Source organism: Aquitalea sp. FJL05, assembly GCF_003852595.1.
GTDB classification, from domain to species: domain Bacteria; phylum Pseudomonadota; class Gammaproteobacteria; order Burkholderiales; family Chromobacteriaceae; genus Aquitalea; species Aquitalea aquatilis.
Genome location: NZ_QAJS01000018.1, coordinates 130,163 through 186,358 on the forward strand (window position 1 = coordinate 130,163; position 56,196 = coordinate 186,358).

Consider the following 56,196-nt stretch of genomic DNA (forward strand, 5'->3'; position numbering starts at 1 on the left):
ACCTGATGCTGGGCAGCTTGGCCGAAAACGTCATGCGCAAGACCCACTGCCCACTGCTGGTGGTGCGCGGCGAGGAAGACTGAAGCGCCCCCAGCCGATATCCCACCGCACCGTCAGGCCACAGGCAAGGTGGCCGGTGCCATCCGCAGAGTGTGCGATGCCTCTGCGGATTTTCTTTGCCCGCTCAATAGACAGCCCGGCGTGCCAGCACGAAGAACTCGCGGTTGCCATCGGCACCGGTCAGCGGGCTGTCAAACCACTGCTCCACTTCCCAGTCCAGCTCGTCCAGGCAGCTGCTGATCTTGTCCTGCACGCCGGCAAACAGGCTTTCATCGCGCACGATGCCACCATGTCCCAGCGCGCCGCGCCCCACCTCGAACTGCGGTTTGACCAGGCCCAGCAAACGGCCGCTCTCCCCCAGCAAAGGCAGGGCCGATGGCAGGATCAGCGTCAGCGAGATAAACGACACATCGCACACCATCAGGTCGAATGGCTGGCCAGCATTGGCCTGCAACAAGGTCCGGCCATCCAGCGCACGGGCGTTCACCCCTTCAAAACAGCGGACGCGCGGATCATCCCATAGTTTGGGGTGCAGCTGATCATGGCCAACATCCACGCCCACCACATACTCGGCACCAGCCTGCAAGGCGCAATCGGTAAAGCCGCCGGTAGACTGCCCCACATCCAGCACCCGCCAGCCAGTGATATCCAGCCCGGCCTGCTGCAAGGCCCCATCCAGCTTCTGCCCGCCACGGGAGACAAAGCGGTCGGCCGGATCAGGCCTGACCTGCAAGGGCGTGCCGGCGGGAAACTTTGAACTGGCCTTGCTGATAACCTGGCCATTCAGGCTGACCCGGCCGCTTTCCAGCAGGCTTTGTGCCGCCGTACGTGAAGTGGCAAGTCCTTGTTCCACCAACAGAAGATCCACCCGCTTCATCACCGTTTCCTTGCATGCTTTTCGAAAGGCGACAGGTTGGCCAGTCCGCCGCATGCTGTCAAGCATCCATCCATTTAGCGGCAGCGGGACAGCAGGGCAAGTCGCCCGCGCAGGATCGTGCCGCCCCTCGCCGATTCAGTATATTTGTTTACAACAATTTACTAATAATGATATGGTAAAAAGGCAATATCTTGAATTCATTCAATTATCCATAACGGCACAGCACAGATTGCCGCTCATTTCAGGCTGCCTCGCCGTGTTGCATCGCCACTTGCCATGCCACAGCAGCCACACCATCCGCCTGCCACCCGCAGCGCCCCTGCGCCTGCCCGGGTGACAGCCATGCCCACACCCTGCCAGTGAATGCCGCCCTGCCCGGTTTTCTGCTGGCTGCCCGATGAAAGGAGACAAGCTTGGTCTTGCGCCTATCCCTGTTACTGACTGCCCTGTTTGTGCTGTTCGGCGCACTCGCCCCACAACAGCTGGCCGACTCCACCGCCACCTTGCTGGCCTATACCATTTCCCGCTTTGGCTGGTTTTACCTGCTCAGCGTCTTCGGCTTTCTGGTGTTTGCGCTGTATCTGGCCTTTGGCCGTTTCGGCCATATCCGCCTGGGAAAAGAAGATGAGGAGCCGGAGTTTTCCCGTGGCAGCTGGTTTGCCATGCTGTTTTCTGCCGGCATGGGCATAGGCCTGGTGTTCTGGGGCGTGGCCGAGCCGCTGTCCCACTTCGCTACCCCGGCCAGCGCCGCCATCACGCCCCAGTCGGCCGACGCGGCCCGCGCCGCCATGCGCTATGCCTTTTTCCACTGGGGCCTGCACCCGTGGGCCATCTACAGCCTGATGGGGCTGATTCTGGCCTATTTCAAATTCAACCGTGGCACCCCGGGCCTGATCAGCGCGGCCTTCCGGCCGCTGCTGGGCGCGCGGGTCGATGGCCCCATTGGCAAGGCGATTGATATCCTGGCCGTGCTGGCCACGGTATTCGGCGTGGCCACTTCGCTGGGCTTTGGCACTTTGCAGATCGAAAGCGGACTGCAAAAACTGTTCGGCCTGCAGGCTTCGCCCTGGCTGACCTTTGCCATCGTCGCCATCGCCACCGTGCTGTTTCTGCTGTCCTCGCTCACCGGCCTGTCACGCGGCATCAAGTGGTTGTCCAATCTCAACATCCTGCTGGCCTGCGGCCTGATGCTGCTACTGGTGGTACTGGGCCCCAGCGGTTTCATCTTTGATACCTTCACCACCACCTTCGGCGATTATCTGGGCAATCTCACCAGCATGAGCCTGCGCATGTCGCCCTTCAGCCAGAGCAGCTGGATTGCCAGCTGGACGCTGTTTTACTGGGCTTGGTGGGTGACCTGGGCACCGTTTGTCGGCATGTTCATCGCCCGTGTCTCGCGCGGGCGCACCATTCGCGAATTCGTGGTGGGGGTGATGCTGGTGCCGGCCCTGGCCAGCTTTGTCTGGTTTGCCGTGTTCGGCGGCACGGCACTGGAGCTGCAACTGTTTGCCGGTGCCGACCTGGTCAGCGCAGTGAAACAGGATGTGTCCACCGCGCTGTATGTGATGTTCGACTACCTGCCGGGCGGGCGGGCCCTGTCCATACTGGCCATGCTGCTGGTGGTCAGCTTCTTCGTCACCTCGGCCGACTCCGCCACCTTTGTGCTGGGCATGCTGTCCTCCGGCGGTTCGCTCAATCCGGGTCACCGCGTCAAGCTGATCTGGGGCGTGCTGCTGTCGGCCATTGCCCTGGTGCTGTTGTCCAGCGGCGGGTTGAAGGGTTTGCAGACCATGTCCATCGTGGCTGCGCTGCCCTTCATGCTGATCATGATCGGCATGGCGGTTTCGCTGTACAAGGCACTGTCCCAAGATGAAGATGCCGCGCGCCAACGCGAGATTCAGCGCCTGCACCAGCTGGATGCCCTGCTGGCGAAACAACAGCCACCACAATAAGAGCGGCTAACAAAATAGCGTAGCGTCCCTGGGGCAAGGCGCGCCGACGCAGACAGTACAAAGAGTACGGCAAGGAGGCGCAACGCAGCAGCAGGGTTTTTGTTAGCGGCTCTAAGGCCGGACGGCGACAAAGCTTGGTTGCCGGGAGCGCTTGGTGCGATGATGTGCGCATTGCAACAAGGGAGCACAAGATGGATACACACCAACTGGATGCCGCGGAAGTACGGGTACTGGGCGCACTGGTCGAGAAACAGGCGCTGACACCCGATGCCTACCCGCTGACGCTGAACAGCCTGTCTTCCGCCTGCAATCAGCTCACCAGCCGCGAGCCGGTGATGCAGCTGTCCGATGCCGAGCTCAGTGCCGCCCTGGCCGGACTGATGGCGAAAAAACTGGTCACCGAGCGGCTGCCGGCCGGCAGCCGGGTCGCCAAGTATGAGCATCGCCTGAACTATGAATGGAATATCGACGGCGCACGTCAGGCCGCACTGGCGCTGTTGATGCTGCGCGGCCCGCAGACCAGCGCGGAGATCCGCACTCGTTCCGGCCGCATCTACAGCTTTGGCGGCGTGGAAGAAGTAGAAGGCGCACTGGAAGCGCTGGCCGACAAATACCCGCCGCTGGTCATGAAACTGCCGCGCCAGCCGGGTGAGCGTGAGGCGCGCTGGTGCCATCTGCTCAGTGGCGAACCCAGCCCGAATGAAATCAGCGCAGCAGCCATCATCGATGTCGGTGTCGCCGGGCGGGTAGCGGCACTGGAAGCCGAAGTGGCCGCTCTCAAGGCCAGATTGCAACAGCTGGAACACAGCCTGGGCGAATAAGAGCCGCGAACAAAAGCCTGATGCGGCGCTGCGCTATCCTGTTAGCCGCATCAAGTCTTGCCGTTGATCGCCAATAGCAAAGCCCCGCCAGTGCGGGGCTTTGTTTTGTCCTGTCAGGCGGGGCTACTTGGCCTCGAAGATGGCGTAGGTCTTGCGCGCCGGTTCCAGCACCTCCCATACCCCTTCGAAACCTGCAGGAATGACGAAATGGTCGCCGGCATACAGCTCCACGCTGTCGCCGTGGAGATCGGTCAGCCGCACATAGCCTTCCAGCAGGGTGCAGAATTCGTGCTCGCTGTATTTCACCTTCCAGCTGCCACGGCCACCACTCCAGATACCGGCGTGAAACTGGCCGCTAGGGTCGGAGTAATGGTTTTCTACTGTCTGGGCGCACTCGCCTTCGATGCGACGGTCGGCCGGTGCATTGAATTGCTCGACCCGTACCGGGTTGCGTTGAAACACGATGATGTCGCTGGCTTGTGCCATGTCTGCTCCTCCTGTGAGTATTTGATCAAAAATGTCACAAAGCGGAGCAGCTGTCCAAGGTTTTGCACGCACCACTCTGGGGAGAGGACGGCTCCACAACGGCGCAGATCGCGCGGTCAGCCCGCATCCGGCAGTGGTGGGCCATCATTGAGTTTCAGCTCCCAATAGCCCACGTCCAGCCAGCGGCCAGCCTTCCAGCCCACCTCGTGAAAAGTAGCCACCTGACGGAAACCCAGCCCCTCGTGCAGGGCGGCACTGGCCGGATTGGGCAGGGCAATGCCACCAATGGCCATGTGCACGCCCAGCGCGCGCAATTGCTGCAGCAAGGCGCGGTACAGCCGGCTGCCCAGGCCCTGACCACGGGCGGCGGCGGCAAAGTACACCGATGTTTCCACTGCAAAGCGGTAGGCATGCCGCACCCGCCAGCGCGTGGCATAGGCATAGCCCAGCAGCTCGCCATGCAGCTCCACCACCAGCCAGGGCAGGCCTTGCTGGCCAACCTTGTACATGCGCTCGACCATTTCCTGCTCGGTCACCGGCTGTTCTTCAAAACTGATGGTGGTATCCAGCACGTAGGGGTTGTAAATCGCCACAATGCTGGCGGCGTCGGCCGCCGTGGCCGGGCGGATGTGGATATCTTGGCTCATGCTCAGGGTCTGGGGCGGGATGATGCCGTTCTGCTGTGCAAGAAACGCGCCAGTCATGCTTCGGTCGTCCAGTCGGGAAAGTATTGCCGGCGCAGCCGCTCGACATAAGCCTGCAGATTGGGATGCTGCCGCACCGCCTGCTGGCTGGGAGTATCACCCAGGGTGGCCAGCCAGGCCGAGGCGACAAAGGCAAACACCGTGGCATCCAGCCAGCTCGGGGACTCGCCCAGCATATAGGGCTTATCACCCAGCAGGGCGGCCAGGCTGGCCACATCCAGCTGCAACAGCCGCTGGCGTTCGGCCGGACTGAAGCGTCCCAGGCCCTGACCATGCAGATTGGCGCGCACCTTGCGCCGGATCATGCGAATGACCATGCCGCGCAGCAAGAATGGCACGCGCTGGAAAAACACCCCCGGGCCACGGGCAAAAACCGCATCATCCATCCAGCGTTCATGCACCACACACCAGTACAGATGGTCGCTGCACAGGCACTCCACGCTCCAGGCCAGCGCCTTGTCAGCCTCCGACAGCCCAGCATCCAGGGTGATGCCATGCTGCTCGGCCAGATGCAGGCGGATCAGCGTGGAATCCGGCACTTGCCTGCCGGCGTCGTCGATATAGGGCAGCTAGCCCTTGGGCGCACGGCGCATGCTGCCACGCAGCTTGCGATAAGGCAGGCCGGACAGCTTGAGCAGCATCTCGGCCTTCAGCACAAAGGGGCTGGCATCGGGCAGGCCGAAGGCCGGGCCAAACACGTACAGGGTGATCACTGGCGTCTCCTCGGCAGGAAACGCCCAGACTAACATTGTCGCCTGCTGATGACGATGGCCTAGAGCCTGTTCAAAGTCTCGCGAGCTAGAGTGAGACAAGGCGAAAACGGCTAAGGAAGCGGAGTTTACATAAAGTAAATGAGCATTCCGCAGACGTTTTTAACGCGGTATCACCGAAGCGCAGCAGACTATGAACAGGTTCTTAGTCCATCAGCCGCTGATATAGATACACCAACACCCGCGCCAGCTCGTCGGCAGTCTGCTGCTGGCCGGCATTGCCGGTATGGCCGCCAGCATCGGTTTCGATCAGCAGCGCTGCGTGGCCCAGCTCCTGCATGCGTGCCACCATCTTGCGGGCATGGCCGGGGTGGACCCGGTCGTCGCGCGCACTGGTGGTAAACAGCGCCAGCGGGTAAACCGCCTCGGACTTGATCTGGTGATAAGGCGAATAGGCAGCTAGCGCCGCCGCCTCGTCCGGATTGGCCGGATCGCCGTATTCGTCTATCCAGCTGGCCCCCGCCAGTAGTTCGGTATAACGCAGCATGTCCAGTAGTGGCACTTCGCACACCACGGCCTTGAACAGTTCCGGCCGGCGCACCATGCAGGCCGCCACCAACAGGCCACCATTGCTGCCACCTTCGATGCCCAGCTTGTCCGGAGAGGTCAGCCCACTGGCAATCAAGGCTTCGGCCACCGCGCAAAAATCGTCAAAGGAAACCGGGCGCTTCACCCCTTGTGCGGCCTGATGCCAGCCAGGGCCAAACTCCCCACCGCCACGGATGCAGGCCAGCACGAAGGCCCCGCCCTTTTCCAGCCAGTGTGCGCCAAAGTTTTCCACGTAATACGGCATCATCGGCACTTCGAAACCGCCATAGCCATACAACAGGGTGGGCGTGCTGCCATCCAGCACCACATCGCGGGCGCGCACCACGAAATAGGGAATCGCCACCCCGTCCGGCGCAGTGGCCCAGCATTGCTCGGCCACAAAACGGCTGGCATCAAAAGCAGCGGGCTGCTGGCGCAGGCATTCCTGCTCGCCACTAGCCACATCCAACCGGTACAGGCCGGTGGGATTAAGGAAATCGCTGAAGCTATAGCACAGCACTTCGCTGTCCCAGGGTTGGTCGGCAAACTCGATCACGCCGGAATCCGGCACCGGCAGGCTGCGCGGCTGCCACTGCTCGCCATGCAGCTCAAACGCCTGCAGACGGCTGCGGACATTGTCGATCAGGTTCACCACCACGCTGCTGCGGGTGGTTTCCACCGACTCGATGGCCAGCCGCGGCGCCGGCTCCACCAGGCACTGCACCGCCCCCTCACCGCCCAGCAAGTGGCGTAGCGGCACGGCCAACAGGCTGCCCGCCAGATAGGTTGCACCCTGCCACGGCCAGTCTTCGGCCAGCTTGACGATGAACTGGCCATGCAGATAGCCCTCGATATCCGCCTTGGCCGGCAGTGGCAGCGGCCGGGTCTGCAGATCGGCGTCGATCAGATGGTAGGTCTTGCTGTAAAAGCCATCCGCGGCTTCGATCAGGTCCAGCACGCCATCCACGCCGTCCAGATAGCGCCAGGCCGCCACCATCATCGCACCGGCGGGTGCGACAAACAGCTGCTGCCATTGATGCTGGCCATCGGCCGCACGTTCCACCAGCCATACCTCGCTGGGATAGCCGGAACGGGTCAGCGGCGCGCCCTTCCAGCCCGGGCAGACAAACACACTGTCCGGGTCACGCCAGGCGATATGATTCTTGCCCTTGGGAAAACGCAAACCCTGCTCCACCCAGGCGGCGGCATCCAGATCGTATTCCCAGGCCAGGCTGGCATCGCCACCACCCTCGCTCAGATGCACCAGCACCCGTGTGGGCGCAACCGTGCAATGCGCCACGCCATCCAGATACCAGTCCTTGCCAGCTTCGGCCGCCAGCGCATCCACATCCAGCACCGTCTGCCATTCCTGTGCACCAGCCCGGTAAGCCGCCAGTGTACTGCGGCGGTAAATGCCGCGCGGATGGGTTTCATCCTGATGGAAGTTGTACAGCCAGCCGGCGTGCTCGGAAAAGAAGGGAATCTGCCGCGTATCGCGCAGGTGCGCCAGGATGTCGCGCTGCAAGGGCGCATAGCGCGCATCGGCATCCAGCAGCGCCTGGGTGCGACTGTTCTGTGCAGCAACCCATTGCTGGACTGCAGGGTCGTCGAGGCTTTCCAGCCACAGCTGGGAATCGGGAAGGTGGGACATGACAGGACCAGAAATTCAGACAGGCGCACAGCTTAGCACCGACACCCGGCAACCATGAATCAAACACGCGACGGGGAAATACGCTCGACCCGTTCTTTAGTACTGGGCCAGCCGTGCCAATGCTCGGCACTTTTGCAAAAGCCCAAAAAATCCTCGCAATCAAGCCTGGATTTTTAACAAAAAATGCCAAAAATATGTGTTTTTATCAATCAAAACACCAGAATGGCTGTTTTTATAAGTCAGTCTTCACAAAGTTTCAGCAATACTTCAGCAATCGATAACTAGCGGTTTTCTGGTCAATTTCCTATAACCTGTGTAGAAATTTCTTATTTACTGCATCTGTTTACTTATTAATTTTGGAAATAATCATGAAAAACCTGCTCGCCACACTCAGCGTCCTGCTTCTGCTTAGCAGCAACGGCGTCGCCGCCAGCACTGGCACCATCAGTTTTCATGGTGCCATCGTCAATACACCCTGCACCCTCCCGGCCGAAACCTGGATGAACTACGCCCAGCACCCGGCTGCCTACAAAATGGCGCGCGAGGCGGCTGCCAACCCCAGCTGCGCCGGCCCGGCGGCAACCCAGTCGGTAGGGGTTTCCCGCTACATCGCACCGCCCCTGGCCAGTGTCTACACGATGGACAAGCCGGCCAAGGCCATCGTTACCGTGGTCTATGACTGATACCGCTCATGCCACTGGCCACCGCTGCCGGACAGTGAGCCCCACTCGTTCCAGCGAACCGCGGCTCAGGGCTGATGCTGTTTTATCCAGGCCGCGATCTGGCTGATGACTTCATCCTCGATACCGTTATACCCATGTGCGGCCCAAGGCTGGCAGGGGTCACCCCAGTTCTGTCCGCCATCAAACTCCAGCAGGGCGCGCGGCTGTGCCTTGAGCAGCCCGTCCAGTATCGGCTGCACATTGGCCGGCAGGCTTTCCTTGCACTGGTCATGCCGGTGCTGTACCAGCAAGACCGGCAGGCTGAGCTGTGGCAAATCCATGGCCGCAACATTGCCACGATCGTGATTGATGGTGGAGGTCAACACCAGCCCGGCCACGCGCGGTTGCAGGCGGATGCCGATAGCCGCCGCCGAGGTCGTGCCTCGGCTGGTGCCCACCAGCCATACCGGAACCGCGGCCCGACGGCGCAACTCATCCATCACCACGGCAATATCTGCGGCATGCTCGGCGCTGCTGCGAAAATCGTTACGGCTGATATTGTCCGGATGGTCGGACGGCGCATCCACCACCGCCACCTGAAAGCCCTGCTCTGCCCAGCGCTGGCGGGTCCTGACCAGAAAGTTGCCGGCACCGGCACCCAACTGGCCGCTATCGCCCAGTTTCAGCGTGCCCTCGCCACCGGTAAACAGGATCAGGCTGGCCAGCGGCTTGCCGGCGGGTTCCAGCAACAACAGACGCTGGCTCACGCCGGGACGGGTGCTGAGCGTAAGCAGCTGCTCATCGGCCAGCACCCTGCCGCAACACAATGCCAACAACAAGATCCATACGCTTTTCATGCTGTCTCTCCGCACTTGCAGATTCAATCGGGGGCGTCCTGACAGCGCATGGCACGCTGCGGGCCGGACTGTCAGTCACTTAATACCCGCTGAAACACCTCCAGTACCCGGTCGATGGCTTCCCGGCTGACCTGCCAGTGCGTCACCAAGCGCATGCGCCCACCCTCGGGCGGATTGGCCTTGATGCCGGCAGCCGTCAGGGCGGCCATCAGTTCGCTGATATCGATGTCGGCCAGCAAGCGGAACCACACCATATTGATGTGCACGTCGTCGATGTCCACCTCGATGCAGGGCATGCCGGCCAGTTGCTCGGCCAGATAGCGGGCATTGGCGTGGTCTTCGGCCAGACGCTGGGTCATCTCGGTCAGCGCGAGCAGGCCCGGTGCCGCCAGCACCCCGGCCTGACGCCAGCCGCCACCCAGCAGCTTGCGATTGTAGCGGGCGAGGGCAATGAAATCGGCCGAGCCGGCCAGGATGGAACCGACCGGTGCGGCCAGCCCCTTGGACAGACAGCACATCACCGTATCGGCATGACGGGTGATCTCCTGCACATCACAGCCCAGATACGTGGCGGCATTGAATACCCGCGCCCCATCCAGATGCACCGGCACGCCGTGGCAACGGGCGATGTCGGCGGTGCGCTGCATGATGTCCAGCGGAATCACCCGGCCATTGCTGTGAGCGTTTTCCAGGCAGATCAGCCCGGTCTTGGGCCAATGCACATCCTGGCCCACCCGGATGCGCGCTTCGATTTCCTGCGGATCCATCACCCCCTTGTCGCTGGCAATGGTGCGCAACTGCACGCCACCGATCACCGCCGCACCGCCGGTTTCGTGCCAGACGATATGGCAGTCGTCGCCCAGAATCACCTCGTTGCCACGCTGGCAGTGGGTGAAAATGGCCAGCTGATTGCCGAAATTGCCGGTGGGCACAAACAGCGCGGCCTCTTTGCCCAGCAGCCGGGCGGCCAGGGTTTCCAGTTCGACCACAGTCGGGTCGTCACCATAGACATCGTCGCCCACCACGGCATGAGCCATGGCGTGACGCATGGCCTGGGTGGGTTGGGTAACGGTGTCACTGCGCATATCAATCCACTGCATGCTGTGCTCCTGCAAATGAAAGCGGCGGCCATAAAGGCCGCCGTACGAGGAAATTTCTGAATCAGGCCCTGCCTGATTGTGCCAGCAAACGGGTTGCCGGGGGCAGTACGCAGATTGTGGGAATCACTCCATCAAGGTATTCGATATGCCTGCTTCAGTTCGCTGACGCGGCGCTGGGCGGCCAGCATGGCCGTGCTGTTCATCGAGATGTCGCTGCCGCACTGGCAGCGCAGGGTATGGTCGGGGGACAGGGCTTTCAGATGATGGCGGTTTTCATGGCCGCACTGCACGCAGGCGATGACGACGGTGGCGTTGTAATGCTTGTCCAGGTCGATATCGAAACTCGGTAGCTTCATGGGAGACTCCCTTGAGATCACGGAGGCAGGCCCGGTTCAGAGGAATGCCGGTGTGCATTCTTGACGGACCCACAGACAAGGATAGGCAAGGGTAAGGAAAGTTCCAATAAATCAGCTGCTTGTTCTTAGTCCGCCGCAGCCGGCTGTTGCAGGCAGGACGCAGCCGCTTTCTGCCACACCACTGGTCAGCCAGCCCCGGCTTGGTTATGCTTGGCCGTTTTTCCGTACCGGATGCCCCGATGTCGCACGATGCTGATCTTGAACGCCGCTTTGGCGGTATTGCCCGCCTGTATGGCGCAGAGGCGCTGAGCCGTTTCCAGCAGGCTCATGTCTGTGTGGTGGGCGTGGGCGGGGTGGGTTCCTGGGCGGTGGAAGCACTGGCGCGCAGCGCCATCGGCCACCTGACGCTGATTGATCTGGACAATATTGCCGAATCCAATACCAACCGCCAGCTGCCGGCACTGGACCCGCATTACGGCATGGCCAAGGTGACGGCACTGGCCGAACGGGTGCGCGCCATCAATCCGGCCTGCGTGGTGCAGGAAATCGAGGATTTCGTCACTGAAGACAATCTGGATGCCATGCTGGGCCAGGGCTTCGACTTCATCATCGACTGCATCGACAATCTGCGGGTCAAAACCGCCATGGCAGCCTGGTGTGTACGCCAACGCCAGCCCTTCATCGTGTCCGGTGGTGCCGGCGGCCAGATGGACCCGACCAAGATCAAGCTGGCGGATCTGGGCGAGGTCACTTACGACCCGCTGTTGTCCAAGCTGCGTTATAACCTGCGCCGTTATCACGGCTTCCCGCGCGATGCCGGCAAGAAGCTGCAGGTTCCCTGCGTGTTCTCTACCGAACAGCTGGTTTATCCCGACACACAAAGTTGTGAGGCCGACAGCAGCCGTGGTCCGCAGGGTCTGTCCTGCGCCGGCTTCGGTGCCGGCATGGTTGTCACCGCCAGCTTTGGGCTGGTAGCGGTGTCACATGCGCTGAAGCAACTGGCCAAGCCGGCGAAAAAGCGCTGAGTCGCCCTGCACTGCACTGGCAGGACAAGCAAAAAGGCCTCCATGCGGAGGCCTTTTTTCAGCAGGAAGACTGATCAGTTGGCGATCAGCTTTTCCACCTTGGTGGCGCGCTCGCCCGGAGCCGGGTGGCTGGCCAGCATGCTGCTGTCGTTGCCGTACAGCTCGGCCAGTTTGCGCAGGGCGGACGGTGCGCCTTGCACATTGTAGTTGTGGCGCTTGAGGAAGCCCACGCCATAGGCATCGGCATCGCTTTCCTGCGATTGCGAGAACTGTGCATTGACGATGGCTTCGGCAAAGTTGCCCAGGTCGGACTCGCTCAGGGCTGCGGCAGTGCTGTTGCCGCTGCTACCGGCGGCCTTGCGCGCAGCGGAAGCGGAGTAAGCCAGCTGCATGGCTTTCTTGGTGTGACCCAGCTTCACGTGGCCGATTTCATGGCCGATCACGAAACGCACCTGGTCGTCATCCATCTTGTCCAGCAGGCCGCTGTACACACGCACGGTGCCATCTGCCATGGCAAAGGCGTTCACTTCCTTGGTCTGATAGACCTTGAAGTTCAGCTTGGTGCCGTCTTCGCTGTCCAGACCCTTGACGATCTTGGCCAGACGCTTGCCATAGGCGCTGGAGGGGGCGGCTACCTTGTTTTTCTTGTCCATGGCCACGCTGGATTCAGCGGCCAGGCTCTTGACGTCGGCATCGCTCAGCGTAGCGGCCTTGAGCAGGTCGCTGCCGGAGCTGAGCATGCCGTTCAGATCGAAAGCCTGGGCTGCGCCAGACAGGGACAATGCCAATACCAGAGCAAGGTGCAATTTTTTCATCACGAAATCCTGTTTTTTTAGAAAGCGCTAACATGCTAGCGTAATTTTTCGTTAAGCAACAGTCCACTTTGTTAACACTGGGATAACAATCAATAAAAAGCCCTGCATGAAAATGCAGGGCTTTTGCTTGGCACCAGCGCGTAATCAGGCCAACAGGCAGGAGCTCTGGCTTTGCTCGCTGATCTGGCGCAGCTGGATTTTCTCCGTACCGCAACGCGCCTCGGCCTGTGGGCAGCGGGTGCGGAACACGCAGCCCGAAGGCGGGTTGATCGGGCTGGGCAGATCACCCTGCAGGATCTGGATGACCTTGTTTTTCTCCAGCTTCGGATCGGGAATGGGAATGGCCGACAGCAGCGCGCGGGTATACGGGTGCGCAGGCGCATCGTACAAGGCATGCTTTTGTGCCAGCTCCATCTCGCGGCCCAGGTACATCACCAGGATGCGGTCGGAGATATGCTTGACCACCGCCAGATCGTGGGCGATGAAGATCAGCGCCAGGCCCATCTCGCGCTGCAGCTCTTTCAGCAGATTGATGATCTGCGCCTGAATCGACACGTCCAGTGCCGACACCGGCTCGTCGCAGATGATCAGCTTGGGTTCCAGAATCAGCGCCCGGGCAATGCCGATACGCTGACACTGGCCGCCGGAAAATTCGTGCGGATAGCGGTTGATCATCTGCTCGCGCAGCCCCACCCGCGCCATCATGGCGCGTACCCGCTTCATCACTTCGGCTTCCGACAGCTCCGGTTTGTGCACCCGCAGCGGCTCGCCGATGATGTGCGCCACCGTCATGCGCGGATTGAGCGAGGCCAGCGGATCCTGGAAGATCATCTGGATGTCCTTGCGCACCGCGTGCCAGTCCTTGTCCGTGCCGCGAGTCAGGTCCTTGCCCATCCACACGATTTCGCCGCTGGTGGCCGGAATCAGGTTGAGGATGGCGCGCGACAGCGTGGACTTGCCACAGCCGGACTCGCCCACCACACCCAGGGTTTCACCGGCGTACAGATCGAAGCTGACCCCGTCCACCGCCTTCAGCGTGCGCTTGGCACTCCACGGCCAGGCGCCGTCGCCCTTGACCTGAAAATGCACTTTGACATCACGTACCGACAGAATCGGCTGCTTGGCTTGTTCAGACATGGGCCACCTCCTGTGCTGCCTGCTGCAATTCGTCTGCCGGTTTGTGACAGGCGCGCAGCACCTGCGGGTTCACGTTGCTGGCGGCCAGTGCCGGCAGTTCGTCCGCGCAGCGGCTGCTGGCGTGGGTGCAACGCTCGGAGAACGGGCAACCCTTGGGCATTCTGGCCATATTGGGCGGATTGCCCGGAATGCTTACCAGCTCGCTGCCATCGTGATCCAGCCGTGGCAGTGCGCCGAGCAGACCGATGGTGTAGGGGTGGCTGGGCTGATAGAAGATATTGTCAGCGCTGCCGTACTCCATGGCGCGGCCGCCATACATCACCATCACTTTTTCGCAGAGGCCGGCCACTACGCCCAGATCGTGGGTAATCATCACGATGGAGGTACCGAAATCACGCTGCAGCTCTTTGAGCAGAGTGAGGATCTGTGCCTGCACCGTCACGTCCAGCGCGGTGGTGGGTTCGTCGGCAATCAGCACTTCCGGCTCGCACAACAAGGCCATGGCAATCATCACCCGCTGGCGCATGCCGCCGGAGAATTCATGCGGATACATATTGATGCGGCGCGCGGCTTCGGGAATGCGCACCGCGTCCAGCAGCTCGATGGCGCGTTTTTTCGCGTCACGGCGGCTGATGCCCTTGTGCAGCTCCAGCACCTCGGTCATCTGGCGCTCTACTGTCAGATAGGGATTGAGCGAGGTCATCGGGTCCTGGAAAATCATCGCCAAGCGGTCGCCACGGATGCGGTTCAGCTCGGCCGGGCTCATGGCCAGCAGGTTCTTGCCCTGGTACAGCGCTTCACCGGTGGTTTTGCCGTTCTTGGCCAAGAGGCCCATCATGGCCAGCACCGTCTGGCTCTTGCCCGAGCCGGATTCGCCAACGATGCCCAGGGTCTGCCCCTTTTCCAGCTCGAAGCTGACGCCGTTGACTGCGCTGACCACACCGTCGTTGGTCTGGAACTGCACGCCCAGATTACTTACTTTCAATAGACTCATCTGTTGCTACCTCAACGATCTTTCGGATCGAGCGCATCGCGCAGGCCGTCGCCGATATAGTTGGCGCAGTACAAGGTGACCGACAGCAGGCCGGCCGGAAACAGCAGAATCCACGGGCTGGCATCCATCACGCCGGCACCATCCTGAATCAGCACACCCCAGCTGGTCATCGGCTCCTGCACACCCAGGCCGAGGAAGGACAGCACGGATTCGGTCAGAATCACGCCCGGCACGGTAACCGTGGTGTAGATCACCACGATGCCCAACAGATTGGGCACGATGTGGCGGAAGATGATCTTGGGCGTGGATACGCCAATGGCGTGCGCCGCCTCGACATACTCCTTGGACTTGATCGCCAGCGTCTGACCGCGCACCACCCGTGCCATGTCCATCCAGGAGAACACGGTAATGGTCAGCACCACCAGGTAGAAGTCGCGGCCCAGCAGGGTCACCATCAGAATGGCGATCAGCAGGTAGGGCACGGCGTACATCATGTCGACGATGCGCATCATCAGCGAATCGACCTTACCGCCCATGAAGCCGGCGGTGGCCCCCCAGACAATGCCCAGTGCCACCGAGGCGATGGTCGCCAGCGCACCCACCATCAGCGAAATGCGGCCGCCGATCAGGCAGCGCACCAGCAGGTCACGCCCCAGCGCATCCGTACCAAACCAGTGGGTATTGGCCAGCGTCGGGGCAATGCCCATGGCGTCCCAGTCGGTGTCTTCATAGGTGTGCGGCAGCACCATTGGCCCGAAAATACAGGCCAGGGTGATCAGCACCAGCATGATCAGGCTGAGCACGGCGGCCTTGTTGCGGAAAAAACGTACGCGCGCGTCACGCCACAGGCTGCGGCCTTCCACGGCGGCATCGACCAGACCATTGTCCAGCGCCGCCGTCATGGCTTTCTGTTTGCTTTGCATCATGATTTTTGCTCCCGCTCAGTAGCGAATCTTCGGGTCCAGCAGCGCATAGGCCAGATCCACGAGCAGGTTGAGAACAACGGTAATCACCGTCACCAGCACCACCAGCCCCAGTACCAGGGTGTAGTCGCGGTTGGCGGCACCATTGACGATGAGCTTGCCCAGGCCCGGCAGGCCGAACACGGTTTCGGTCACCACTGCCGCGGTAATCGAGGAAATGGCCAGCGGGCCAATCACCGACACCACCGGCATCAGCGCCGGCTTGAGCGCATGGCGCAGCACGATGGTACGCATCGGCAAACCCTTGGCACGGGCGGTGCGGATGAAGTTGCTGCCCAGCACCTCGATCATGCTGCCGCGCATCACGCGGCCGATGGTGGAGATGTTGATGAACACCAGCAGGGCAATCGGCAGCACCATGTAACGCAGCGAGAAATCATCCCAGCCGCCGGCCGGCAACCATTCCAGGCCGATGGCAAACACCATCACCAGCACCGGGCCCAGCACGAAGGACGGAAAAGCGCCGCCGATATTGCCCAGCAGCATGACGAAGTAGTCGATCAGGCTGTTCTGGCGCAGTGCGGCCACAATGCCCAGCGCCACACCGATAAACAGCGAAATCACGATGGCACCACCACCAATGGCAGCGGATACCGGCAGGGCCTTGCCCACCAGATCATTCACGCTCCAGTCGGCATAGCGGAAGGATGCACCCAGATCACCCTGCAGCAGGCTCTTGATGTAATACAGGTATTGCTGCCACAAGGGCAGATCGAGATGGTACTTGGCCTGCAAGTTGGCCAGCACCGCTGCCGATACCTTGCGCTCCCCGTCAAAGGGGCCGCCCGGCGTCAGGTGCAGCAACAGATAGCAAACGGTAATGACGGCCAGCAGCGTGGGAATGGTGGCCAGCACGCGTCGGAAAGTATAGGACCACATGGGGATACTCCAGCCGGTTGTCGTCCGCCAGCACAGCACGCGTCTTGTGAACGCGCCTGCAGGGCGAACCGCTCCGGCATGATGCTCTACATCACAAGCCGGATGTCCGTCTGGCGGACATCCGGCCTCTGTTCAACCGGGGGCAAGCGCCCCCGCCTCTTGCATCATTCAATCAAGCGTCATGCTTAATGCTGAATGATGTAGAGGTCCTTGCCGCGGTAGCGGTCCATCGGGTTCTTGCCGTAGCCACCCACATAGGACTTCACCAGACGCGGTGCGGTGTATTGCAGCAACGGAATCATCGGATAGTCATCCATGATCATCTTCACGGCCTGGGTGAACAGCTGCTTGCGCTTGGCCTGATCGGTGGTATCGCTACCCTGCTTGATCAGCGCTTCGGCCTTGGCATTGCAGTTCTTGTTGTCGTTCTGGTCGTTGTCGCACTGTACCAGCGCCAGGAAGGTGGTGGCGTCGTTGTAGTCGGCATTCCAGCCATTGCGGGCGATCTGGAAGTCGGCGTCATGGCGCTTCTTCAGCAGCACCTTGAATTCCAGGCTTTCCAGCTCGGTATTCAGGCCCAGCTTGGATTTCCATTCGGAAGCGGCAAAGATGGCCATCTTCTTGTGGTAGTCACTGGTGTTGTAGGCAAATTTCAGTTTGGTGCCGGGCTTCACGCCAGCTTCGGCCAGCAGCTTCTTGGCCTCTTCCACCCGCTTGGCCATCGGCCATTTCACCCAGTCATAGCTGGTGACATCGGCGCCGGCAGTGCCGGTGACGATGGCGCTGTAAGCCGGGGACTGGCCGTCGGCGGTTACTTTCTTGGCCAGGATGTCACGGTCCAGCACCATGGACAGCGCCTTGCGCACGCGCACGTCCTTCAGCAGCGGGTCCTTGTTGTTCAGCGAGTAGTAGCGCAGGCCCAGGAAAGGCGCATTGCGGATTTCCTTCGGGTACTGGGTCTTGTACTTGTCGTAGGTGCCGGACGGCAGTTCCAGCACCCAGTCGTTTTCGCCGGACTCATACAGCTTCACGTCGGCATTGTGGTCTTCGATCGGCAGATAGGTGATCTTGCCCAGCTGCACGTTCTTCACATCCCAGTACTGGGCATTCTTTTCCACCACGATCTTGCTGTTGACCTGCCAGTCCTTCAGCGCAAAAGCGCCGTTGGAAACCATCTTGCCCGGCTTGGTCCAGTCCTTGCCAAACTTGTCGATGGTGGCCTTGGGCAGCGGTGCCAGCTGGGTATTGGCTACCAGCGACGGCATGAACGGCACCGGGTAGGGGGTTTGTACTTCCAGGGTGTATTTGTCCACAGCCTTCACGCCCAGCGAGGAAGCCGGCTTCTTGCCTTCGGTGATTTCCTTGCCGTTCTGGATGAAGATGCCATAGGTGGAGGCATAGGGAGAGGCGGTCTTGGGATCGACAAAACGCTGCCAGCCATACACGAAATCGCTTGCGGTCACGGCGGAGCCATCCGACCACTTGGCATTCTTGCGCAGCTTGAATACCCAGGTGGTGGGGCTGGTCTGCTTCCACGACTCGGCCACGCCCGGCATCACCTTGCCAAAGCTGTCGGTGGCGGTGAGGCCTTCGAACAGATCCATGGTGATGGTATTGGCCGGTACCGATTCGGCCAGCACCGGATCGAGCGATTCCGGCTCGGAACCGGTGTTGCGGATCAGCTCCTGCTTGGCAGCCAGCTTGACGCCTGCCGGTACCTGGGCGGCCATGGCAAAACCGGTCGTACCGGCCAGTGCCAGGGCAACTGCGGCCGCGGCCACGCGCAGCGATTTATTGTGTGACATTCGCCTATTCTCCTGTTCTGTAGAGCCCCGCTTATTGCGGGTGCGCAAATTCTTTTATCCGAATTATGTTCGGAACTTTCCCGATTAACTGTCCGAAACGGGCCGGGCCATTATGCGCCAGCGTTTTTAAATTCTTCAAGTATGATTCAGAACAATATGACAAGCGTTTTGCCAAACCCGTGTCATTTCAACGACGTTAGCGCTTTTGCCAGCAATTTTTCACAGTATTTTCAGCCAAACCACAAAATTTACCGCCCCTGCCATGAGTAATTATATTGGCAGGCATTATTATCTTGCATGCGTCGACTGATTTAGCCGGCACATTTGCTGCCAGGGCACACTGCCATTTGCCTATTCAGGCCGGCAGCATATTAATCAGCAGATTACAGTAACGAATATCAGTACGATAAAAACCTGAATCCAGCCGTATCGCCCGTCAATCAAGGCGCTCCACCCAAGCTGCATGACATGGCCAACCTCAGCCAGCCGCCACCATGGCGTTGGATTGCCAGACAATACCTGGCGGTAAAACCATAAAAAAAGCTCCCACCCGGGAGCTTTCATCAACACAGCCGGCTATGGCCGGCAGCAGCGGCTTCAGTCTTGCAGACGCCAGTGGATGGTTTCGCCAGCACGCAGCGGCACCAGGCTGTCGCCGTCATACTCCAGCGCTGCCGGCACCTGCCAGCTTTCCTTCACCAAAGTGACGGTGTCGGCATTGGGAGCCAGGCCATAGAAGGCCGGGCCGTTCAGGCTGGCAAAGGCTTGCAGCTGGTCCAGCGCACCGGCGGCCTCGAAGGCTTCAGCATACAGCTCGATGGCGGCATGGGCGGTATACATGCCGGCACAGCCACAGGCCGCTTCCTTGGCATGGCGTGCATGCGGGGCGCTGTCGGTGCCGAGGAAGAACTTGGCCGAGCCGGAAGTGGCCGCCGCCATCAGCGCCTGGCGATGCAGTTCGCGCTTGAGTACCGGCAGGCAGTAATGGTGAGGACGGATGCCGCCAACGAAGATGGCATTGCGGTTCATCAGCAGGTGATGGGCGGTGATGGTGGCCGCGATATTGGCCGGCGCACTGGCGACATACTCGGCCGCATCCTTGGTGGTGATGTGTTCGAACACCACGCGCAGCGACGGCAGGCGGCTTAATAGCGGCTGGAATACCTGCTCGATGAACACCGCTTCGCGGTCGAAAATGTCGATGGCCGGATCGGTCACTTCACCATGCACCAGCAGCGGCATGCCGCACTCGGCCATGGCTTCCAGTGCCGGCATAGCCTTGTCGATGCTGCTCACGCCAAAGTCGGAATTGGTGGTGGCACCCGCCGGATACAGCTTGATGCCGTGCACGAAACCACTGGCACGCGCCTTGTACACTTCCTCGGCACTGGTGTTGTCGGTGAGGTAGAGCGTCATCAGCGGCTGGAAACGGCTGCCAGCCGGCAAGGCTGCCAGAATGCGTTCACGGTAGGCCGCAGCAGCTTCCACCGTAGTCACCGGCGGCTTCAGATTGGGCATGATGATGGCGCGGCCCATCTGGCGCGCGGTATCGGGCAGCACGGCCGCCAGGGCTGCGCCGTCGCGCAGGTGCAGGTGCCAGTCGTCGGGACGGATGAGGGTAAGGGTCTGCATGCGGTTTCGCTCTATCTCTGGACTATCGGTATCAGGACAGGCAGGCGGCCACCGGCCAGGGGTGCCGCCGCCCACATCATTTGCGGCGCAACACCATGCGGAACTTGCCTTCCGCGGTGGTGGCGGATTCGAGCAGGGCATTGCCGGTCTGGCGGCAGAATGCCTCGAAATCCTTGGGCGCGCCGGGGTCGGTGGCGATCACTTCCAGCACCTTGCCGCTGTCCATTTCCGCCAGTGCCTTCTTGGCACGCAGGATGGGCAAGGGGCAGTTCAGGCCGGACAGGTCAATCAGGCGGTCGGGAGTCATGGGGGTTTCGCTCAGTCTTACGTTACAATGCCAATTGGAGGCGGTATTCTACCGGCTCTGTATCCGCTTAGTGTACGCCACTCGTCAAGCCCCCCAAAATCGGGACACCCGCCATGTGCGTGATTGCCTTTGCCTACAAGATGCCCGGCCTGGGCCAGCTGGTTTTGCTGGCCAACCGCGACGAATACTACGCCCGCCCCAGTGCGACGCTGGACTGGTGGGAAGGCCATGCCGACACCCTGGGCGGCCGCGACCTGCAGGCGGGCGGCAGCTGGCTGATAGTAGATGGTCGGGGCCGCTTTGCCGCGCTGACCAATTTCCGCGAAGGCTATGGCAAGAGCGGGGAACGCTCGCGCGGTGAGCTGGTGCAGCGCTTTGTCACCGGCGATGACGATCCCTTCAGCTTTGCCGACTGGCTGCGCGACAACCACCAGCACTACGCCCCGTTCAATCTGCTGTACGGCAAGGTGGACGACCTGTTCCACTTCCACAGCCGTGGTGCCCGCATTGCCCGGGTGACACCCGGCATTCATACCCTGTCCAATGCCACGCTGGACACGCCCTGGTTCAAGAGCGAGCGGCTGGCCGAACACCTGCGCGGCCTGCGTCAGCCTCCCAGTGAGGCGGAAGCCTTTGCCTGGCTGGCAGATGCCACTCAGGCCGGCCCGGGCCAGTTGCCCAATACCGGGGTTGGCCTGGCGCTGGAAAAAACCCTGTCGCCCGTGTTCATTCAGGGACGCGACTACGGCACTCGCTCCTCCATGCTGCTGAACGTATCGGCACGGGGTGATGTAAGCTTGTCCGAACTTTCCTGGGGGCTGGCCGGCCGTGAAGCCGGCCGCCGCCGTTACACCATCCGGCCGGGGCAGGTACAACACCCGGCCAAGCTTTGAAGCAGGAGACGTGCTTGAAATTGTCCCGATATGGTCTGGCTCTGGCCGGACTGCTGCTGGCGCTGAGTGCCCAGGCCAGCGAATACAACAAAGGCTTCAACAATACCAATTACGCGATGGACGAAGTGCAGCCGTGGAGTGAAGGCCAGTTCACTATTCCGGCCTACCCGACCGCACCAGACTGGATCGGCTTTTATGTCGGCCCGGAAGTAGCCAACAAATACTTTGCCGACAGCAAGAGCCTGAGCGTGGGTGAAGATGGCGTGGTGCGGCTGATTCTGCGCGTGCAAAGCCCGTCCGGTGCGGAAAACCTCAGCGTGGAAGGCATACAGTGCGCCGAGGGGAGCTATCGCAGCTATGCTTTTGGCGACAGCATCAACAAGCGCTGGATAGAGTCGCTGCGCGCCGACTGGCGCAAGATTGCCTACGACGACAAGGCCCGCCGCGCGCTGCGTGAAGACCTGTGCGTAGAGAAGACGGCCCCGAAATCCGTCGAACAGGCCATCAAGCTGTTGCGCGCCGCCCCCTGGCGCTAAATAAGGCCCAGCGTGGACAGCAAGGGCCAGATCATCCGCCCGCTGTGCACGCTGTTTTGCACCAGTCAGGTGCAAGCGCCATGACAAGCAGGTGAAATTGCGGTATCAATAGCTGTTTAATCCGCATTTGGCCGTCCTGTGTCCTCCAGCCCTTCCGCCCTGCCCCGCGCCCTGACGCTGGCTCAGTTCAAGATTCTTCTCTCCGCCATCGGTTTTGGCAGCATGGCCATCCTGGCCCGCTTTGCCTATGCCGACGGCGTGTCCACCGCCAGCCTGCTGTTCCTGCGCTTTTTCCTTGCCGGGATGTTGCTATTGCCATGGGTCGTCTGGAAAAAGCTGCCGTGGCCACGCGGACGCGCCCTGCTGGTGCTGATGGCCATGGGCAGCCTGGGCTATGCCGGCATGGCTGCCTGCTATTTTTCCGGTCTGCACTATGCCAGTGCCGGCACCATTGCCCTGCTGCTCTACCTGTTCCCCGCCATCGTACTGGTCTTGTCCACGCTATTGCTGGGCGAACGATTCAGCGCACGCCGCCTGCTAGCCCTGCTGCTGGCACTGGCCGGCCTGGCCATCACCATCGGCCTGGAATTGTCGGCCCAGCCGCTGGGCCTGCTACTGGGGCTGGCATCTGCCGTGATCTATTCGCTGTATATCCTGGCGGGCAGCCGCTATACCCAGGGCTGCCATCCTTTGACTTCAGCCTGCGTGGTGGTGTTTTCCGCCGCCACTTGCTATGGCGTCTATCTGGGCAGCTCAGGATTTCACGGTCCGGCCAGCCTGCATGGCTGGCTGGCGGTATTGGGCATTGCCTGCTTCGGCACGGTAGCCGCGCTGGCGCTGTTCCTGTCCGGGCTGGCCGTTACCGGAGCCACCCAGGCCTCGCTGATTTCCACTGCCGAACCGGTGGTCACCATCCTACTGGCCTGGCTGCTGCTGGGTGAGCAACTGGGATGGAGCCAGGCACTGGGCGGCGGGCTGATCCTGGCGGCGGTCATCCTGATCAGCCGTGAGGCACGGCCGGAGCAGGTACAGTTAACCGAGCTACATGATTAGAGCAACACGCTGGCTCAGTCTTGGCGCTGCCAGTGGCCGCTCTTGCCACCCTCTTTTTCCTGTAGCTGCACGGCAGAAATCACCATGCCACGGTCCACGGCCTTGCACATATCATAAATAGTCAGCAGGCCAACGCTGGCGGCGGTGAGCGCTTCCATCTCCACGCCGGTCTGGCCGCTGCACTCGGCAGTGACGGTGATGTGCACCGCGCTGCCGGCTTCGTCCAGCATGAAGTCGACCGCGACACGGGTCAGGGCGATGGGGTGGCATAGCGGGATGAGGTCGGCGGTACGCTTGGATGCCATGATGGCGGCGATGCGGGCAATGCCCAGTACGTCGCCTTTTTTGTGGTTGCCATCGCGGATCAGCGCCAGGGTGGCGGGCTGCATCTGTATGCTGCCCTGCGCCACCGCACGGCGGCGCGTGCTTTGCTTGTCACCGACATCCACCATATGGGCCTGGCCGCTGGCATCGAAATGGGTCAATCCGGACATGAAAACCTCCAGCAAGATGTAGCCTCAAGCGGCCACGGGAAAGAGGCTGGCAGTGTGCCGCTAGCGGATCAGTTTGCCAATTAGCCAGAAGAGGGTGAGCAGCAGCCCCAGGCCGCCAGTCCACTTGCACAGACGCTGGCTCTGCTTGAGATAGCGCGGGTTGCGCGTGAGGGCGTAGCTGATGGCAGACCAGCCAAAAGCCAGAATGATGACAATGGCCCACAGCCGCCACAGCGCCAGCATGGCTACACCACCTCGGGCAGGCGGTGGAAGCTGGACGGGGCATCCAGCGGGTCGGTAAAGCTGACGTATTCCCAGGCGTCCGGTGTGTCCAGCAGCTTGCGCAGCAATTTGTTGTTGAGCGCATGGCCGGATTTATGGCCAGAGAAAGCGGCAATCAGCGGGTGACCAATGATGTAGAGGTCGCCAATGGCATCCAGGATCTTGTGGCGCACGAATTCGTCGGGGAAACGCAGGCCTTCCGGATTGAGCACATATTCGTCGTCGATGACGATGGCGTTGTCCAGGCTGCCGCCCAGTCCCAGTCCGTGCTGGCGCATGTATTCCACTTCGTGCATGAAGCCGAAAGTACGGGCACGGCTGATTTCGTCCAGATAAGAGCTGCTGGCGAAATCGATGGTGACCTTTTGCGGGGCCAGATTGAAAGCAGGATGGTTGAACTCGATGGACAGGGTGATTTTGAAGCCATCCATCGGCTCCAGCTTGACCCATTTGTCACCTTCGACAATTTCCACTGCCTGTTTGACGCGAATGAAGCGCTTGGGCGCAGTCTGCTCGACCACGCCAGCGCTTTGCAGCAGATAAATGAAAGGGGCGGCGGAGCCATCCATGATGGGCATTTCCGCCGCCGTCACCTCGACAATGAGGTTGTCGATGCCAAAGCCGGCAAAGGCTGACATCAAATGCTCGATCGTGCCGACACGCACGCCGGTGGCGGTCACCAGCGTGGAGGAGAGGCGCGTGTCGTTGACGAGCGCAGGCTCGGCTTTCACATCCTCCGACTCGGGCAAGTCGGTGCGGCGAAAGACGATGCCGGTGTCGGGCGCTGCCGGCAGCAGGGTAAGTTTCACCCGCTCGCCAGAATGCAAGCCGACACCTGTGGCGCTGATCGCTTGTTTCAGCGTGCGCTGGAATATCATGTGAAGCTTTCAGGCAATCGGGAAAACCCGATTTTAGCACAGGCTTGCGCCATGCTTTATTGATTGCTTGTCACAGATAAATAGTTTTTAACTATTTTACCAGATAGGCCTTTCTCAATCGGCCTGCTTGCGCAGGAAGGCCGGAATGTCATAGCTGTCGCTGACTTCCGGATTGGAAAAGTCGGTGGACGGCGCAGCGCGGCGACGGCCCTGACGCATGATGGCCGGGGTATCGAAATCGTCGTAGTTGATGACCTCTACCGCACGGTCGTCGGTGCCGGTCTTGACGATCTTGATGTATTCCGGACGCTCTTCGCGTACCGGCTTTTGCTGACCCAGGCCAGTGGCGATCAGGGTGACACGGATGGTGTCTTCCGGCATGTCTTCCACTTCGGCGGTACCGAACTTGATCTGTGCATCTTCGTCGGCGTACTGACGGATGATGCCCATGATTTCGCGGTATTCGCTCATCTTCAGGCAACCCGGTGCGGTGGAGATGTTCACCAGCACGCCACGGGCACCTTCCAGGGTGATGTTGTCCAGCAGCGGGCTGGCCACGGCCTGCTCGGCGGCCACGCGGGCACGGTCGATACCGGAAGCGTAGGCGGAACCCATCATGGCCAGGCCCATTTCGCACATCACGGTGCGCACGTCGGCAAAGTCGACGTTGATCAGGCCGGGGCAGGTAATCACTTCGGCAATACCGGCTACCGCGCCCTTGAGCACGTCATCGGCAGCACGGAAGGCTTCGCGCATGGTGACATCGTCGCCCAGCACTTCCATCAGCTTTTCGTTGGGGATGACGATCAGCGAATCGACATGCTTTTTCAGGTCTTCGATGCCGCTCTGGGCCACTTTCAGGCGCTTGCCTTCGTGGTCGAACGGACGGGTGACCACGCCCACGGTGAGGATGCCCAGCTCCTTGGCCACTTCGGCCACCACCGGCGCTGCGCCGGTACCGGTACCACCACCCATGCCGGCAGTCACGAAGACCATATTGGCGCCGCGCAGGGCATCGGCGATGCGTTCGCGGTCTTCCAGTGCGGCGCTGCGACCCACTTCGGGGTTGGCACCGGCACCCAGACCACGGGTCAGGTTGTTGCCCAGTTGCAGTTTCTGCGGCGACTTGTTGCGCTGCAGGGATTGCGCATCGGTATTGGCGCAGATGAATTCCACACCATGTACATGACTGCTGATCATGTTATCGATGGCATTGCAACCACCACCGCCCACGCCGATCACTTTGATCACGGCCGCGTTGGCGGTCTCTTGCATTACTTCAAAAACCATTCCGCTCATTTGCCTCTCCTCAAGTTTAAGATGAGCTTACATTTCCGATATTTACTGCTGCCCGATAAAACACATCACCCCAGCGGCCACCCGGCCGCCCAGGCTTAAAAATTCCCGGCGAACCAGGCCTTCATGCGGCCGAACAGATGGCCGACACCAGCGCTTTCCACTTTGGGACCGCTGTGGGTCTGGATCTGGTCCTTGCCGTACAACAACAGACCGACACCGGTGGAGAAGCGCGGGGTCTTCACCACTTCGGCCAGGCCGCCAACATACTTGGGCACGCCCACGCGCACCGGCATGTGGAACACTTCTTCTGCCAGTTCCACCATGCCCGGCATCAGGCTGGCTCCACCGGTCAGCACGATGCCGGAGGACAGCAGGTCTTCGAAGCCGCTGCGACGCAGCTCCTGCTGTACCAGCTGGAAGAGTTCTTCCACCCGTGGTTCCACCACTTCGGCCAGCGTGGCGCGCGACATCTGACGCGGACCGCGTTCGCCCACGCCCGGCACTTCGATCATCTGGCCCGGATCGGCCATGGTCACCAGCGCCACGGCGTGCTGGATCTTGATGTCTTCCGCTTCCTTGGTGGGAGTGCGCAGCGCCATGGCGATATCGTTGGTGATCTGGTCACCGGCAATCGGAATCACCGCGGTATGGCGGATGGCACCGTTGGCATACACCGCGATATCAGTGGTACCGCCACCGATATCGATCAGGCACACGCCCAGTTCCTTTTCGTCTTCCGACAGCACGGCAATGGCCGAGGCCATCGGCTGCAGCACCAGGTCGGACACTTCCAGACCGCAACGGCGCACGCACTTGGTGACGTTCTGCGCGGCAGACACGGCACCGCTGACGATATGCACCTTGGCTTCCAGGCGCACACCGCTCATGCCCAGCGGCTCGCGCACGCCTTCCTGGCCGTCGATGCTGTATTCCTGGGTCAGGATGTGCAGCACCTGGTGATCCGGCGGGATGGTGACGGCGCGTGCGGTTTCAATCACGCGCTCGATGTCCATCTGCATGACTTCGCGGTCCTTGATGGCCACCATGCCGTGCGAGTTGATGCTCTTGATGTGGCTACCGGCAATGCCGGCAAACACCTCGTGAATCTTGCAGTCGGCCATCAGCTCGGCCTCCTCCAGCGCACGCTGGATGGCCTGCACCGTGGACTCGATATTCACCACCATGCCGCGCTTCAGGCCGCGTGACGGGGTCTGGCCCATGCCGATGATGTTGAGCTGGCCGTCATCCAGAACTTCCGCGACAATCGCCACGATCTTGGATGTGCCGATGTCCAGGCCGACCAGCATGTTCTTGCTTTCCTTAGGTTTGCTCACCTGTCGCTCCAGCTTGGTATTACTTTTTCACTTGAGCCGGCGGGGCCTTGTAATCAGGCATCCGCACGGCAAATCCATTGGGGTAGCGCATATCCACGTAATCGATGTGGTAAGGCAGCGCTGCCAGCTTGTCTTTCCAGTACTGGGCGAATCGCTCCACCCGCAAATCCACGTCGCCACGCCCCAGATCCAGCTTGATGTCGTTATCCAGCCCAACCTGCCAGGCGCGGCGCGGTGACAGCCAGATGTCCTTGGGGGCCAGCCCCGTCGGCTTCAATCCCTGACGCAAACGCGCCAGCATGGCTGTCATGTCCTTTTCGGCCCCTGCCGGCCCGTAAAACACCGGCAGTTGCTGATCACTGGCGGCGTCGAAGCGGTCGCCATGGCTGTCTACCAGCCCGTTTTCGCCCCAGCGCGCCAGCGCCACATGTTCTTCCACTGCAATTTCCAGCGCATCCGGCCAGCGCCGGCGCACCTGGGCATCCCGCACCCAGGGCAACTTGCCGAATGCTGCCCGCGTCTTGTCGATGTCCAGCGTGAAGAAAGTCCCGGTCAGCTCATGCTCGGCAATGAAGCGCAGCTGCTCCGGCGTCACCCTTTTCATCTGTCCCTGGATCTGGATCTTCTTCACCGGAAACACCGGCGCATGCGTCACCCAGAATCCACCTGCATACATCAGCATCAGCAGCGAGGCACCCAGCAGGAAATTGGCCAGGCCTTTCAGCAGCTGATGGTTATCCCACATGCACCATATCCAGCACGTTCAGGCAGAGGTCCTCGTAGCTGATGCCCTGGGCGCGTGCGGCCATCGGCACCAGGCTGTGGCTGGTCATGCCCGGGTTGGTATTCACTTCCAGCAGATAGATGCCACCCTCCTCGTCCATCAGGAAGTCCACGCGGCCCCAGCCCTGGCCACCCAATACCCGGAAAGCCTGCAGGCACAGTGCGCGCGCGCGCTGTTCCACTTCTTCGCTCAGGCCGGACGGGCAGCGGTACACCGTGTCGTCGCGGAAATACTTGGCCTGGTAATCGTAATACTCGGTGGCCGGTTCGATCTTGATGGTGGGATAAGCCTGGCCATCAATCACGGCACAGGTGTATTCGCCACCGCCGACAAAGCGCTCGGCCAATACCAGCGGGTCGTACTTGCGAGCTTCGTCGAAGGCTGCTTTCAGCTCACCGGCCTGTTTTACCTTGGTCACACCGATACTGGAGCCTTCGGTCGCCGGCTTGACGAACAGCGGCAGGCCCAGCCGGGCTTCCACGGCAGCGAAGTCACTGTCTTCGTCCAGCAGTTCGAATTCCGGAATCGGCAAACCGGCACCGCGCCACAGCAGCTTGGTGCGCCATTTGTCCATGCAGATGGCCGAAGCCATCACCCCACAGCCGGTATACGGAATACCCAGCGTTTCCAGCGCACCTTGCAAAGTGCCGTCTTCACCAAATGGGCCGTGCAGGATGATGAATACGCGTTCGAAGCCTTCGTCCTTCAGCGCCGACAGCGGTTTGTCTGCCGGGTCGAAGGCGTGGGCGTCCACCCCGCGCGAGCGCAAGGCGCTGAGCACACCATTGCCGCTCATCAGCGAGATTTCGCGTTCGGCGGAGCTGCCGCCCATCATCACTGCCACTTTGCCGTACTGCTTCATTGCTCTTCCTTACTGGGAGGCTCGGGGCGCTCCCGCCAAAATTGGCCTGCTACTTACAGCTTGCCCGCCACCAGCTTGCCCGGCACGGCACCGATGGAGCCTGCCCCCATGGTGATGACCACATCGCCATCACGGGCGATGTCCATGATGGTTTGCGGCATGTCGGCAATCTGCTCGACAAACAGCGGTTCCACCTTGCCGGACACGCGCACGGCGCGGGCCAGCGCACGACCATCGGCCGCCACGATGGGGGCTTCGCCGGCGGCATACACTTCCGACAGCAACAGCGCATCCACGCCGTTTAATACCTTGACGAAATCTTCAAACAAATCACGGGTGCGGCTGTAACGGTGCGGCTGGAAGGCCAGCACCAGTCGCTTGTCCGGGAAGGCACCGCGCACGGCGGACAGGGTGGCGGCCATTTCCACCGGGTGGTGACCGTAGTCGTCCACCAGGGTGAAGCTGCCACCTGCCGGCAAGGCCACTTCACCGTAACGCTGGAAGCGACGGCCCACCCCGGCAAACTCGGCCAGACCACGCTGGATGGACGGGATGTCCGCGCCACACTCCAGACCAATGGCAATGGCCGACAGCGCATTGAGCACGTTGTGACGGCCCGGCAGGTTCAGCACCACCGGGAAAGAATGGCGTTGGCCGTTATTGACCACCACGTCGAAATGCATCTGGCCGCTGGCGGCCACCACGTTTTCGGCATAAATGTCGGCCGAATCGTCCAGGCCATAGGTGGTCACCGGCTTGGTGATGCGGCTGCGAATCTCGCGCACATTCGGGTCATCCACGCACAGCACGGCACGGCCATAAAACGGCAGGCGGTGCAGGAAGTCGACAAAAGCCTGCTTGAGCTTGTCGAAGCTGTGGTCGTAGGTGTCCATGTGGTCGGCGTCGATATTGGTGATCACCGCCATCACCGGCGTCAGGTGCAGGAAGGACGCGTCAGACTCGTCGGCCTCGGCCACCAGAAACTCGCCCGAACCCAGCTTGGCATTGCTGCCCGCTGCGGTCAGCTTGCCGCCAATCACAAAAGTGGGGTCCAGCCCGGCTGCCGCCAGCACCGAGGCCGTCAGGCTGGTGGTGGTGGTTTTGCCGTGGGTACCGGCAATGGCAATGCCCTGCTTGAAGCGCATCAGCTCGGCCAGCATCATGGCGCGCGGAATCACCGGAATGCGGCGCTCGCGGGCGCACAGCACTTCCGGGTTGTCTGCCTTCACCGCGGTGGAGGTCACCACCACATCGGCACCTTCCATATAGGTGGCGTCATGGCCAAAGAACACGCGTGCGCCCTGCGCGGCCAGGCGCTGGGTGGCGGCACCATCAGCCATGTCCGAACCGGACACGCTGTAACCCAGGTTCAGCAGAACCTCGGCGATGCCGCACATGCCGACACCACCGATGCCGACGAAGTGAATGTGTTTGACCCTGTGTTTCATGTTCTTTCTCGTTGCTTCCGGCCGCTTGTGGCTGCCGTATTACTGTTCGTCTGCCAGTGCCACACACAGATCGGCCACCCGGGCGGCTGCGCCCGGTCTGGCCAATGCATGGGCATGGCTGGCAAGTTCCAGCAGACGGGGCCGGTCAAGACCAGCCAGAACGTCTGCCAGCTTTTGTGCTGTCAATTCGCTTTGCGGCAGATGAATCGCCGCGCCTTCCGTCGCCATCCAGCTGGCGTTGTCGCGCTGATGCGCGGTGGTGGACACCACCAGCGGCACCAGAATGCTGGCGACACCAGCGGCACACAGCTCGCTCACCGTGATTGCACCGGCGCGGCAGATGATCAGGTCGCACTCGGCCAGCCGGCTGGGCATGTCATCGATAAACGGCAGCAGCGTCACATGCTGTTCCAGCCCGGCGGCACGGTAGGCGGCCTGTACTTCGGCGAAATTCGCCTCACCGGTCTGGTGGGTCAGCTGCGGGCGCTGTTCTGCCGGCAGCAGTGCCAGTGCCTGCGGCAGGGTCTGGTTCAGTACCCGCGCACCCAGGCTGCCACCCACCACCAGCACGCGCAGCGGACCGCTACGGCCGGCATAGCGTTGTGCCGGTGCCGGCAGGGCTTCGATTTCACGCCGTACCGGATTACCGGTGACCAGTGACTTGGCCACGCTTCTGGCGGCACTGCCGTCAAAGCCGCACACCAGCTTGCGGGCAAACGGCAGCAAGGCCTTGTTGCTCAGCAACAGGCTGGCATCGGCATTCACCAGCACCAGCGGCTTCCACAACAGGCCGCTCATCACCCCACCCGGCAAGCAGACATAGCCGCCCATGCCCAGCACCACATCCGGACGATGGCGAAACAACAGCTGCGCCGCACGCACAAAAGCCGCGCACAGCTGCAACACGCCCTTGAGCGAACCCAGCAGACCCTTGCCGCGCACACCATGAAAAGCCAGCCGCTCCAGCGGAATACCGGTAGGCGGTACCAGCTTGTTTTCCATGCCGCGCTCGGTACCCAGCCACACCACTTTCCAGCCGCGCTGTTGCAGCTCTTTGGCCACGGCAAGGCCGGGGACAATGTGTCCACCCGTACCGGCTGCCATTACCATGACCGTTCTGTTCGTCATCTTCATCAAACCTTGTAACCGCGCATGATGCGCTGTTTTAGCTTCGTCCTGCGGCCTCGCAGAAACCGCCGCCACCAGGCTTGCGCCCTTACGCGCCTGTCGGCGCTTGTCCTGCGTGACTACACTTTGTAGCCGCCCTTCGCTCCGGTTTTAGCTTCGGCCTTTGGCCTCGCAGAAACCGCCGCCACCGGGCTTGCGCCCTCACGCGCCTGTCGGCGCTTGTCCTGCGCGGCTACACTTTGTAGCCGCGCATGATGCGGCGGTTTTCATAGTCAACCCGCAGCAGCACGGCCATCGCCACCAGATTCATCAACATGGCCGAACCACCAAACGACATCAGCGGCAGGGTGAGGCCCTTGGTGGGCAGCAGACCCATGTTCACGCCGATGTTGAAAAACACCTGAATGCCCAACCAGATACCCAGCCCCTGCGCCACCAGCGCCTGGAAGAAGCGCTCCAGCTTTTTCGATTCCACGCCGATGTGAAACGCACGGCGCACGATCCAGGCATACAGGCCGATCACCACGCAGATGCCGGCAAAGCCGAATTCTTCCGAAATCACCGCCATGATGAAGTCGGTATGGGCCTCGGGCAGGTAGAACAGCTTTTCAATGCTGGAGCCCAGCCCCACGCCATACCATTCACCCCGGCCGATGGCGATCAGCGAATGCGACAGCTGGTAGCCCTTGCCATAGGGGTCGTCCCACGGGTCCATGAAACCCAGCACCCGCTTCAGGCGATACGGCGAGGAGATAATCAGCAGCACGATGGCCACCGCTGCCATCACCGCCAGCCCGGAGAAGATGCGCATATTGATGCCGCCCAGGAACAGCACGCCCATGGCGATGGACATCACCACCATCAGCGCGCCGAAGTCCGGCTCGCGCAGCAACAGGAAGGCCACCGCCACCATGGCGGCGAACATCGGCGCAAAGCCTTCTTTCAGGCTGTGCAGCTTGTGGGTCTTGCGCACGGTGTAGTCGGCGGCATAGATCACCGTGGCAAACTTCATGATTTCCGACGGCTGCAGGTTCAACACGAACAGGTTGATCCAGCGGCGCGAACCATTCACCACCCGGCCGATGCCGGGGACCAGCACCAATACCAGCAGTACGATGCCCAACAGGAACAGCTTGCCGGCGTACTTTTGCCAGATACGGGTGGGTACCTGAAACAGGATGTAGGAAGCGCTCAGGCCGATCACCATGAAGATGACGTGGCGGATCAGATAGAAGTAGCGGTTCTGCGTGGCGGCATCGGCTTCGGCATAGGCAATCGACGCGGAGTACACCATTACCAGGCTGATGGACAACAGCAGGGCCAGGGCCCAGGCCAGGGCCTCGTCAAAAGGTTTGATGGCGGTATAGCGGCGCGCCGAGTGCACGATCATGGCTGCCCCTTTCCGACCGCAGCGGCCTTGATTTCCGCCACGGTATCGATGAATACCTGGGCGCGATGGGCATAGTTGCGGAACATGTCCAGGCTGGCACAGGCCGGCGACAGCAACACCACATCGCCCGGCTGAGCCAGCTGTGCCGCAGCGCGGGTGGCGTCTTCCAGCGTGGCGCAATCCTGCAGCGGCACACCGCTATCCGCCAGTGCGGCGCGGATACGACCGGCGTCGCGGCCGATCAGCAGCACGGCGCGGGCAATGCGCTGGCAGGCCGGCAACAGCGGGCTGAAATCCTGGCCCTTGCCGTCACCACCGGCAATCAGCACCACACGGCGCGTCATGCCATTGAGGGCCGCTTCGGTGGCACCGACATTGGTACCCTTGGAATCGTCAATCCAGGCGATATCGTTGAACTCATCCACCAGTTCCACGCGATGTGCCAGGCCCTGGAAGCTTTGCAGGCCTTGCAGCAAGGCGGCACGGTCCAGCCCGATGCTGTCGCACAAGGCCAGCGCGGCCAGTGCATTGGCGGCATTGTGCAGGCCTTGCAGTTGCAGACTGGCTTGCGGCAGCACAGCCTCGCCCTGCGCGCTCAGCCAGTATTCGCCCTGTTGCTGCAGCAGGCTGTATTCCACCGGCTGCTTCAACGAGAACCATTTCACAACATGGCCGGGGCGCACCATGGCCGGGGCCAGGATGTCGTCGCGGTTCAGCACCTGCACCCCCAGACCATTGAACACGGCGGTCTTGGCGTGGGCGTAATCCAGCAGGTCGTGGTAGCGATCCAGATGGTCTTCGGAAATATTCAGCACCGTGGCAGCATCCGCCGCGAGGCTGTAAGTGGTTTCCAGCTGGAAGCTGGACAACTCTAATACCCACACATCCGGCTGCTTGCCGGACTGTTCGCGCTCCAGCAGGGCTTCCAGCACCGCCAGGCCGATATTGCCGGCCACGATGGTATCCAGCCCGGCCTGCTGGCATAGATGGCCAACCAGACTGGTGACGGTGGTCTTGCCATTGGAGCCGGTGATGGCAATAATCTTGCTGGCATGACCCTTGATGGCACGGGCCAGCAGTTCCACATCACCCACCACTTCGCCACCGGCACGGCGGAAAGCATCAATGGCGGGGGTTTTCAGCGGTACGCCGGGGCTGAGCACCAGCATGTCGACGCCGGCAAAGGTGCTGGCATCAAATGCGCCGCTACGCAATTCCGCCGTCGGCACATCTTGCAGCAGCTGGGCCACGCGCTCAGGCGCGGGCTTGCTATCGGCCACCACCACGCGTGCGCCGTGGGCAGCCAGATAGCGCGCGGCAGCCAGCCCCGAGCCTCCCAGCCCCACTACCGCGATGTGACGATCAGCAAAGTCCATGAGCCCTTATCCTTAACGCAATTTCAGTGAAGCGAGGCCGGCCAGCACCAGCATCATGGTGATGATCCAGAAACGCACGACAACCTGGGTTTCTTTCCAGCCCTTCAATTCGTAGTGGTGATGCAGCGGAGCCATGCGGAACACCCGCTTGCCGGTGAGCTTGAACGAGGTCACCTGAATCATCACCGACAGCGCTTCCATCACGAACAGGCCGCCCATGATGAACAGCACGATTTCCTGCCGTACGATCACCGCTACCGTGCCCAGCGCTGCGCCCAGTGCCAGCGCGCCCACGTCGCCCATGAATACCTGGGCCGGATAGGCGTTGAACCACAGAAAGCCCAGACAGGCCCCGCAAATAGCGGCGCAGAACACCACGACCTCATGCGCGCCTGGGATGAAGGGCAGGCCCAGATAACGGGAAAACACCACGTGGCCAGCTACGTAGGCAAAGATGGACAGACCGGAGGCCACCATCACTACCGGCAGCGCCGCCAGACCATCCAGACCATCTGTCAGGTTGACGGCATTGGAGGTACCGACGATCACCAGATAGGTCAGCACGCAGAAGCCCACCACGCCCAGCGGGTAGGCCACGGTCTTAAAGAAGGGCACGATGAATTCGGTGGAGGCCGGCAGCTTGGCGGTGGCAATCAGAAACACACCGGCGGCAATGGCAATGGTGGATTGCCAGGCCATCTTGAACTTGGCCGACACCCCTTTCGGGTCCTTGTACACCACCTTGCGCCAGTCGTCGTAAAAGCCCAGCGCACCGGTACCCAGCATCACCGCCAGCAGCAGCCAGACGTATTTGTTGGACAGGTCGGCCCACAGCAGGGTGGTGATGGTGATGGACAGCAGGATCAGCGAACCGCCCATGGTCGGCGTACCGGCCTTGACCAGATGGGTCTGCGGACCATCGTTGCGGACCGCCTGGCCGACTTTCAGTTCGGTCAGTTTGCGGATCACCCACGGCCCCATCAGCAGCGAGATGGTCAGCGAAGTCAGCGCCGCCATCACCGCGCGCAGGGTGACGTAGAACACAACGTTAAAGGTCCGGATATGAGAACCCAGCAATTCAGCTAGCCAGAGCAGCACCTTACACTCCCTCTTCTTGTTGTTTTGCGGTCGTCAGGTGTTCCACCACCCGTTCCATACGCATGAAGCGTGAACCCTTCACCAGCACCGAGGCTCCCGCTTGCAAATTGGCACCCAGCCAGCTGGCCAGCGCCGCGAAATCATCAAAACTCTGCGCGCCGTCGCCATAAGCCGCGGCGGCGTGACGGCTGAGCTCGCCCAGCGTCACCAGTTGGGCAATGCCGCGCTGGCGGGCGTGTTCGCCCACTTCGCGATGCAGTTGCGCGGCCGACTCGCCCAGCTCGCCGATATCACCCATCACGAAGCAGTGCGGTGCCGGCAGACGGGCCAGCACATCGATACCGGCTTTCATCGAATCCGGATTGGCGTTGTAGCTGTCGTCGATCACCACGCCGCCATGCAGGCCGGCCTTCTGCTGCAGACGGCCCTTGGCATTGCCAAAAGCGGCCAGACCGGCAGCGATGGTGACCAGCGGCACCTCCAGCGCCAGCGCAATGGCGGCCGCAGCCAGCGCGTTGCGCACATTGTGCTCGCCCGGTGCCGGCAGGCTGATGGCCTGCTCGCCCTGCGGACTGCACAGGGTGAAACTGCTGTCCAGCGCCTGCAGGCTGATATCCGTGGCGCGGATGTCGGCAGGCTGTTGCAGGCCGAAGCTGCACACGCGGTGCTTGCCGGCAGCCGTACGGAACAGCGCGACATTGGCGTCGTCGGCATTGACGATGGCCACGCCATCTTCCGGCAGACCGAGGAAAATCTCGGCCTTGGCCCGCGCCACATCGGTGGTGTCGGCGAAATAACCGAAATGCGCACGCATGGCATTGTTGACCAGTGCCACTTGCGGCCGGGCCAGGCCAGTCAGGTAAGTCAGCTCGCCGTGATGGTTCATGCCCATTTCCAGCACCGCATAGCGATGGGCGGCAGTCAGCCCTAGCAGGGTCAGCGGCAGGCCGATGTCGTTGTTGAAGTTGCCGGCGGTGGCATGCACGGCGTCGGCTCCGGCATGGGTCTTGAGAATGGTGGCAACCATTTCCTTGACCGTGGTCTTGCCATTGGAGCCGGTAATGCCGATGCGCAATGCCGGCTGCAGCGCAGCCCAGCCGGCCGCCAGCCGGCCCAGTGCCAAGCGGGTGTCGTCCGCCCGGATCAGGCGGGCACCTTCCAGTACAAAACTGTTATCCACCAGTGCGGCAGCAGCACCACGGGCCAGCACATCGGCCACGAAATCATGGGCATCAAAACGCTCGCCCTTGAGCGCGACAAACAGGTCGCCCGGCTGCACGGCACGGCTATCGGTGACCACGCGGGCCAGACGCGCCTGTCCGTCGCCACCCGTCAGGATGCCGCCAGCCAGTTGTGCCGCCTGTTGCAGGGTCATCATGCCCGGTCTCCCCAGGCCGTCAGTGCTTCTTCGGCAATGCGGAAGTCGGAGAACGGGTGCTTGACCCCGGCGATGTCCTGGTATTCCTCGTGGCCTTTGCCAGCGACGAGCACGATATCGCCAGCCTGCGCCTGGGCGACTGCCCAGTGAATGGCGGCGGCACGGTCTGCCTCGACATGGCCCGGGTGGCTCATGCCAGCCAGAATGTGTTCGATGATGGTTTGCGGGGTTTCGGTGCGCGGATTGTCGCTGGTCACCACGGCCACATCGGCAATGCGTTCGGCGATTTCGCCCATCATCGGGCGCTTGCCCGGATCGCGGTCACCACCGCAGCCGAATACGCAATACAGCTTGCTGCCGGCCGGGCGGATATCCGCCAAGGTAGCCAGCGCCTTTTCCAGCGCGTCCGGCGTGTGGGCGTAGTCGATTACCACCAGCGGCTCGTGGCTGCCGCCTATGCTCTGCATGCGGCCGCGTGCCGGCTGGATGCGCGCCATGACTGCAGCCGCATCGGCCAGGCTGACACCGTTGACACACAAGGTGGCCAGACAAGCCAACAGATTGCTGGCATTGAAACGGCCCACCAAGCCGGTACGCACGTCCACCTCGCCCCACGGCGTGGTCACCTGCAAGTGCAGGCCGTCCAGATTGGCAGTGAGGCTGAGCGGACGTACATCGCCCTGCGTCAGCCCGTAGCTCACGACCTTGGTCTGGCTGGCGTCGATGTCCTGCACCAGCTGGCGGCCAAACGGGTCATCAACATTGATGACCGCATGCTTGAGGCCTTCCCAGTGGAACAGCTTGGCCTTGGCCGCACCGTAGGCTTCCATGCTGCCGTGGTAGTCCAGATGGTCGCGGGTCAGATTGGTAAACACCGCCGTGGCGAAGCTGACACCATTGACACGCGACTGGTCCAGCCCGTGGCTGGACACTTCCATGGTCACCACGTGCGCACCCTGGCGACGGTATTCAGCCAGTTTCTGCTGCACGGTGACCGGGTCCGGCGTGGTGTGGGTGGTTTCGGTCAGTTCGCCATAAAAACCATTACCCACAGTACCGATCAGCGCGGCTTTCTGCCCCAGCAGGGAAAATGCCTGCGCCAGCCAGTGGGAAATCGAAGTCTTGCCGTTGGTGCCGGTAATGCCGATCACCGTCATCGCCAGGCTGGGCTGACCATAGACATGGGCGGCCACCATGCCGGCGCGCTCGCGCAGCGCCGGTACCGGCAGATTGGGCAGATCCCATTCCGGCTTCCAGGCAAACCCGTCAGCGCTATCCCACAGCACGGCTGCGGCACCTTTTCCCAGTGCAGCAGGAATGAAATCGCGGCCATCAGCGTACTCGCCGTGGCAGGCCAGGAAGATATCTCCGGGCAGCACACGGCGGCTGTCAGCCTCGACCCGTTTGAGGGGGAGGCCCAGCTGGTTCAGTTGTGCCGGATCCCAGTCCGGCAAGCTTGTCAGGCGACTTTTCATGTTCTGTTTCTTCAAAAATCCGCAGGGACCGGGGTCGAGTCCGGCAGCAAGCTGTTGTTGGACGGCTCGTCCGGCTGCACATTCAGCACGCGCAGCGCGCCGCCAGCCACCTGGGAAAACACCGGCGCAGAAATGGCGCCGCCGTAGTATTTGCCGGCCGTGGGTTCGTCGATCATCACGGCCACGATGAGTTTGGGGTTCTTGCCCGGGGCAAAGCCCATGAACAGGGCGCGGTGCTTGTTGGCCACATAGGTGCGCCCTTCCAGCTTGCGCGCCGTGCCGCTCTTGCCGCCTATGCTGTAACCGATGATGCGGCCACCGACAGCACCGCCACCCGGCTCGCTGTTGGCCACCAGCAGGTCATGCATTTCGTGCGAGGTTTTCTCGCTCAGCACACGCTTGCCCGGCATGGGGGTGCTGGTCTTGTACAGCGAGATGGGCAGCATCACACCATCATTGGTAAAAATGGTATAAGCCCGCGCCATCTGGAGCAGGCTGACCGATACGCCGTAGCCGAAGGACATGGTGGCCTGTTCGATGGGCCGCCAGCTTTTCCAGTCGCGCAGACGGCCTGCCGCCTCGCCGGGAAAACCGGTATTGGGCGGGCGGCCAAAGCCCAAGGAATCGTAATAAGTCCAGAAATCCTGCGGCGAATTGAGCAATGCCAGCTTGCTGGTACCCACATTGGACGACTTCTGGATGATGCCCAGAATATTCAGGCTGGGCTGGGCCGATACGTCGCGGATGGTGGCCGGGCCGATCATGTAGCTGTGGGTGTCCAGCACGGTGTTGACGTTGGCCTTGCCGTGTTCCAGCGCCAAAGAGATCGACAGCGGCTTCATGGTGGAGCCAGGTTCGAACAGGTCAATCACCGCGCGGTTACGCAACATTTCCGGCGTGGTACCGACCCGGTTGTTCGGATTGAAGGAGGGGTAGTTGGCCAGCGCCAGCAGTTCTCCGGTCTTGGCATCCAGCACGACCACACTGCCGGCCTTGGCCTTGTTCTCTTCTACTGCCGCCTTGATTTCACGATAAGCCAGGTACTGGATGCGATGATCCACCGCCAGTGCCAGCGTCTGGCCATCTCGGGGCGGTTCGATGGCGGCCACATCCTCGATGATGTGGCCACGGCGATCCTTGATCACCACACGGCGACCATCCTTGCCGGACAGCATTTTTTCGCGCGCCAGCTCTACGCCTTCCTGGCCTTTGCCGTCCACCCCGGTAAAACCGATGATGTGGGAAATGATTTCCCCGGCCGGATAGAAGCGGCGGTATTCCTGCTGCTTGGCGATGCCGGGAATGCCCAGAGCAATCACCTTGTCTGCCACTTCAGGATTGATCTGACGCTTGATGTAGACGAATTCTTTCTTGCGGTCAGACAGCTTGGTGGCCAGTTCTTCCGGCGCCATGTCCAGCAGCTTGCCCAGATCACGCAGCTTGGCCGGCGGCACCGGCTCCATGTCGGCCGGGCTGGCCCAGATGGTTTGCACCGGCGAGCTGATGGCCAGCGGTTCGCCATTGCGGTCGGTAATCACCCCGCGGTTGGCCTCCAGCGTCATGGCGCGACGGAAACGCGCCTCACCCTGGCCTTGCAGGAAGTCCTGCTGCACCACTTGCAGGTAAATGGCACGGCCAATCAGCGCCAGAAACAGCAGGCCCAGCATCACCAGCACAAAACGCACACGCCCTGCCGTCATTTTCAGGGCAGGGCTGGCATCGGCAAGGCGTTCACGCTGATGGGCGGAGTAGCTGGTGCGCATCAGGCACCTCCCCGGGCAGAGATCACCTGGATCTGGCGTGGATCCGGTGTGTGCATGCCCAGCCGCGTACTGGCGGCCTTTTCAATCACCGCGTGTGCACCCCAGGTACTTTGCTCCAGTTGCAGCTGGCCAAACTCCACCTCCAGCTGCTGGGCGGACTTCTGCTCTTTCTGCAGGTCGCTGTACAGCCTGCGCGATACGTGCTGCGAGGTGACCACCGACCAGGCGGACACCACGACCAGCACCAGAAGGATCGCGCACAGGCGGTTCATGCATCCCCCTCCCGCCACGGCGCGGCGGTACGTTCGGCGATACGCATGATGGCACTGCGCGAACGGGCGTTTTCACGCACCTCTTCCGCGCTGGCGCGCACCGGCTTGCCCACGGTTTCCAGTGGCGGGCGGGCCATTTCGTCGGCACGCACCATTACCCAGGTGGGCAGCTTTTCCACGCTGCTGGCATCGCGCAGGTATTGTTTGACGATACGGTCTTCCAGCGAGTGAAAGCTGATGATGGCCAGCCGGCCGCCCTCAGCCAGATGACGGGCCGCTTGCGGCAACACCGCTTTCAGCTCGTCCAGCTCGCGGTTCACAAAGATCCGGATCGCCTGGAAGGTCCGCGTGGCTGGGTCCTGACCCGGTTCCCGAGTACGGACGTTTTGCCCAACGAGCAGGGCGAGCTCACGCGTGGTCTGGAGGGGAGCGAGCTCCCGTTGCGCAACAATGGCTGCTGCGATCTTGCGAGCAAACCGCTCTTCACCATAAGTCTTGATGACCTCTTTGATTTCGTCTTCTTCCGCAGTAGCCAGCCACTGGGCGGCAGTGATGCCGCGGGTGGTGTCCATGCGCATGTCCAGCGGTGCATCGAAGCGGAAACTGAAGCCGCGACGCCCGTCGTCGATCTGTGGCGAGGACACGCCCAGATCCATCAATACACCGTCCACCACGGCCACACCCAAGCGGGCCAGCTCCTGCCCCAGGGTCTCGAAACCGTTGTGAACAATGGTAAAACGACTGTCTTCTGCCGCCAGCTTGTCAGCTTCGGCAATGGCTTCCAGATCCTTGTCGAAGGCAATCAGGCGGCCTTGCGGCCCCAGCTGCGACAGGATGAGCCGGCTGTGGCCACCGCGACCAAAGGTGCAGTCCACATACACGCCATCAGGCTTGATGGCGAGCGCGGCTACAGCTTCGGCTAGCAGCACCGTGCGGTGCACGTACGGGGTGGAACTCACAGGGTAAAGTCTCCAAGATGTTGTGCCAGATCGGCTTGGTCGATGGCCAGTGCTTCCGTGGTCTGGCTGTCCCACTCCTCGGCATTCCACAGCTCGAAGCGGTTGCCCATGCCCACCAGCGCCACGTCCTTGTCCAGACCGACCAGTTCGCGCAGGCGGGAAGGCAGCAAGATGCGTCCGGCGCTGTCCATGTCCAGCGTTTCCGCGTGGCCAAGCACGAGGCGCTGGTAGCGTTTCAGCGTGGGATTGCCGGTGGGAAGTGCGAGCAGACGGGCTTCAACCGGACGCCAGTTAGGTTCTGGGTAAATCAGCAGATGGTCGGGGGATTCGAGGGTGACAACCAGCTTGTGCCCGAACGCGGACAGCAGTGTCTCACGGTGTCTGGCCGGAATGGCCAAACGACCCTTGCTATCAAGAGAGACAATACTGACGCCGCCGATCATGAGCTGGACACCACCGCTGAAAGTTGAGGGGCCGTCGCCCCACTTTTACCCACTTCACCCCACATTTCGCCACTATAAGAAAGAACTTCATTACGGTCAACATCACTCGGCGCTAATTCACCTTTTGCGACAATGACTTAGCGACAGCCTCAAAAAGCGCTTTCCGTGTCAAATCAGTGGGTTAATACCGGCAGTCAAAGTGAGCTATGAGCTGAAATGGTGCGGGAAGACAACACAATGATTTTTCCATGACAATCAAATGCCAGGCGGTGGCCAGTCCGGAAAAACAGCAGGGGGCAGTTAAAATTGTCCATTTAAACTGCAAAAACAGAACGGCATGCCGCAGCATGCCGTTCGCTGAACACCGCCGACAGGGAATAGCGGCGGGTGAATCAGGCCAGTTTCTGTTTCAGGATGTCCTGCACCTGAGCCGGATTGGCCTTGCCCTTGGAAGCCTTCATCACCTGGCCGGCCAGCGCGTTGAGCGCCTTTTCCTTGCCGGCACGGAATTCCTCTACCGCCTTAGGGTTGGCGGCGATGGCTTCTTCCACCATTTTTTCGATGGCACCTACGTCGGACACCTGCTTCAAGCCATCGCGCTCGATGATGGCATCGGCAGTCAGCTCGCTGTCCCACAGTGCATCGAACACCTGCTTGGCCAGTTTGCTGGACAAGGTGTTGTCAGCAATACGCTGGATCAGGCCGGTCAGACGCTCGGCAGCAATCGGACAAGCGCCAATGTCCTTGCCATCGCGGTTCAGACGGGCGGCGATTTCGCCATTCACCCAGTTGGCCGCCAGCTTGCCCTGACCGGAGGCCTGGGCCACGGCTTCGAAGTATTCCGCCGTGGCGCGGCTGCCGGTCAAGAGTGCGGCATCGTAGGACGACACGCCGAAGGCTTCGACAAAGCGGGCCTTCATCGCAGCCGGCAGCTCCGGCATTTCGCTGCGGATGCGTTCGATCTGCTCGTCGGCAATGCGAACCGGCAGCAGGTCTGGATCGGGGAAGTAGCGGTAATCGTGCGCGTCTTCCTTGCTACGCATCATGCGGGTTTCGCCGCTATCCGGGTCGAACAGCACGGTCGCCTGCTCCACGCGGCCGCCATCTTCCAGGGTGTCGATCTGCCACTGGATTTCGTACTTGATGGCCTGCTCCAGAAAGCGGAAGGAGTTCAGGTTCTTGATCTCGCGGCGGGTACCGTACTCTTGCTGACCAAACGGGCGCACCGAGACGTTGGCATCCACGCGGAAGCTGCCTTCCTGCATATTGCCGTCGCAAATGCCCAGCCACATCACCAGGCCGTGCAGGGCGCGGGCATAGGCTACGGCTTCTTCCGGCGAGCGCATGTCCGGCTCGGACACCACTTCCAGCAAGGGAGTGCCTGCGCGGTTGAGGTCGATGCCGGTCATGCCACTGAAATCTTCATGCAGCGATTTGCCGGCATCTTCTTCCATGTGGGCGCGGGTCAGCTTGACCAGCTTCTCTTCCTCGCCCACCAGAATCGGCAGCACGCCGCCTTCGACAATCGGCAGCTCCATCTGGCTGATCTGGTAGCCCTTGGGCAGATCGGGGTAGAAGTAGTTTTTCCGCGCAAACACGTTCTTCTGGTTGATCTTGGAGCCCAAGGCCAAACCCAGGCGGATGGCTTTTTCCACCACGGCCTTGTTCAGCACCGGCAGTACGCCGGGGAAGGCCAGTTCCACGGCCGAGGCCTGGGTGTTCGGTTCGGCACCGAAGGCGGTGCTGGTACCGGAAAAAATCTTGGTAGCGGTGTTGAGCTGCACATGCACCTCAAGACCGATGACGACTTCCCATTTCATCGCGGAGAAATCCTTTTGCTATGCCGACAGGGGCCGGCGCGGTGCCGCCCCTGTGCGGTCTTGATTACAGGGCGGGAGCGCGGGTGTGCCAGTCGGTAGCCAACTGGAACTGGTGCGCCACATTCAGCATTTTTGCTTCGCCAAAATAATTGCCGATGATCTGCAAACCTACCGGACGGCCACGGCGGTCGAAACCGGCCGGCACGCTCATGCCGGGCAGGCCGGCGAGGTTGACCGACAAGGTGTAGATGTCAGACAGGTACATCTGTACCGGATCGCCAGACTTCTCGCCGATATTGAAAGCGGCAGTCGGTGCCACCGGCCCCAGAATCACGTCGCACTGCTCGAATGCAGCCTTGAAGTCGTTGGCGATCAGACGGCGGATCTTTTGCGCCTTCAGATAGTAGGCGTCGTAATAGCCGTGCGACAGCACATAGCTGCCCACCAAGATGCGGCGCTTCACCTCCGCGCCAAAGCCTTCCGCGCGGGTTTTCTCGTACATGTCCACCAGGTCCTTGTACTCGGCAGCCCGATGGCCATAACGCACGCCGTCAAAGCGCGACAGGTTGGTGGAGGCTTCGGCCGGGGCGATCACGTAGTAAGCCGGAATCGACAGCTCGGTATTGGGCAGGCTGATGTCCACCACCTGTGCGCCCTGCTTTTTCAGCTCGGCTACCGCATCGGCGATGACCTTGGCCACATCGGCATCCAGGCCATCGGCAAAATACTCGCGCGGCAGACCGACGCGCAGGCCGGCCAGCGGCTGGTTCAGATCGCGGGTGTAGTCTTCGCGGGCACGTTCCAGGCTGGTGGAATCGCGCTCGTCAAAGCCGGCCATCACGTTCAGCATCAGCGCGCAGTCTTCGGCGGTCTGGGCAATCGGGCCGCCCTGATCCAGCGAAGAGGCATAAGCCACCATGCCATAACGCGAGACCACGCCATAAGTCGGCTTGATGCCGGTCACGCCGCAGTGGCTGGCTGGCTGGCGGATGGAGCCGCCGGTATCGGTGGCGGTGGCCACCGGCGTCAGGCGGGCGGCGACCGCAGCGGCCGAGCCACCGGACGAGCCGCCCGGAATGGCGTTCAGATCCCACGGGTTTTTCACTGCGCCGTAGTAGCTGTTTTCATTGGACGAGCCCATGGCGAATTCGTCCATATTGGCGCGGCCCAGCGTCACCAGGCCGGCGGCATTGCACTGCTCCACCACATGCGCGCTGTAGGGCGAGATGAAGTTGTCCAGCATCTTCGAGCCGCAGCTGGTTTTCCAGCCCTGCTGACAGAAGATGTCCTTGTGCACCATCGGCACGCCGGTGAGCAGGCCGGCCTGGCCAGCGGCGCGGGCGGCATCGGCAGCAGCGGCATCGGCCAGGGTGCGGGCACGGTCCACGGTAATGAAGGCATTCAGCTGCGGGTTCAGCGCCTCGATGCGGTCGAGGTAGTGCGTGGCCAATTCCACGCTCGACACCTCGCCCGCCGCCAGTTGTTGCGACAGTTGCTTGAGGGTGGCGTTCGTCATTTTGTCTTGATATCCGGTTAAGCTGGGATCAGTGAGCGGGTGTGCCTGCCATGGCAGGACGGCAGAACGGGGTAGGAAAAAAGCCATTCCCAAGCGGGAACCATCCCAAACCGTGCTGCTCTGAAACTCACTCGATCACCTTGGGAACGAGGAACAGGCCCTTTTCCACCTGCGGAGCGACCGCTTGAAACGCCTCGCGCTGGTTGGTTTGGGTCACGATGTCTTCACGCAGACGCAGGCTTACATCCTGCGGATGGGCCATCGGTTCGATGCCATCGGTGTTGACGGCCTGCATCTTCTCGATCAGGCCAAAAATATTGTTAAGCTGGTTGCCAACCGCGGCGATTTCTTCATCGCTTACGTTGATGCGGGCAAGCTTGGCAATCCGCGCGACATCCTGGTGCGTCAGAGACATGGCGTCCTCGTTAAAACCTTTAATATTTCAAGCTTTATAGGGTATCATAACGGGTTTGATTCTCCCAAGATCGACATCACACATCGCGACATGAATCGTGCTGCTGCGGGTAGGGTTTTCTGCCTGCCGGCCTTGCTGTTTATTTGTGCGACGTGATGCAACAATGATGTCCCCCGGAGGGCCGCCGTCCGCCGTCCCAGGCCAGCCTGGACGTGCGCTGCGACGGGAACCGGGAACCCAAGCCCATGCAAGAATTTGCCGGACGCGCATCGCGCCCGACTGACGGAAACTGAACCAGGACCGCCCAATGTTTCGTTCGCTCACCGGATACTTCTCCAACGACCTTGCCATCGACCTTGGCACGGCCAACACCCTCATTTACATGCGTGGCAAGGGCATCGTGCTTGACGAACCATCCGTGGTCGCCATTCACAGCGATGTGCCCACCAACAAGAAATCCATCCTGGCCGTCGGCCTGGAAGCAAAGCGCATGCTGGGACGTACTCCGGGCTCCATCCAGGCCATTCGTCCGATGAAGGATGGCGTGATCGCCGACTTCACCGTCACCGAGCAGATGCTCAAGCAGTTCATCAAGAAGGTGAACCCCAACCGCTTCTTTGCTGCCAGCCCGCGCATCGTGATTTGCGTACCCTGCGGCTCCACCCAGGTGGAACGCAAGGCGATCCGCGACTCGGCCCTGGCTGCCGGCGCGCGCCGCGTCGAGCTGATCGAAGAACCGATGGCCGCTGCCATCGGTGCCGGCCTGCCGGTAGAAGAGCCGACCGGCTCCATGGTGGTGGACATCGGCGGCGGCACCACCGAAGTGGGCGTGATCTCGCTGGGTGGTGTGGTGTATTCCAACTCGGTACGTGTTGGCGGTGACAAGTTCGATGAAGCCATCATCAACTACATCCGCCGCAACTACGGCATGCTGATTGGTGAAACCACCGCCGAAGAAATCAAGAAAACCATCGGTTCGGCCTTCCCGGGCGCCGAAGTGCGTGAAATGGAAGTCAAGGGCCGCAACCTGGCCGAAGGCATTCCGCGTGCCTTCACCGTGTCGTCCAACGAAATCCTGGAAGCGCTGACCGAACCCCTGAACCAGATCGTGTCGGCCGTGAAGATCGCCCTGGAACAGACTCCGCCGGAACTGGGTGCCGACATCGCCGACAAGGGCATGGTACTGACCGGTGGCGGTGCGCTGCTCAAGGACATCGACCGTCTGCTGGCCGAAGAAACCGGCCTGCCGGTATTCGTGGCCGAAGAACCGCTGACCTGCGTGGTGCGCGGCTCGGGCAAGGCACTGGAAAAGATGGACAAGATCGGCACCATCTTCACCAACGTACCCTGATTCTTTCCTAAACGGACCTGCGGCCACCCCGTCAAGGGGTGGCATACCGCCTGATGGACTTCGCCAACACCCCCAGCTTTTTCCGCTCCGGGCCCAAGCCTGGCACGCGCCTGCTTCTCTGTGCCCTGGCCTCCATCGCACTCTTGGTGGGCGACAGCCGCTATGGGCTGATGGAACAGGCCCGCGACGGCATGTCGCTGGTGCTGTATCCGCTGCAGCGCGCCGTCAACCTGCCGCTGGGCATGGTGCGCCATGTCAGCGACTACTTCACCGTGCAGGCCGATCTCAAAAGCGAAAATGACCAGTTGCGCACCCGCCAGCTGGAAATGTCCGCCCGTCTGGCACGGCTGGAAACGCTGGAACGCGAGCTGAACGAGCTGCGCAGCCTGAATACCATCAAGGCCAGCCGCAATGATGCCGCCCAGCTGGCAGAGACGCTGTATACCGGGCGCGATCCCTTCTCTTACAAGATCATCATCGACAAGGGTGCTGATGCCCATCTGCAACCGGGGCAACCGGTAGTGGACGGCCGTGGCCTGCTGGGGCAGATCACCCGCGTGCAGCCCCTGACTGCCGAAGTGTCCCTCATCATCGACAAGAACCAGATGGTGCCGGTGATGATCGCCCGTACCGGCGAGCGCGCCATTCTGTACGGCTATGGCGGCGGGGTGGAAATCCGCTATCTGCCGCTGCATGCCGATGTGCGCGAAAACGATATGGTGGTGACCTCCGGCATCGACGGTCTGTATCAGGAAGGTACGCCGGTCGCACGGGTGAGCAAGGTGGAACGCAACGCCGGTGCAGCGTTCAGCCGCATCACCACCGAGCCGCTGGCTGGCGTGCAGCAAACCCGTTTCGTGCTGGTATTGCAGCAAAAGGGCCAGACGCCGCCGCGTCCGGCCGATCCGGTTGTTCCGGCGAAAAAGACCAAGGGCAAAAAGCCCGCCGATTCGGAGTAAGCATGTCGTTCGACCGCCCCAAGGAATTGCTCAAGCCGGTCAAGCGCCGCTTCATTTTCATGACCCTGCTGCTGGCGGTGCTGGTGGAAATGATTCCGCTGCCGCATGGCTCCACCCGCTGGCTGCCTGACTTCATCAGCCTGGTGCTGCTGTACTGGCTGATCAACCAGCCGCGCCGGGTCAATGTGGGCGTCGCCTTCCTGATGGGGCTGGTAGCCGATATCGCCACCGCCGGCATGCTGGGACAACATGCACTGGCCTATTCCACCACCGCTTATCTGGCGCTCAGCCGCCAGCGCCAGCTCGTGATGTTCAATCTGGGCCAGCAAGCCCTCAGCGTGCTGGGGCTGATGCTGTGCAACCAGAGCATCATGGTGGTGGCACGCATGCTCAGCGGCTCTGCCTTTGTCGGCTGGAGCTATTTCCTGCCGCCACTGATCGGCGCGCTGTTGTGGCCCCTGCTGACCAAGCTGCTGTTGCTGCCTTACCGTCATCATTCGGTGTAAGACGTGCGCCCTACCCGCTTCAAGAATCCGCAGGCTGAAGACGGCCAGTTCCAGCTCAGGCTGATCGTGGCCTATTGTTTCATGCTGCTGATGTTCGGCATCCTGATTGCCCGTTTTGTCTGGCTGCAGGTCTACCAGTACGAACACTTTTCCACGCTGGCACAAAACAACCGCATCTCCCTGCTGCCCATCCTGCCCAACCGTGGCCTGATCATGGACCGCAACGGGGTGATCCTGGCGCAAAACTACTCGGCCTATACGCTGGAGCTAGTGCCCAGCAAGATGCCGGACATGAACGCCACCATTGCCGAGCTGGCCAAGCTGGTCAACATCACGCCGCGCGATGAAAAACTGTTCAAGAAGCTACTGGGCGAATCCAAGGATTTCGAATCCATCCCGCTCAAGGTCAAGCTCTCCGAAGAGGAAGCCGCGCGCGTGGCGGCCAATGCCTGGCGCTATCCTGGTGTAGAGGTCAAGGCACGCCTGTTCCGCGACTACCCCTACAAGGAACTCACCAGCCATGTGCTGGGTTATATCGGCCGCATCAACCAGAAAGACCAGGAGCGGCTGGACGACGAAGACAAGAGCACCAATTACAAAGGCAGCAACTACATCGGCAAGACCGGTCTGGAAGCGGTGTACGAGGATGACCTGCACGGCCAGGTGGGCTTCGAGGAAGTGGAAACCGACTCCGGCGGCCGCGCCATCCGCAGCCTGCGCCGTACCCCGCCGGTGAATGGCAATAATCTGAAACTGGCGCTGGATATCCGCCTGCAGGAAGTGGCTGACAAGCTGTTCGGCAACCGTCGTGGCGCACTGGTCGCCATCGACCCCACCACCGGAGGCGTGCTGGCCTTCCTGTCCAAGCCGGGTTTCGATCCCAACCTGTTCATCGACGGCATCGACAGCCAGAGCTGGGCCGCGCTCAACAGCGACTGGCAAAAGCCGATGATCAACCGCGCCCTGCGCGGCACTTATCCGCCTGGCTCCACCTTCAAGCCCTTCATGTCGATGGCCGCGCTGGAAACCCACTCCATCGGCATGCACGATGTACGCCCGGCACCGGCTTTCTTTACCCTGCCCGGCTCCAGCCACCAGTTCCGCGACAGCAACAAGAACGGTAACGGCTCGGCCAATCTGGCCAAGGCGATTCAGGTGTCCAGTGATACCTTCTTCTACAAGCTGGCCTGGGATATGGGCATCGACAAGATCGCCCCCACCGTCGGCCAGTTTGGCCTGGGCCGCCCCACCGGCATCGACCTGGACGGCGAGGCCAGCGGCGTGCTGCCGACCAAGGAATGGAAAGCCAAGCGCTTTGCCCGTTACAAGGAGGAATACCGCCGCTGGTATCCGGCCGATGTGGTGAGCATCGGCATCGGCCAGGGCTTCAACTCCTACACCCCCTTGCAAATGGCCAATGCGGTGGCCATCCTCGCCAATGAAGGCGTGGCCTACAAACCGCATCTGGTCCAGGAAGTGGTGGAGGCCAAGAGCGGCAAGAGCCGGCTGGTTGAAGCCAAGCCGGATCGCACCCTGCCCTTCAAGCAGGAAAACTTCGCATACGTCAAAACCGCCATGCAATCGGTGATGAAGCCGGGCGGCACCGCCTGGCGGCTGGGTATCGGCATGCCCTATACCATGGCCGGCAAAACCGGTACCGCCCAGGTGGTGGCCATCAAGCAGGGGGCCAAATACAACGCCTCCGCCCTGGCCGAGCAATACCGCGACCACTCCTGGTTTGTCGCCTTCGCCCCGGTGGACAAGCCCAGGATTGCCGTTGCGGTCATCGTGGAAAACGCCGGCTTTGGCGCGGCAGCGGCAGCGCCTATCGCGCGCGGCCTGTTCGATTACTACATGACGGGCAAGGTCCCCAGCTCCATCAGCGGAGACATGAAGACCATGCCAATGGATACCGCCGATGACGCTGCAGCCACATCTGATTAAACGCCTGTGGCTCACCATCAAGGCCCCGCTGGATGGCCCGCTGATGCTGTTTCTGGGACTGATCTTCGCCCTCAGCCTGGTGGTGCTGTACTCCGCCAATAACCAGGGCCTGGACAAGATCGACAACAAGCTGATCTACACCCTGCTGTCGCTCACCATCATGTGGCTGCTGGCACGCAGCCGGCCGCAAAGCATCATGAATTTTGCCCCGCCCATCTATGGCATCGGGGTGGTATTGCTGCTGGCGGTGCATTTCAAGGGTGTCACCGTCAACGGCTCCACCCGCTGGCTGGAACTGGGCATCACCCGCATCCAGCCTTCGGAAATCATGAAGATCGCCCTGCCGATGATGCTGGCCTGGTTCTTCCAGAAATACGAGCTATCCATGCGCTGGTGGCACTACCTGGTAGCCGCGGTGATGATTGCCATTCCCTGTGCGCTGGTACTGAAACAGCCCGATCTGGGCACCACCATGCTGATCGCCGCCTCGGGCTTTTTCGTGCTGTTCTTCGTCGGCCTGCCATGGAAGGTGATTCTGGGTGGCATGGTAGCGGCGGGGGCCTGCATGCCGGTGGTGTGGAATATGTTGCATGATTACCAACGCCGCCGGGTGATGACCATGATCGACCCGATGGAAGACCCGCTGGGCGCGGGCTACCACATCATCCAGTCGATGATCGCCATCGGCTCGGGCGGCCCCTGGGGCAAGGGTTGGCTGAATGGCACCCAGACCCATCTGGACTACATCCCGGAACGCACCACCGACTTCATTTTTGCCGTGTATTCGGAAGAATTCGGCCTGGTCGGCAATATCATTCTGGTCTTCCTCTACACCCTGGTACTCAGCCGCGCCATGCTGATTACCGCCGGCGCGCAAACCCTGTACGGCCGCGCCATGGCCGGTGCCATTACCCTGTCCTTCTTCGTCTATGCCTTCGTCAATATGGGCATGGTGGCCGGCATTCTGCCGGTGGTGGGCGTGCCGCTGCCCTTTGTCTCCTACGGCGGCACCGCCACCGTCACCCTGTTTGTCGGCATGGGCATGCTGATGAGCATAGGCAACGCCCGGCGCTGAGCGCCCACCAGCCATTCCTACCACAGCCGGGGGCTGGCATGCCCCCGCTCCCATGCAGAGCTGTTGCCGGCAGACTGCTTCTTCCTGTAGAAATAGAGCCACAACTCCAATCGAGCGTTTGCGCCATGACGCAAGGCCATCTACGAGGAAGACATCATGCAATTCGACGTGCAATTGTTGCTATTGGCGCTGGCACCGCTGTTTCTGGGCTGCATAGGCTGGGAGCTGTATTACTGGCAGCGGCAGGGCCGCAGTGATATCTATGACTGGCGCGACAGCCTGTGCAATGCCTGCCTGGCCCTGCTGCATCAGGCTGCCGACAAGCTGGCCTGGCTGCTGGTGCTGCCGCTCTATGGCTGGCTCTACCAGCAACACCGCCTGTTCGATTTTTCAGCCAGCTGGCTTGGCTTTTTTGGCCTGTTTCTGGCACAGGACTTTCTCTATTACTGGTTTCACCGCGCCAGCCACCGCATACGCTGGCTGTGGGCAGCGCATAGCGTGCATCACAGCTCGACACGGATGAATTTTTCCACCGCCTTTCGCCAGAGCCTGATGTATCCGCTGGCCGGCATGTGGGCCTTCTGGCTGCCGCTAGCCTGGCTGGGCTTCCCGCCGCAACAGGTCGTCGGCGTGGTGCTGCTGAATCTGGCCTTCCAGTTTTTTGTGCACACCCAGGCCATTCCCAAGCTGGGCTGGCTGGAATACGTGTTCAACACACCGTCCATCCATCGCAGCCACCACGCGCGCAATCCCTGCTATATCGACCGCAACTATGCCGGGGTGCTGTGCATCTGGGACCGGCTGTTTGGCAGCTTCGTGGCCGAGCGCGACGATGAACCCTGCGACTATGGCACGGTCAAGCCGGTGAACAGCTTCAACCCGCTGTGGGTCAGCCTGGTCGAGTGGCGCGACATGCTGCGCGAAGCCTGGCAGGCCAATGGCTGGCGCGCCAGGCTGGTCTTGCTGCTGGGCGCGCCGGAACAGGCCGAAGCCCTCATCCGGGCAGCAGGCCCCAGCGCCACAGGCCGTACACCGCAAAACTGATCACGATGGCCAGCAAGGTCTTGCCGCTTTTCCACGCCACCAGCGCAGCAACGATGATGCCGGGCAGGTAAGCATTATGCAGGCTGATATCCACCGTACCGGACGGGGCCAGCGCCATTGGCACCACCAGTGCGGACAACACGGCCGGCGGTACGTAGTGCAAGGCCCGGTTCAGCCAGTCGGGGAAAGCCAGCCGCTGGCCGAATACCAGAAAGCTGGCGCGAATCAGCACCGTCAGCAACATCATGCCAATAATGGCGAGCCAGTGATTCATGCGCTCGGCTCCTTGCGCTTGGCCCACTGTTCCAGCAGCAGGCCGCTCAGTACCCCTGCCAGCGCGGCCAGCATCAGGTCCAGCTTGTAGGGCAAGCCACGCCCCAGCATGGCCACCACACCAGCCGCCACGGCGGCACCCAGCGCCGGCCGGCGCTTGAGCTGTGGTGCCACGATGGCAGCAAAAGTGGCCCCCATGGCGAAATCCAGCCCCAGGTTGGCCAGGCCCGGTAGCGACTGCCCCAGGCTTACCCCCACCACCGTCCACAACAGCCAGTTGCCATACATGGCCAGCGACGAGCCCAGCCAGTACCACTGGCCGCCCTCGGCACCTTTGGTACGAAAGCGGTGTTCGACTACGGCAAAGGTTTCATCGGTCAGCCAGAACGCCAGCGGCCAGCGCCAGGCCAGCGACCAGTCGCGGGCAAAGGGCAGCAAGGTAGCGCTGTATAGCGCATGGCGCAGATTCACCACAAAGGTGGTGAGCCACAGCACCGGCAAGGCAGTGCCGGCCCCGATCAGGCTGACACCGATGAACTGTGAAGAACCGGCAAACACCAGCACCGACATGCCGATGGCCGTGGCGCTGGACAGGCCGGCGGCGATGGCCAGCGTGCCGAAGATCACCCCGAATGGGGCTGCGCCCACCATCATGGGCACGGTATCACGCGTGCCTTCCAGCAGCAGTGCGCGGCGGTTGACGGTGTGCGTCATGATGCCTCCCGTGGCCCGGGCCAGACAGCGCGCAGGCTGTCGCCCTGCAGGCTCATGTTGGCCCCTTCGGTGGCGCGCACCGGCAAGGTGCTGTGGTCGTAATCATCCAGGCAATGAATGTTGACGCCGAAATGATCCGGCATGGCGCGCTTGCGGTGAAAAGTATAGATACCGCAATGCTGGCAAAAGAAATGGCGGGCAATGCCGCTATTCCAGCGGTACTCGCTCAGCGCCTCGGCACCAGACAGTATCTCCAGCTGGCTTTCATGCACCCGCGTCATCAGTGCATTTTTCTTTACGCACAGTGAACAGTCGCAGGTGGTGAGTTCTTCGGGTTCGGCGTGCAGCCGAAAGCGCACTGCACCGCAATGACAGGAGCCGGTATAAGACATGAGCACAGAATCAGAAATGGCAACAACATTACCCTACCATGCCATCTACGCGGCGGCTTGAACGATCTTGCGCTCTTGGCCGCTGTCAGCCACGCACACTGCGCTGATAGGCTGCCGGGGTAATCCCTAGTGCATGCCGAAACACCCGTGTCAGGTGTGGCTGGTCGGCAAAGCCCAGCTCCAGCGCAGTGGCCGCCGGACTGTGGCCGCCGGCCAGCATGCGTCTGGCACGCACCACCCGTAGCTGATTGCGCCAGGCAACCGGTGGCAAGCCCAGATGGCGGGAAAACTGCCGGTTCAGCTGCCACGGTGACAAGCCCACTTCCTGCGCCAGCGTAGCCAGCGACAGATTATCTGCCACGCAGTCGGCCAGCAGCTGCCGCGCCCGCTCCACCGCCTGCGGCCACGGCCGCACAGGGGCTTCGGCAATCTGCATATGTCTTTGCACCACCTGTCCGAACACCGCATACAGCGCAGACTCACGCTGCAATACATCGCGGCTGTCGCGTAATAGCTGATGCAGCTGGTTCAGGCGGGCCGCCAACGGTGGATCAAGCACCACGGTCTGGCGAAAATACGGCAATACACCCGGTTGACCACTGATTTCCGCCGCCAGCTGGCTGATCAGCGAGGCCGCAGGATAAAAGCCGCGATAGGCCCAGCCTTGCTGGTGCGCGCACTCGCCGGTATGCACCTCGCCCGGATTCATCAGCACCAGCGCCCCCACCCCGGCAATATGATGGCCGCCACGATGGCGGTAGGCCTGCGCACCGGCCAGCAAGGCATTCACCACATATTCTTCGTGGAAATGCGGCGCAAACACCTGCTGCCGGTAAAAGGCATCCAGGCATTCCAGCGGCGCGATATCGTCGGCGCGAAAGAAACGGGAAAATTCGTGCTCAGGCAGTGGCATGGTATGAAACCGCAACAGACAGGGTCCGGCTCATTCTGGCACAGCCATCAGCGGAAAACTTGAACGATCTTGCGCCCTTCAGGAACCGGCCATGAAGGTGCGGATGCCGGAGCCGACAAACTGCACGCCGACGCAGATCAGCAGGAAACCCATCAGCCGGGTAGTCACCTCGCGCCCGCCACGCCCCAACCGCGCCGAAATCATGGCCGAAGAGCGCAGCACCAGCCACATGCCGACACTGGTGCCGGCAATCGCCACAAAAGTCATGCCGAAAGCCAGCGCCTTGGCCGGCCAGCCGGATAGCTCGGCGATTTCGGTGGAAATGCCGATCACCACCGCGATGGTCCCCGGCCCGCTGATGCCGGGCATGGCCAGCGGGAAAAAGGCATAGTCTTCACGCTCACTGGTCTTGGGGGCCATGCCAGGGTCCTGCGACAGAAACAGCATGCGATAACCCAGCACCGCCACCACCAGCCCGCCAGCGATACGCAGTGCGCCGTAGGAAATGCCGAAAGCAGCCATGATCAGGTTACCGGCCAGCAGGCTGACCAGCATGATGGCCGCGGCAAACAGGCAGGCGCGGCGCGCCTGATTGGCACGGCCCGCGTCGTTCATCTGCTGAGTCAGTGAAATGAACAACGGAATCTTGGACAGCGGGTTGGTAATGGTCAGCAAGCTGAGCAAACCGCCAAACAGGAACTTCAACGACAAGGTTTCAAGCATGATGAAAACACATGGAATATAAGCTGCCGATTATAAATATCTGCGCCAGAAATGATAGTGCATCGTCGTAGTTGGCCATGTCGGTGTCGCATCCCGACAAACCCATCGCTGCGACACTTTGTCGCAGGCGACAGGGGTGGAACTGTGCTAATTTGTGCGCAAATTTTCTGGAGAACCCCATGTCCCTGTCCCGACTGCTGACCCTGCTTGCCGGCCTGCTGCTGGCCGCCACTGTTTCTGCCCACAGCTTCAAGCTGGGCACACTGGAACTGGGCCACCCCTGGAGCCGTGCCATGCCGGAAGCCAGCCCCACCGGCGCGGCCTATCTGAGCATCAAGAACACCGGCAAGGAGGCCGACACCCTGCTGGCCGCCAGCACACCGCGCGCCGACAAGGCCGAACTGCATGTGCATATCAACGACAACGGCGTGATGCGCATGCGCGAAGTGAGCGGTGGCGTGGCCGTGGCAGCCGGCAGCGAAGTGAAATTTGCACCAGGTGGCTACCACATCATGCTGATGGGCCTGAAACAGCCGCTGAAGGCGGGCGAACGCTTCCCGCTGACGCTGAAGTTCGCCAAGGCCGGCACGGTGACCGTGGAAGTGCTGGTGGAAAAAGACGCGCCGATGGTGCTGGAACACTGATGGTTTTGGGCTAGAGAAATCCTGCCAATCTACTGATTTTTCTAGCCAATTATTGCCACCGCCCGCTTTCGCGGGCATTTTTCTGCCCAATGTGGCGCTAATGTGACATCGTGCAATGCAGCATTCGACCTTTGTTAGAGTAATCGCTTTACCACCGCACCATCCTTGGGCACACTGGCGTCCGGGAATTGAGTTGAACAACTGTTTGTACTGCTCAGTCCGCCGGTTACCCTAATAGTAGTAAGCGCCAAGTCTGCACTAAAAGAGTCAACACGATGGAGGAGAACGGGTCTTGCCAGACAAGGCCCGTCAAATAATAGATCGACTCAGGGAACCGGCGGATTTTTCCTCATTCTGCGTT

57 protein-coding genes are annotated in these 56,196 nt (G+C 61.4%); 14 read left to right on the plus strand and 43 right to left on the minus strand.

Annotated elements, in window-relative coordinates; all coding sequences use genetic code 11:
• Positions 1 to 184: 184 nt before the first annotated feature.
• The gene (locus DBR44_RS17145; protein ID WP_124645221.1) at positions 185 to 937 is read right to left on the minus strand and encodes a TlyA family RNA methyltransferase; all 753 of its coding nucleotides are present in this window, start codon (positions 935 to 937) and stop codon (positions 185 to 187) included.
• Between the two features lie 419 nt (positions 938 to 1,356).
• Between DBR44_RS17145 and DBR44_RS17150 the strand changes: the two genes are divergently transcribed.
• The gene (locus tag DBR44_RS17150; protein ID WP_305000454.1) at positions 1,357 to 2,889 is read left to right on the plus strand and encodes a BCCT family transporter; all 1,533 of its coding nucleotides are present in this window, start codon (positions 1,357 to 1,359) and stop codon (positions 2,887 to 2,889) included.
• Positions 2,890 to 3,080: 191 nt separating this feature from the next.
• A complete protein-coding gene (locus DBR44_RS17155) occupies positions 3,081 to 3,710 on the plus strand; it encodes a YceH family protein (protein ID WP_124645223.1) in 630 nt (209 codons plus the stop codon).
• A 123-nt stretch (positions 3,711 to 3,833) separates the two neighbouring features.
• Here the strand turns inward: DBR44_RS17155 and DBR44_RS17160 are convergent, their stop codons facing one another.
• The 5 genes from DBR44_RS17160 to DBR44_RS17175 form a co-directional block, all read right to left on the minus strand.
• Positions 3,834 to 4,196 carry a cupin domain-containing protein gene (locus DBR44_RS17160; RefSeq protein ID WP_124645224.1) on the minus strand — a complete coding sequence of 121 codons (363 nt, stop codon included), beginning with the start codon at positions 4,194 to 4,196 and terminating at the stop codon, positions 3,834 to 3,836.
• 116 nt (positions 4,197 to 4,312) lie between these two features.
• Positions 4,313 to 4,843: an arsinothricin resistance N-acetyltransferase ArsN1 family B gene (locus tag DBR44_RS17165; RefSeq protein ID WP_124645225.1), complete on the minus strand. Its 531-nt coding sequence runs from the start codon at positions 4,841 to 4,843 to the stop codon at positions 4,313 to 4,315.
• Positions 4,844 to 4,896: 53 nt separating this feature from the next.
• Complete coding sequence (locus tag DBR44_RS17170) at positions 4,897 to 5,469, minus strand: glutathione S-transferase family protein (protein ID WP_370449673.1); 573 nt, start codon at positions 5,467 to 5,469, stop codon at positions 4,897 to 4,899.
• Positions 5,470 to 5,613 (minus strand): hypothetical protein, encoded by a 144-nt coding sequence (locus DBR44_RS19650; protein WP_199731090.1) that lies wholly within the window; start codon positions 5,611 to 5,613, stop codon positions 5,470 to 5,472.
• A gap of 202 nt (positions 5,614 to 5,815) precedes the next feature.
• A complete protein-coding gene (locus DBR44_RS17175) occupies positions 5,816 to 7,849 on the minus strand; it encodes a prolyl oligopeptidase family protein (protein ID WP_124645226.1) in 2,034 nt (677 codons plus the stop codon).
• A gap of 368 nt (positions 7,850 to 8,217) precedes the next feature.
• Here DBR44_RS17175 and DBR44_RS17180 point away from each other — a divergent pair, with 368 nt between their 5' ends.
• Positions 8,218 to 8,532, plus strand: coding sequence for a hypothetical protein (locus tag DBR44_RS17180; RefSeq protein WP_124645227.1), 315 nt, complete (start codon positions 8,218 to 8,220; stop codon positions 8,530 to 8,532).
• 65 nt (positions 8,533 to 8,597) lie between these two features.
• Here DBR44_RS17180 and DBR44_RS17185 read toward each other — a convergent pair whose 3' ends face one another.
• From DBR44_RS17185 to DBR44_RS17195, 3 genes are all read right to left on the minus strand, one after another.
• Complete coding sequence (locus tag DBR44_RS17185) at positions 8,598 to 9,368, minus strand: alpha/beta hydrolase (RefSeq protein ID WP_124645228.1); 771 nt, start codon at positions 9,366 to 9,368, stop codon at positions 8,598 to 8,600.
• A gap of 71 nt (positions 9,369 to 9,439) precedes the next feature.
• Complete coding sequence (gene ltaE, locus DBR44_RS17190; protein ID WP_124645229.1) at positions 9,440 to 10,468, minus strand: low-specificity L-threonine aldolase; 1,029 nt, start codon at positions 10,466 to 10,468, stop codon at positions 9,440 to 9,442.
• A 131-nt stretch (positions 10,469 to 10,599) separates the two neighbouring features.
• A complete protein-coding gene (locus DBR44_RS17195) occupies positions 10,600 to 10,824 on the minus strand; it encodes a hypothetical protein (protein ID WP_103522987.1) in 225 nt (74 codons plus the stop codon).
• Between the two features lie 239 nt (positions 10,825 to 11,063).
• On the opposite strand from DBR44_RS17195, the gene tcdA reads away from it, so the two are divergent.
• Positions 11,064 to 11,849 carry a tRNA cyclic N6-threonylcarbamoyladenosine(37) synthase TcdA gene (gene tcdA / locus DBR44_RS17200; RefSeq protein WP_124645230.1) on the plus strand — a complete coding sequence of 262 codons (786 nt, stop codon included), beginning with the start codon at positions 11,064 to 11,066 and terminating at the stop codon, positions 11,847 to 11,849.
• A gap of 74 nt (positions 11,850 to 11,923) precedes the next feature.
• Here the strand turns inward: tcdA and DBR44_RS17205 are convergent, their stop codons facing one another.
• The 8 genes from DBR44_RS17205 to DBR44_RS17240 all read right to left on the minus strand — a co-directional run bounded on the left by DBR44_RS17205 (position 11,924) and on the right by DBR44_RS17240 (position 20,401).
• Positions 11,924 to 12,664 carry a M48 family metallopeptidase gene (locus DBR44_RS17205; protein ID WP_124645231.1) on the minus strand — a complete coding sequence of 247 codons (741 nt, stop codon included), beginning with the start codon at positions 12,662 to 12,664 and terminating at the stop codon, positions 11,924 to 11,926.
• A gap of 144 nt (positions 12,665 to 12,808) precedes the next feature.
• A complete protein-coding gene (gene oppF, locus DBR44_RS17210; RefSeq protein ID WP_124645232.1) occupies positions 12,809 to 13,801 on the minus strand; it encodes a murein tripeptide/oligopeptide ABC transporter ATP binding protein OppF in 993 nt (330 codons plus the stop codon).
• Positions 13,794 to 14,795, minus strand: coding sequence for an oligopeptide/dipeptide ABC transporter ATP-binding protein (locus DBR44_RS17215; protein ID WP_124645233.1), 1,002 nt, complete (start codon positions 14,793 to 14,795; stop codon positions 13,794 to 13,796). Before DBR44_RS17215 ends, oppF begins: the two co-directional genes overlap by 8 nt.
• A gap of 11 nt (positions 14,796 to 14,806) precedes the next feature.
• Positions 14,807 to 15,721: an ABC transporter permease subunit gene (locus DBR44_RS17220; RefSeq protein ID WP_124645234.1), complete on the minus strand. Its 915-nt coding sequence runs from the start codon at positions 15,719 to 15,721 to the stop codon at positions 14,807 to 14,809.
• A 15-nt stretch (positions 15,722 to 15,736) separates the two neighbouring features.
• Positions 15,737 to 16,657, minus strand: a complete 921-nt coding sequence (oppB, locus tag DBR44_RS17225; RefSeq protein ID WP_059285663.1) for an oligopeptide ABC transporter permease OppB — start codon at positions 16,655 to 16,657, stop codon at positions 15,737 to 15,739.
• A gap of 185 nt (positions 16,658 to 16,842) precedes the next feature.
• On the minus strand, positions 16,843 to 18,462 hold the full coding sequence (locus DBR44_RS17230; RefSeq protein WP_124645235.1) for a peptide ABC transporter substrate-binding protein: 1,620 nt from the start codon (positions 18,460 to 18,462) through the stop codon (positions 16,843 to 16,845).
• Positions 18,463 to 19,059: 597 nt separating this feature from the next.
• Complete coding sequence (gene pyrC / locus DBR44_RS17235; RefSeq protein WP_124645236.1) at positions 19,060 to 20,094, minus strand: dihydroorotase; 1,035 nt, start codon at positions 20,092 to 20,094, stop codon at positions 19,060 to 19,062.
• A gap of 76 nt (positions 20,095 to 20,170) precedes the next feature.
• Positions 20,171 to 20,401, minus strand: a complete 231-nt coding sequence (locus DBR44_RS17240; protein ID WP_124645237.1) for a sulfurtransferase TusA family protein — start codon at positions 20,399 to 20,401, stop codon at positions 20,171 to 20,173.
• Between the two features lie 113 nt (positions 20,402 to 20,514).
• On the opposite strand from DBR44_RS17240, the gene DBR44_RS17245 reads away from it, so the two are divergent.
• From DBR44_RS17245 to DBR44_RS17255, 3 genes are all read left to right on the plus strand, one after another.
• The gene (locus DBR44_RS17245; RefSeq protein WP_124645238.1) at positions 20,515 to 21,294 is read left to right on the plus strand and encodes an NRDE family protein; all 780 of its coding nucleotides are present in this window, start codon (positions 20,515 to 20,517) and stop codon (positions 21,292 to 21,294) included.
• Between the two features lie 14 nt (positions 21,295 to 21,308).
• Complete coding sequence (locus DBR44_RS17250; RefSeq protein WP_124645239.1) at positions 21,309 to 21,830, plus strand: CNP1-like family protein; 522 nt, start codon at positions 21,309 to 21,311, stop codon at positions 21,828 to 21,830.
• Positions 21,831 to 21,968: 138 nt separating this feature from the next.
• The gene (locus DBR44_RS17255) at positions 21,969 to 22,883 is read left to right on the plus strand and encodes a DMT family transporter (protein ID WP_233578637.1); all 915 of its coding nucleotides are present in this window, start codon (positions 21,969 to 21,971) and stop codon (positions 22,881 to 22,883) included.
• 14 nt (positions 22,884 to 22,897) lie between these two features.
• On the opposite strand, the gene moaC is transcribed toward DBR44_RS17255, so the two are convergent.
• From moaC to gatC, 21 genes are all read right to left on the minus strand, one after another.
• Complete coding sequence (gene moaC, locus DBR44_RS17260) at positions 22,898 to 23,377, minus strand: cyclic pyranopterin monophosphate synthase MoaC (RefSeq protein ID WP_124645240.1); 480 nt, start codon at positions 23,375 to 23,377, stop codon at positions 22,898 to 22,900.
• A gap of 60 nt (positions 23,378 to 23,437) precedes the next feature.
• Positions 23,438 to 23,620 (minus strand): hypothetical protein, encoded by a 183-nt coding sequence (locus tag DBR44_RS17265; RefSeq protein ID WP_124645241.1) that lies wholly within the window; start codon positions 23,618 to 23,620, stop codon positions 23,438 to 23,440.
• A 2-nt stretch (positions 23,621 to 23,622) separates the two neighbouring features.
• Positions 23,623 to 24,534: a UDP-3-O-acyl-N-acetylglucosamine deacetylase gene (gene lpxC / locus DBR44_RS17270; RefSeq protein ID WP_199731101.1), complete on the minus strand. Its 912-nt coding sequence runs from the start codon at positions 24,532 to 24,534 to the stop codon at positions 23,623 to 23,625.
• Positions 24,535 to 24,651: 117 nt separating this feature from the next.
• On the minus strand, positions 24,652 to 25,836 hold the full coding sequence (ftsZ, locus tag DBR44_RS17275; RefSeq protein WP_103522973.1) for a cell division protein FtsZ: 1,185 nt from the start codon (positions 25,834 to 25,836) through the stop codon (positions 24,652 to 24,654).
• 95 nt (positions 25,837 to 25,931) lie between these two features.
• Positions 25,932 to 27,143 (minus strand): cell division protein FtsA, encoded by a 1,212-nt coding sequence (gene ftsA, locus DBR44_RS17280; RefSeq protein WP_220272880.1) that lies wholly within the window; start codon positions 27,141 to 27,143, stop codon positions 25,932 to 25,934.
• A 46-nt stretch (positions 27,144 to 27,189) separates the two neighbouring features.
• Positions 27,190 to 27,915 carry a cell division protein FtsQ/DivIB gene (locus DBR44_RS17285; protein WP_059285654.1) on the minus strand — a complete coding sequence of 242 codons (726 nt, stop codon included), beginning with the start codon at positions 27,913 to 27,915 and terminating at the stop codon, positions 27,190 to 27,192.
• Complete coding sequence (locus DBR44_RS17290; protein ID WP_124645243.1) at positions 27,905 to 28,816, minus strand: D-alanine--D-alanine ligase; 912 nt, start codon at positions 28,814 to 28,816, stop codon at positions 27,905 to 27,907. Before DBR44_RS17290 ends, DBR44_RS17285 begins: the two co-directional genes overlap by 11 nt.
• Before the next feature lie 53 nt (positions 28,817 to 28,869).
• Positions 28,870 to 30,264, minus strand: coding sequence for a UDP-N-acetylmuramate--L-alanine ligase (gene murC / locus DBR44_RS17295; protein WP_124645244.1), 1,395 nt, complete (start codon positions 30,262 to 30,264; stop codon positions 28,870 to 28,872).
• A gap of 39 nt (positions 30,265 to 30,303) precedes the next feature.
• Positions 30,304 to 31,392 carry an undecaprenyldiphospho-muramoylpentapeptide beta-N-acetylglucosaminyltransferase gene (gene murG / locus DBR44_RS17300; RefSeq protein ID WP_124645245.1) on the minus strand — a complete coding sequence of 363 codons (1,089 nt, stop codon included), beginning with the start codon at positions 31,390 to 31,392 and terminating at the stop codon, positions 30,304 to 30,306.
• A 232-nt stretch (positions 31,393 to 31,624) separates the two neighbouring features.
• Positions 31,625 to 32,782, minus strand: coding sequence for a putative lipid II flippase FtsW (gene ftsW / locus DBR44_RS17305; protein WP_124645246.1), 1,158 nt, complete (start codon positions 32,780 to 32,782; stop codon positions 31,625 to 31,627).
• On the minus strand, positions 32,779 to 34,158 hold the full coding sequence (gene murD, locus DBR44_RS17310) for a UDP-N-acetylmuramoyl-L-alanine--D-glutamate ligase (RefSeq protein WP_124645247.1): 1,380 nt from the start codon (positions 34,156 to 34,158) through the stop codon (positions 32,779 to 32,781). The genes ftsW and murD overlap by 4 nt, the downstream gene beginning before the upstream one ends.
• 12 nt (positions 34,159 to 34,170) lie before the next feature.
• On the minus strand, positions 34,171 to 35,256 hold the full coding sequence (gene mraY / locus DBR44_RS17315; protein ID WP_124645248.1) for a phospho-N-acetylmuramoyl-pentapeptide-transferase: 1,086 nt from the start codon (positions 35,254 to 35,256) through the stop codon (positions 34,171 to 34,173).
• 1 nt (position 35,257) lies between these two features.
• Positions 35,258 to 36,634: a UDP-N-acetylmuramoyl-tripeptide--D-alanyl-D-alanine ligase gene (gene murF, locus DBR44_RS17320; protein ID WP_124645249.1), complete on the minus strand. Its 1,377-nt coding sequence runs from the start codon at positions 36,632 to 36,634 to the stop codon at positions 35,258 to 35,260.
• Positions 36,631 to 38,109, minus strand: coding sequence for a UDP-N-acetylmuramoyl-L-alanyl-D-glutamate--2,6-diaminopimelate ligase (locus DBR44_RS17325; protein WP_124645250.1), 1,479 nt, complete (start codon positions 38,107 to 38,109; stop codon positions 36,631 to 36,633). The genes murF and DBR44_RS17325 overlap by 4 nt, the downstream gene beginning before the upstream one ends.
• 11 nt (positions 38,110 to 38,120) lie before the next feature.
• Positions 38,121 to 39,872: a penicillin-binding protein 2 gene (locus DBR44_RS17330; protein ID WP_124645251.1), complete on the minus strand. Its 1,752-nt coding sequence runs from the start codon at positions 39,870 to 39,872 to the stop codon at positions 38,121 to 38,123.
• Entirely contained in the window at positions 39,872 to 40,144 is a 273-nt protein-coding gene (gene ftsL / locus DBR44_RS17335; RefSeq protein WP_059284568.1) for a cell division protein FtsL, read from the minus strand. The genes DBR44_RS17330 and ftsL overlap by 1 nt, the downstream gene beginning before the upstream one ends.
• Positions 40,141 to 41,103, minus strand: coding sequence for a 16S rRNA (cytosine(1402)-N(4))-methyltransferase RsmH (gene rsmH, locus DBR44_RS17340; protein WP_124645252.1), 963 nt, complete (start codon positions 41,101 to 41,103; stop codon positions 40,141 to 40,143). The genes ftsL and rsmH overlap by 4 nt, the downstream gene beginning before the upstream one ends.
• A complete protein-coding gene (mraZ, locus tag DBR44_RS17345; RefSeq protein ID WP_103522963.1) occupies positions 41,100 to 41,546 on the minus strand; it encodes a division/cell wall cluster transcriptional repressor MraZ in 447 nt (148 codons plus the stop codon). Before mraZ ends, rsmH begins: the two co-directional genes overlap by 4 nt.
• A gap of 392 nt (positions 41,547 to 41,938) precedes the next feature.
• A complete protein-coding gene (gatB, locus tag DBR44_RS17350) occupies positions 41,939 to 43,366 on the minus strand; it encodes an Asp-tRNA(Asn)/Glu-tRNA(Gln) amidotransferase subunit GatB (protein WP_124645253.1) in 1,428 nt (475 codons plus the stop codon).
• Between the two features lie 64 nt (positions 43,367 to 43,430).
• The gene (gatA, locus tag DBR44_RS17355; protein WP_124645254.1) at positions 43,431 to 44,882 is read right to left on the minus strand and encodes an Asp-tRNA(Asn)/Glu-tRNA(Gln) amidotransferase subunit GatA; all 1,452 of its coding nucleotides are present in this window, start codon (positions 44,880 to 44,882) and stop codon (positions 43,431 to 43,433) included.
• A 127-nt stretch (positions 44,883 to 45,009) separates the two neighbouring features.
• Positions 45,010 to 45,297, minus strand: coding sequence for an Asp-tRNA(Asn)/Glu-tRNA(Gln) amidotransferase subunit GatC (gatC, locus tag DBR44_RS17360; protein WP_059284572.1), 288 nt, complete (start codon positions 45,295 to 45,297; stop codon positions 45,010 to 45,012).
• A 307-nt stretch (positions 45,298 to 45,604) separates the two neighbouring features.
• Here gatC and DBR44_RS17365 point away from each other — a divergent pair, with 307 nt between their 5' ends.
• From DBR44_RS17365 to DBR44_RS17390, 6 genes are all read left to right on the plus strand, one after another.
• Positions 45,605 to 46,648, plus strand: coding sequence for a rod shape-determining protein (locus tag DBR44_RS17365; protein ID WP_103522960.1), 1,044 nt, complete (start codon positions 45,605 to 45,607; stop codon positions 46,646 to 46,648).
• 53 nt (positions 46,649 to 46,701) lie between these two features.
• A complete protein-coding gene (gene mreC, locus DBR44_RS17370; protein ID WP_124645255.1) occupies positions 46,702 to 47,607 on the plus strand; it encodes a rod shape-determining protein MreC in 906 nt (301 codons plus the stop codon).
• A gap of 2 nt (positions 47,608 to 47,609) precedes the next feature.
• The gene (gene mreD, locus DBR44_RS17375) at positions 47,610 to 48,113 is read left to right on the plus strand and encodes a rod shape-determining protein MreD (protein WP_124645256.1); all 504 of its coding nucleotides are present in this window, start codon (positions 47,610 to 47,612) and stop codon (positions 48,111 to 48,113) included.
• 3 nt (positions 48,114 to 48,116) lie between these two features.
• On the plus strand, positions 48,117 to 50,057 hold the full coding sequence (mrdA, locus tag DBR44_RS17380) for a penicillin-binding protein 2 (RefSeq protein ID WP_233578639.1): 1,941 nt from the start codon (positions 48,117 to 48,119) through the stop codon (positions 50,055 to 50,057).
• Complete coding sequence (rodA, locus tag DBR44_RS17385) at positions 50,032 to 51,132, plus strand: rod shape-determining protein RodA (protein WP_199731091.1); 1,101 nt, start codon at positions 50,032 to 50,034, stop codon at positions 51,130 to 51,132. The genes mrdA and rodA overlap by 26 nt, the downstream gene beginning before the upstream one ends.
• A gap of 156 nt (positions 51,133 to 51,288) precedes the next feature.
• On the plus strand, positions 51,289 to 52,176 hold the full coding sequence (locus DBR44_RS17390) for a sterol desaturase family protein (RefSeq protein ID WP_124645257.1): 888 nt from the start codon (positions 51,289 to 51,291) through the stop codon (positions 52,174 to 52,176).
• On the opposite strand, the gene DBR44_RS17395 is transcribed toward DBR44_RS17390, so the two are convergent.
• From DBR44_RS17395 to DBR44_RS17415, 5 genes are all read right to left on the minus strand, one after another.
• Entirely contained in the window at positions 52,127 to 52,450 is a 324-nt protein-coding gene (locus DBR44_RS17395) for an AzlD domain-containing protein (protein ID WP_124645258.1), read from the minus strand. The two genes, DBR44_RS17390 and DBR44_RS17395, sit on opposite strands and share 50 nt — an antisense overlap.
• Positions 52,447 to 53,163, minus strand: coding sequence for an AzlC family ABC transporter permease (locus DBR44_RS17400; RefSeq protein ID WP_124645259.1), 717 nt, complete (start codon positions 53,161 to 53,163; stop codon positions 52,447 to 52,449). The genes DBR44_RS17395 and DBR44_RS17400 overlap by 4 nt, the downstream gene beginning before the upstream one ends.
• Positions 53,160 to 53,555, minus strand: coding sequence for a GFA family protein (locus DBR44_RS17405; RefSeq protein WP_124645260.1), 396 nt, complete (start codon positions 53,553 to 53,555; stop codon positions 53,160 to 53,162). Before DBR44_RS17405 ends, DBR44_RS17400 begins: the two co-directional genes overlap by 4 nt.
• Positions 53,556 to 53,640: 85 nt before the next feature.
• The gene (locus tag DBR44_RS17410; protein WP_124645261.1) at positions 53,641 to 54,468 is read right to left on the minus strand and encodes an AraC family transcriptional regulator; all 828 of its coding nucleotides are present in this window, start codon (positions 54,466 to 54,468) and stop codon (positions 53,641 to 53,643) included.
• Positions 54,469 to 54,546: 78 nt separating this feature from the next.
• Positions 54,547 to 55,191: a MarC family NAAT transporter gene (locus DBR44_RS17415; RefSeq protein ID WP_124645262.1), complete on the minus strand. Its 645-nt coding sequence runs from the start codon at positions 55,189 to 55,191 to the stop codon at positions 54,547 to 54,549.
• A 194-nt stretch (positions 55,192 to 55,385) separates the two neighbouring features.
• Between DBR44_RS17415 and DBR44_RS17420 the strand changes: the two genes are divergently transcribed.
• Positions 55,386 to 55,835 carry a copper chaperone PCu(A)C gene (locus tag DBR44_RS17420; protein WP_370449674.1) on the plus strand — a complete coding sequence of 150 codons (450 nt, stop codon included), beginning with the start codon at positions 55,386 to 55,388 and terminating at the stop codon, positions 55,833 to 55,835.
• The last annotated feature ends 361 nt before the right edge of the window (positions 55,836 to 56,196 follow it).

Excerpts from the sequence above, each read along its gene's own strand:
- DBR44_RS17205 (WP_124645231.1), bottom strand. The coding sequence starts at position 12,664 with ATGAAAAAATTGCACCTTGCTCTGGTATTGGCATTGTCCCTGTCTGGC.
- DBR44_RS17155 (WP_124645223.1), top strand. The coding sequence starts at position 3,081 with ATGGATACACACCAACTGGATGCCGCGGAAGTACGGGTACTGGGCGCA.
- DBR44_RS17265 (WP_124645241.1), bottom strand. The coding sequence starts at position 23,620 with ATGCTGGCGCTGTGGCGGCTGTGGGCCATTGTCATCATTCTGGCTTTT.
- ftsZ (WP_103522973.1), bottom strand. The coding sequence starts at position 25,836 with ATGAGCGGAATGGTTTTTGAAGTAATGCAAGAGACCGCCAACGCGGCC.
- murG (WP_124645245.1), bottom strand. The coding sequence starts at position 31,392 with ATGACGAACAGAACGGTCATGGTAATGGCAGCCGGTACGGGTGGACAC.
- mreC (WP_124645255.1), top strand. The coding sequence starts at position 46,702 with ATGGACTTCGCCAACACCCCCAGCTTTTTCCGCTCCGGGCCCAAGCCT.
- ltaE (WP_124645229.1), bottom strand. The coding sequence starts at position 10,468 with ATGCAGTGGATTGATATGCGCAGTGACACCGTTACCCAACCCACCCAG.
- gatB (WP_124645253.1), bottom strand. The coding sequence starts at position 43,366 with ATGAAATGGGAAGTCGTCATCGGTCTTGAGGTGCATGTGCAGCTCAAC.
- DBR44_RS17415 (WP_124645262.1), bottom strand. The coding sequence starts at position 55,191 with ATGCTTGAAACCTTGTCGTTGAAGTTCCTGTTTGGCGGTTTGCTCAGC.
- ftsL (WP_059284568.1), bottom strand. The coding sequence starts at position 40,144 with ATGAACCGCCTGTGCGCGATCCTTCTGGTGCTGGTCGTGGTGTCCGCC.
- DBR44_RS17180 (WP_124645227.1), top strand. The coding sequence starts at position 8,218 with ATGAAAAACCTGCTCGCCACACTCAGCGTCCTGCTTCTGCTTAGCAGC.
- ftsA (WP_220272880.1), bottom strand. The coding sequence starts at position 27,143 with ATGCTGGTCGGCCTGGACATCGGCACATCCAAGATCGTGGCGATTGTC.
- ftsW (WP_124645246.1), bottom strand. The coding sequence starts at position 32,782 with ATGATCGTGCACTCGGCGCGCCGCTATACCGCCATCAAACCTTTTGAC.
- DBR44_RS17290 (WP_124645243.1), bottom strand. The coding sequence starts at position 28,816 with ATGAAGCAGTACGGCAAAGTGGCAGTGATGATGGGCGGCAGCTCCGCC.
- DBR44_RS17165 (WP_124645225.1), bottom strand. The coding sequence starts at position 4,843 with ATGAGCCAAGATATCCACATCCGCCCGGCCACGGCGGCCGACGCCGCC.
- DBR44_RS17365 (WP_103522960.1), top strand. The coding sequence starts at position 45,605 with ATGTTTCGTTCGCTCACCGGATACTTCTCCAACGACCTTGCCATCGAC.
- murC (WP_124645244.1), bottom strand. The coding sequence starts at position 30,264 with ATGAAACACAGGGTCAAACACATTCACTTCGTCGGCATCGGTGGTGTC.
- oppB (WP_059285663.1), bottom strand. The coding sequence starts at position 16,657 with ATGTGGTCCTATACTTTCCGACGCGTGCTGGCCACCATTCCCACGCTG.
- DBR44_RS17195 (WP_103522987.1), bottom strand. The coding sequence starts at position 10,824 with ATGAAGCTACCGAGTTTCGATATCGACCTGGACAAGCATTACAACGCC.
- mreD (WP_124645256.1), top strand. The coding sequence starts at position 47,610 with ATGTCGTTCGACCGCCCCAAGGAATTGCTCAAGCCGGTCAAGCGCCGC.
- rodA (WP_199731091.1), top strand. The coding sequence starts at position 50,032 with ATGACGCTGCAGCCACATCTGATTAAACGCCTGTGGCTCACCATCAAG.
- DBR44_RS17395 (WP_124645258.1), bottom strand. The coding sequence starts at position 52,450 with ATGAATCACTGGCTCGCCATTATTGGCATGATGTTGCTGACGGTGCTG.
- mraZ (WP_103522963.1), bottom strand. The coding sequence starts at position 41,546 with ATGATCGGCGGCGTCAGTATTGTCTCTCTTGATAGCAAGGGTCGTTTG.
- DBR44_RS17160 (WP_124645224.1), bottom strand. The coding sequence starts at position 4,196 with ATGGCACAAGCCAGCGACATCATCGTGTTTCAACGCAACCCGGTACGG.
- tcdA (WP_124645230.1), top strand. The coding sequence starts at position 11,064 with ATGTCGCACGATGCTGATCTTGAACGCCGCTTTGGCGGTATTGCCCGC.
- DBR44_RS17285 (WP_059285654.1), bottom strand. The coding sequence starts at position 27,915 with ATGTGGGATAACCATCAGCTGCTGAAAGGCCTGGCCAATTTCCTGCTG.
- DBR44_RS17220 (WP_124645234.1), bottom strand. The coding sequence starts at position 15,721 with ATGATGCAAAGCAAACAGAAAGCCATGACGGCGGCGCTGGACAATGGT.
- DBR44_RS17325 (WP_124645250.1), bottom strand. The coding sequence starts at position 38,109 with ATGAAAAGTCGCCTGACAAGCTTGCCGGACTGGGATCCGGCACAACTG.
- DBR44_RS17185 (WP_124645228.1), bottom strand. The coding sequence starts at position 9,368 with ATGAAAAGCGTATGGATCTTGTTGTTGGCATTGTGTTGCGGCAGGGTG.
- DBR44_RS17400 (WP_124645259.1), bottom strand. The coding sequence starts at position 53,163 with ATGACGCACACCGTCAACCGCCGCGCACTGCTGCTGGAAGGCACGCGT.
- moaC (WP_124645240.1), bottom strand. The coding sequence starts at position 23,377 with ATGTCCGGATTGACCCATTTCGATGCCAGCGGCCAGGCCCATATGGTG.
- pyrC (WP_124645236.1), bottom strand. The coding sequence starts at position 20,094 with ATGCAGACCCTTACCCTCATCCGTCCCGACGACTGGCACCTGCACCTG.
- gatC (WP_059284572.1), bottom strand. The coding sequence starts at position 45,297 with ATGTCTCTGACGCACCAGGATGTCGCGCGGATTGCCAAGCTTGCCCGC.
- murF (WP_124645249.1), bottom strand. The coding sequence starts at position 36,634 with ATGATGACCCTGCAACAGGCGGCACAACTGGCTGGCGGCATCCTGACG.
- gatA (WP_124645254.1), bottom strand. The coding sequence starts at position 44,882 with ATGACGAACGCCACCCTCAAGCAACTGTCGCAACAACTGGCGGCGGGC.
- DBR44_RS17175 (WP_124645226.1), bottom strand. The coding sequence starts at position 7,849 with ATGTCCCACCTTCCCGATTCCCAGCTGTGGCTGGAAAGCCTCGACGAC.
- DBR44_RS17230 (WP_124645235.1), bottom strand. The coding sequence starts at position 18,462 with ATGTCACACAATAAATCGCTGCGCGTGGCCGCGGCCGCAGTTGCCCTG.
- DBR44_RS17215 (WP_124645233.1), bottom strand. The coding sequence starts at position 14,795 with ATGAGTCTATTGAAAGTAAGTAATCTGGGCGTGCAGTTCCAGACCAAC.
- oppF (WP_124645232.1), bottom strand. The coding sequence starts at position 13,801 with ATGTCTGAACAAGCCAAGCAGCCGATTCTGTCGGTACGTGATGTCAAA.
- DBR44_RS17330 (WP_124645251.1), bottom strand. The coding sequence starts at position 39,872 with ATGCGCACCAGCTACTCCGCCCATCAGCGTGAACGCCTTGCCGATGCC.
- DBR44_RS17245 (WP_124645238.1), top strand. The coding sequence starts at position 20,515 with ATGTGCGTGATTGCCTTTGCCTACAAGATGCCCGGCCTGGGCCAGCTG.
- DBR44_RS17405 (WP_124645260.1), bottom strand. The coding sequence starts at position 53,555 with ATGTCTTATACCGGCTCCTGTCATTGCGGTGCAGTGCGCTTTCGGCTG.
- DBR44_RS17145 (WP_124645221.1), bottom strand. The coding sequence starts at position 937 with ATGAAGCGGGTGGATCTTCTGTTGGTGGAACAAGGACTTGCCACTTCA.
- murD (WP_124645247.1), bottom strand. The coding sequence starts at position 34,158 with ATGGACTTTGCTGATCGTCACATCGCGGTAGTGGGGCTGGGAGGCTCG.
- DBR44_RS17240 (WP_124645237.1), bottom strand. The coding sequence starts at position 20,401 with ATGACTCCCGACCGCCTGATTGACCTGTCCGGCCTGAACTGCCCCTTG.
- DBR44_RS17410 (WP_124645261.1), bottom strand. The coding sequence starts at position 54,468 with ATGCCACTGCCTGAGCACGAATTTTCCCGTTTCTTTCGCGCCGACGAT.
- DBR44_RS17390 (WP_124645257.1), top strand. The coding sequence starts at position 51,289 with ATGCAATTCGACGTGCAATTGTTGCTATTGGCGCTGGCACCGCTGTTT.